The following is a 57,671-nucleotide window of genomic DNA, read 5'->3' on the forward strand; positions in this document are numbered from 1 at the left end:
AGTACCCCGAAGGGCCTTTCCGCTCGACTTGCATGTGTTAAGCACGCCGCCAGCGTTCGTCCTGAGCCAGGATCAAACTCTCCATTAAATGTCGAGATGAAACTGGCAATACAGAACATCTGGCAAGACCCCCTGGCGAGGGGATCTCAACACTTGTCCGTAATGCCTCAAAGAAATCCTCAGACGAGGATGTACATGACCAGAACCGAAGTCCCGGCCATTATTTTGGCACTGACTTTTAGCACGCTGTTGAGTTCTCAAGAAACGGATTCGCTCCGCAGCCCACTCTTTCGAGTGTTTTTCGGGGCAACCCTTCGAATCTACCAGGCCTTAAATGCCTGTCAAATCCGCTCTTTCGAGCCGATTCGCTTCTCAGGGGGCGTCGGCCGCTCGGGCCAACGAGGAGAACTCTACGGGACCCTGCGAGGGCCGTCAAACCGAGGATCCTCCCCCGCCCCGGACCTCTCGAAACCCACGGTTTCCAAAGTTCACTAAGGGTAGGTATGCGACCACAGGGGGGAGGGGAGATGCCGCTGCGTGCGCTCTGGAGGGACGAGACCAGGCCCGGACGTTCGTGGCTGCTCGTCCTGTCCATCGGACTCGGGCTGTGGGTCGCCTCGGTGGTCGTCTACCTGCTGACCGGCAACATCAACCAGATTCCCACGATCACGCAGCTCGGCAGCTTCGTCGTCCCGATCACCTATGTCGTGTGGGCCTACGAGAACGGCCGGCGGGACGAGACCACCCTCACGCTGATCTTCAGGGCGTTCGTCGCCGGTGGGGTGCTCGGGACCCTGGCGGCGTCGCTGCTGGAGACGTACCTGCTGAACACCCTCTCGCCGTGGCTCTATGTCGGCGTCGGCTTCATCGAGGAGGGGACCAAGATCCTCGCCCTCATGCTCGTCGCCCGGAACCTCAGGTACCGCACCCCCCGGGACGGCATGGTGCTCGGTTCCGCGGTGGGCTTCGGTTTCGCCGCCTTCGAAAGCTCGGGCTACGCGCTCAGCGCCTTCCTCAGCGACGACGGCTCCAATCTGCGCGCCATGGTCGAGACGGAGATCCTCCGCGGGCTCGTCGCCCCCCTGGGCCACGGACTGTGGACCGGCATCCTCGGCGGTCTCCTGTTCTACGCGTCCCAGCCGAGCAGATACCGGCTGCGGCTCGAGTTCTGGCTCTCCTTCGTCGCGGTCTCCCTGCTCCACGCCCTCTGGGACGCCATGCCGGCGATCGGAAACTCCCTCGCCCACTACATCGAGACCGGTCAGACCGACTACGCCCGCCACCACGCGGCCGTCAATCCGACCGGTGGGACGACCACGACCCTCGCCACCGCCATCCAATGGGTGGGCCTGCTCGCCCTCGCCCTCCTGGGCACCGCGTGGAACCGCCGGCTGGGCACCCGCTTCCGTAGCTTTCATCCGCCTCCGCCCGCACCGTCCACCCGGTCCTGGCACTGGGTCCGGCCCTGATTCGCACTCGGGGCGAGTCCGCTGTAAGCTTCTGTCTCGTTGCCGGGGAGAAAGTCCTGGCGGCGGGGCTATAGCGCAGCCTGGTAGCGCACCTCCATGGCATGGAGGGGGTCTGGGGTTCGAATCCCCATAGCTCCACAGAACGAAGGCCGGTGCGATCGTCGATCGCACCGGCCTTTGGCGTTCCCGGGATCAGAGACGGACGAGCATCTTGCCCGTGTTGGCACCACGCAGGAGGCCGAGGAAGGCGTCGGGGGCGTTCTCGATGCCGGAGACCACGGTCTCCTCCACCTTGAGCTCTCCGTTGGCCAGCCAGCCCGTAGCCTGGGCCGTGTACTCGGGCATCAGGTCGGAGTGGTCGCCGACGATGAAGCCGCGCAGCGTCAGGCGCTTGCCGATCGCCAGGGCCAGATTGTCGGGACCCGGGGTCGGACCGGTCGCGTTGTACTGGGCGATCGCCCCGCAGAGCGCGACCCGGCCGTGATTGCGCAGGGCGCCGATCGCGGCGCGGAGATGATCGCCGCCCACGTTGTCGAAGTAGACGTCGATACCGTCCGGGGCGGCCGCCGCGAGCTGGCCTTCCACATCGCCGGCGCGGTAGTCGACGGCGGCGTCGTAGCCGAAGTCGGCGCGGAGCCTGGCCGCCTTCTCCGGACCTCCCGCCGAGCCGATCACCCGCGAGGCGCCCAAATGCCTGGCGATCTGGCCCGCGACGGTCCCGACCGCGCCCGCGGCACCGGAGACGAACACCACGTCGCCGGCGCGGACCGGAGCGATCTCCTTGAGCCCGGCGTAGGCGGTCAGGCCGGTGATGCCGAGGACGCCGAGGTAGGCCTGGGCCGGGGCCCGGTCCACGTCGACGACACGGGCCTTCGCGGCGGGGAGCGTCGCGTACTCGCGCCAGCCGAGCCCGTGCAGGACGCTCGTCCCCACCGGGATCTCCGGCGACTCCGAGGCGATCACGGTGCCGACCGCTCCCCCGTCCATCGCCTGGCCCAGCCGGAACGGCGGCACATAGGACTTCACGTCGTTCATCCGCCCGCGCATGTACGGGTCGACGGACAGCCACTCGTTCCGGACGAGGATCTCCCCCGCTCCCGGCTGCTCCGCGACTCGCTCGACCACGGAGAAGTCGGCTGGTTTCGGCTCGCCCACGGGTCGGGCCACCAGATGGACCTCACGGCCGGTCGTCGTCATCGATCCCCCAAGGTCGTTCACGGCATATGCCCCATGCCTTCCCTGTTTAGAGCAAAGCGACCACCCGATCCGGGTCGGACCATCTTGACCCGCATCCGCCTGAATGGACGCGCACGGGAGGGTAAGACCGGAATATGACGATCTTGCAGTGGGCCGGTGTGGGGATGGGCGTCCTCCTCCTCTTCGCGGCGTTCCTCCCGCTGCTCCTCGATCGGATCCGGCGCGGCAGGCCGGCCAGGATCAAGATCGAGGACGGCATGATCATGATCGAGCCGAGGGGGATCTTCCGCCTGCTCGCGTCCGGGACCTGGCTCAGGACCCCCGCCAAGACGCTGGCCGAGGCGATCCCCGTCCACCGGCAGGAACTGGGCCCGGCGGGACTGAGCACGGCCGAGCGCCGCCTGCCCCTGTGGTGTGCGCTGGCCTTTCCCGGGCTGCTCGCGGGCACTTTCCACGGCCCCGCCGGACACTCTCTGTGGCTCTGCGGTCAGCGGGCGAGGGCCGTCCGCCTCCACTTCGTGGACGCCCCCGTCGACTTCGCGGTCGTCCAGGTCAACGACCCCGACGAGACCGCCCGCATCCTGAGCGCGTTCGCGGGCGGCGGCTGGATCTGAGCGAACCGGCTCAGGCGTTCTCCTCCATCCAGGCCTGGGCCGCCGCGGCGATCTCCTCGGGCGGGACATCGCGATCGTGCCTCGCGATGCACCAGCGGATCCCGTACGGGCACCGGATCACGCCCATGCGGTCGCCGGAGAAGACGTCCGCGACCTCGGACATCACGGTGGCACCGCCCGCGACCGCCTTGGCGAAGACGCCGTCGGGGTCGGGCGTCCAGAAGGTCATCGTGAAGACGTTGCCGTCCTTCAGCGGATGGTGCAGGCCGGGCACGTCGATCGGGTCGCTGAGCTGGAACCGGGAGCCTCCCAGTTCGAGCTCGGCGTGGCTCACGGTGCCGTCGGGCAGGTCGAAGCGGTCCAGGGTCCTCGCGCCGAAGACCTCCTCGTAGAACGTGATCGCCTTCGCCGCCTCCTGGACGACGAAGAAGGTGACGAGACGCTGGCTGCCGGCGGGTGCCGGGGTTTTGTCGGTCATGTGGTTCATCCTTGTCCTCGTGGACGAGCCGCAGATTGGACGAACACGACACACGGCCAGCGAGTACGGGCTGCTCAACGGCCCCTCGTTCGACTTCCGCCTGGACAGGGCCGAGGTCTCGCCCGATCTGGCCGGGCACGTCGAACGGCACTGGATGACGTCCTGGAACCTGCCCGGCGGACAGCGGCGGCCGGTCACCCTGCTGCCGCATCCGTGCGTCAACCTGGTCTACGAAGGGGGTGCACTGATCGCCTTCGGGGTGGGGCGCGAGCTGTTCACCTACGCGTGCGAGGGCACGGGGCGCGCGTTCGGGGTCAAGTTCCGTCCGGGCGGCTTCCAGCCCTACCTCGGACGGCCCATGACCGAGCTCACCGACGGGGGAATCCCGCTGTCCGCCCTGTGGGGCGAGATCGACGCCGGGCTGTTCGCCCATGATCTCTCCCGGGCCCGGCGCCTGGACGATCTGGTCGAGGCGGCGGAGTTCCATCTGCGCCGGCATCCGCCGCGGCCGGATCCTCAGATCGATCATGTCGGGGAGATCATCCAGGTGATGCTGCACGATCGGACCGTCCAGCGGGTCGAGGACGTGGCGGAGCGGTTCTCCCTGTCCCCGCGCTCGTTGCAGCGTCTGTTCGGCAAGTACGTCGGGGTCACCCCCAAGTGGGTGCTCCAGCGCTACCGGCTGCACGAGGCGGCGGCCCGCCTCGCCGCCGAGCACACCCGTCCCTGGGCCGAGGTGGCCGTCGAGCTCGGGTACTTCGACCAGTCCCACTTCATCCGCGATTTCACCCGCGCCGTCGGCATGACCCCCGCCGCCTACTCCGAGGCCTGCGCCCAGGACCGGGCCCCGATCTCCACGTGAGTCATCTCCACCTGAGTCATCTCCAGGTGAGTCATCGCCACAGGTCGGTGACCGGGGTGTCCAGGTCGGAGAGGAGGCGGCGGAGGAGGGGGAGGGACAGGCCCAGGACCGTTCCGTGGTCGCCTTCGAGAGCGTTGACGAAGAACCCGCCGGGGCCGTCGATCGTGAAGGCGCCCGCGACCTGGGCGGGCTCGTCGGTCGCCAGATAGGCGGCGATCTCGGCGTCGGACGGCTCGCCGAAGTGGACGGCCGTCACCGAGGCGGCCGAGGCCTCGCGGCCGGTGGCCGTGTCGATCAGGCAGTGGCCGGTGTGCAGATGGCCGGTCTTGCCGCGCCGGGCCCGCCACCAGGCGGCCGCTTCCTCGGCCGAGCCCGGCTTTCCGCAGGCCTGGCCCTCGAAGTCCAGAAGCGAGTCGCAGCCGAGCACCAGGGCGTCCGGGACGTCCGCGGCGACGGCCGCCGCCTTGGCCCTGGCCAGTTTCAGGACGAGTTCGCCGGTCGTACCGGCCGTGATCGCGTCCTCGTCGACACCGCTGACGATCACCTCGGGGGCCAGTCCCGCCTGGCGGAGCATCGCCAGGCGGGTCTTGGAGCCGGAGGCCAGAACCACTTTCCGCATGCTCTAGCTATAGCGGATCGACGACCTGCGAGGGGTCGAGGGCCGGCAGCGCGTGGGTCGAGACGCCCACCGGGTCGGCGATCAGGAGGTGCCGGTCGGGCACCGTGATCCAGTCGGCGTCGTCGTCGTGGGGCTCGCTGGCGACCAGCGTGCCCGACGGGCCGGTCCGGTAGCAGAGCGTCTCGCCCCAGGTGGTGGCGACGATCGTCATCCCGTCCGTGGCCAGCAGGTTGAGGCAGGCGTTCGCGTCGACCCTGGCCACGTCCTGGACCAGGGACGGGACCGCGGTCGTCAGCGGGATCCCGGCGTCCAGACGCTGCCAGAGCAGGGTGGCGAGGAACGCCGCGTCGCAGGTCGACTCCGGCTCGTAGGCCGGATCGAGCATCGACGCGGTGAGCCGGGTGCTGACATGCCCGTTCAGCGAGACCAGCGCCCTGCCGTTGGTGAACGGCGCGGTGGCCTCGACCTCGATGGGCATGCCCGGGCTCGCTCCGCGCACGGCGCCGATCACGCATCCGCCGGAGACCGAGCGGGCGAGCTCGGGGAAGTCCGGGTCGGCCTCGATCGGGCCGGTCCTGCGGTAGGTGACGGTGTTCTCGCCGGTGAACCAGCCGACGCCGAAGCCGTCCCTGTTCACCAGTTCGATCTGCTGCCAGCGCGGCCGATCACCCTGCCGGGGCAGACCGTACGAGGGGAGCAGGACCAGCTGCTCGACCGTGCGCTCGTGACCCAGCCAGGCGAAATGACGGCACATATGACCCCCCGTTGCGGTGACCTTTCCCAGTCGCAGCATAGAAGGAGATGGCCGAGATCACCGCTGCTAGACCCCATGATTTTGGAGCCAGAGTTCGAGGAGGGCGAGTTGCCACAGGGCGCTGGCTCCGAGCGTCGTCCGGTGGTCGCTCGGAGCGGCCAGAAGCCGGTTGACGTAGTCGTCGCGGAACAGCCCGCGGGCCTTGGCCGCGGGGTCGGTCAGGGCGGATCGGACCAGGTCGAGGTAGGAGCCCGACAGGTGGCGGATCGCCGGGACGGGGAAGTAGCCCTTCGTACGGTCGATGATCGCGTCGGGGACGATGCCGCGGGCCGCGTCCTTCATCACTCCCTTGCCGTCGTGGGCGAGCTTGAGGCCGGGAGGACAGGCCGCGGCGAGTTCCACGACCTCGTGGTCGAGGAACGGGGTCCTGGCCTCGAGCCCGAACGCCATGGTCATGTTGTCGACGCGCTTCACGGGATCGTCGACGAGCATGACGGTCGAGTCGAGGCGCAGCGCGGCGTCGACGGCCTCGGCCGCTCCGGGCTCGGCGAAGTGGGCGCTGACGAACGCGGAGCTGTGGTCCTCCCCCAGGTAGGCCGGGCTGAGCTGGCCGACGAGATCGGCGTGGGGACGGTCGAAGAAGACCTTGGCGTACTCCTCCGCCGCCCGTTCGCGGGGAACGCCGGCGAGCGGCGGATACCAGCTGTATCCGGCGAACACCTCGTCGGCGCCCTGCCCGGACTGCACCACCTTGACGTGCTTCGACACCTCCCGCGAGAGCAGGTAGAAGGCCACGCAGTCGTGGCTGACCATCGGCTCGCTCATCGCTCCGACCGCGCCCTGGAGGGCGTCGAGAAGGCCGTCGTCACCGATCGTGATCTTGTGGTGCTCGGTGCCGAACTCGCGGGCGACCAGGTCGGAGTAGGCGAACTCGTCGCCTTCCTCTCCTCCGGCCGAGTCGAAGCCGATGCTGAACGTCGCGAGGTCGCGCTGGCCCGCCTCGGCGAGCAGCGCGACGATCAGGCTGGAGTCGATCCCTCCCGACAGGAGCACCCCGACGGGGACGTCGGCGACCATACGGCGGTCGACGGCCGTCCTGAGACTCTCCATGACGGCAGAAGGCCATTCCTCCGCGGTGAGGGAGGTGTCACGGGTGAAGCCGGGACGCCAGTAAAGACGGTCCTCGGACGTCCCGTCGGGCCGGATCGTCCGGACCGTCGCGGGCGGAAGCTTCCGCACACCGGCGAGGATCGTGCGCGGCGCCGGGACCACCGAGTGGAACGACATGTAGTGGTGCAGGGCCACGAGGTCGAGCGAGGTGTCGACGCCGCCGCCCGCGAGCAGGGCGGGCAGGGTCGAGGCGAAGCGGACCCGTTCGGGGGTGGCGGCCACGTAGAGGGGCTTGATCCCCAGCCGGTCGCGGCCGAGGACCAGGACCCCGGAATCGCGCTCGTGGACGGCGAAGGCGAACATGCCCTTGAAGTGGTCGACGCAGTCGCTTCCCCAGCGGTGATAGGCCTTGAGGAGCACCTCGGTGTCGGAGGTGGAGAAGAAGCGGTAGCCCGCGGCCTGGAGCTCCTCGCGCAGCTCCTTGTAGTTGTAGATGCAGCCGTTGAAGACCGCGGTCAGGCCGAGATCCGGATCGATCATGGGCTGGGCGGCCCGGTCGGACAGGTCGATGATCCGCAGCCGCCGGTGGCCGAGGGCCAGCGGGCCCGCCGACCAGATCCCCGCGCCGTCCGGGCCGCGGGAGGTCATGGCCGAGTTCATCCGGGCGACGGCACTGACGTCGGCCGGGTCGCCGTCGAGTCGCAGTTCGCCGCAGAAGCCGCACATGATGATGAATCCCTTCCTATGTGAGAGAAAACAGTTCTAAGGGAGAAGCCAGGTGTCCTTGGAGCCGCCGCCGCGCGAGGAGTTGACGATCCGGCTGCCGGCGGGGGCGACCCTGGTCAGCGCGAGCGGGACGACCTCCGGTTCCGCGCCGAGGCAGACGAAGGCCCGCAGGTCCACGGCGCGCGGCTCCAGGCGTCCGCCGGCGAAGGTGGGGTGGGTCGACAGGTCGACGGTCTCCTGGGCGATCCACTGCGAGGGGTCCTCGAGCAGTTCGGCCCTGACCTGGGCGAGCTCGGCCGCGGTGGCGTCGGGGCCGACGACCACGCCATGGCCGCCGAAGCCGTCCACGGGCTTGACGACCAGCTCGCCGAGGCGGTCGAGGACCACTTCGAGCTGCTCGGGGTCGCGGCACAGGTAGGTGGGGACGTTGTTGAGGATCGGCTCCTCGTCGAGGTAGTAGCCGATGAAGTCGGGGACGTGGTGGTAGAGGGCCTTGTCATCGCCGAGGCCGTTGCCGGGGGCGTTGGCCAGGACGACGTGACCGGACTCGACGGCGGCGCGGAGGCCTGGGACGGCCTTCCAGAGCTCGTCCTCCTCGATCCGGCGGTACAGGACGTCGATGGAGTGGTCGCCCGCGTGGAGTCGTCCGTTCCGGTCGATCCGCAGGTCGTCAGGGTTGACCAGGGGGATGCCGAGTTCCGCGGCGAGCAGCCGGTGCTCGTAGTAGGCCGAGTCGGACGGTCCCGTCGTCACGAGCGCGACGTCGCCGGACTCCCGGGTGAGCGCGCCTCGCAGGACGGCGATGGCGCGGCGCGGCGCGGGGGTCGAGACGGCCCTGACCAGCTCGGGCATGACGCGGGCGGCCAGCCAGCGGTTGGCCATCGCGTAGCCGAGCCCGGACGGGACGCGGAGGTTGTCCTCGAGGACGAACCACTGCCCGGCCCCGTTGCGGACCAGGTCGGTGCCGGTCACGGTGCAGCGGATCAGCCCGGGGGCGACGAGCGAGCCCTCGGCGCGCAGTCCCGGTGAGGAGGTGATCAGCTCGGGGTCGATGACACCGTCGCGGACGATCTCCCGGTCCCCGTAGGCGTCGTGGAGGAATGCCTCCAGGGCCCGGGCCCGCTGGACGAGGCCGCTCTGGAGCGCGTTCCAGTCCTCTCCCGCGACGATCCTGGGCACCAGGTCGAAGGGGAACAGCCGGTCCTCGTCGTCGGCGGTGTGGAAGGTCATGCCGAGGGCCCGCTGGACGTGGTCGCGCTGCTCTTCGCGTTCGGCCAGGCCCTGTGGCCCCAGCCGTTCGAGGGCCGTGAGCACGAGCCCGTAGGGCCGGCGCGCGGACCGGTCGAAGACGATGGCCTCGTCCGCGGCGCTGTCGTAGCCCTCCAGCATGGCCATGACATGGGTGCGCCGGGCTCCCGGCTGCCCCTCGGTGTGCATCCGGGTCTCGGCGACGAGGAGGTCCACGACGTCTTCGAGGCCGCCCGCGGCGAACGCCGCCCGCTGGCGCGCGGCGGAGCTTCCCCGGTGCAGAGCCTCGTCGAGCAGCACTTCGAGGAGTTCGGCGTCGCCGGTCCCTTCCAGAGTGGGCCTGAGCCGTTCGAACAGCGACCTGACCACCCGGTCCGCGGGCTGCGGCCGGCCGGTAGCGGGGTCGACGAGTTCTCCTTCGAGCCCGGCGCGGGCCGCCCGCCAGGTCTGCGCCCGGATGATCTCGGGACGGACGTCCAGCGGTTCGGGAGAGTCCAGTGCCTCGACGACCAGTGCCCGGAACAGCCCGGCGATCAAAGCGACGTCCTCGATCCGCGGGCAGGCGTCGGGGACGCGCAGTTCGAGTGTGGGCAGGTGCGCCGAGGGCCGCAGGTCGTAATAGATCATTCCCGGGTCGGTGATCACCCCGGTCTGGATCAGGTCCGCGATGAGCTGGTCGTACTCGGCCGCGCTGCTGACGGCGGGCGGCGGTCCTGTGGTGGGCCAGCGCGACCACAGGAGGGTCCGTCCGCTGGCGTATCCGGAGTCGGCGCCGAGCCAGAACGGCGAGCTGGCCGAGAGCGCCAGAAGGGTCGGCGTCCAGGCCGACACCTTCTGCGCGACCCGGACGGCCTGGTCCCGGTCGGGCACCTCGACATGTACCTGGAGCCCGCAGATCAGCTGCTCGCGTGCGAGCGACTGGTACTCCTCGAGCATGTTCTCGTAGCGCGGGTCCGGCGTGACCTCGAGCGCGTCGAGCTCGACGATCGGCACGGTCCCCGCCGCGACGATCCCCAGCCCGAACTCCTCGGCCTCCGCCACCACGGCCCGCCGCAGTGCCGCCAGGTCCTCGACCAGGTCGGCGATCTTCACGAACGGCCGGCTGTTGGTCTCCACGACCGACCTCTGCAGTTCCCCCGCGAACCTCTCCTCCGGCAGCACCCCCAGCAGCCGATCGGCCTTGGGCACCAACCGCCGACTCACAAGATCGACGGTATGGAACTCCTCTTCGACCCCCACGGCCACGGCATCTCGTTTCTCACGCACCGCCCACCCATGCCCCAAACAGGAACATTTACCCCGAACCAGTCCGCAACCAGCCAACGAACCCCGCGCGGCCCGCCAGGGGGAACAAGAAGAAAGTAAAGAAAAAGCCAAAGTGCCCACCCGCGATTTCCAGGGCCCCGCTCACCCCCGAATTCCAGGGCCCCACTCACCCGGAGCAACCACAGGCGGGGGTGTCGGGGGCGGAGCCCCTGACCGCTGGGGGTCCGGGGGTCATCCCCCGGGAATGACGAAGGCCGACCCAGGGAGGAAGCAAAGCTTCCGAACAGGTCGGCCTTCGGACTCGTGGAGCTATGGGGATTCGAACCCCAGACCCCCTCCATGCCATGGAGGTGCGCTACCAGGCTGCGCTATAGCCCCGTTGCGGCTGGTGGACTTTCATCCCCAGCGCTCGATAAGCATATCGGACTCTGGATGGTCCTTCGAACGGGTTTCCGTGGCTGGTCAGGCCTGGTCGTCGCTCATGATCGGCTCGGGGAGGGTGCCGGCGTTGTGGTCGATGAGGCGCCAGCCGCTGCGGCCTTCGGCGAGGACGGACCAGCAGCAGTTGGAGAGCCCGCCGAAGCGTTCCCAGAGGTCTTCGGGGAGGCCGAGGAGCTGGCACATGCCGAGGCGGAGCGCGGCTCCGTGGGAGGCGACGACGAGGACGCCTTCGTGTTCGACGGTGGCGACGGCTCGTTCGAGTGCGCTGCCGACGCGTTTGGCGACCTGGGCGCTGGTCTCACCGCCGGGGGGCTGCCAGATGGCGTGTTCGCGCGGGTAGCGGGAGCGGATTTCGACGCCGGTGAGGCCTTCCCATTCGCCGCCGTCGCGTTCCTTAAGGTCGTCGTCGTAGGTGATGGGCAGGCCGGTGATGTCGGCGAGAGCCTGGCCGGTGCGGGCGGCGCGCTGGAGCGGGGACGCGATGATCGCGGTGGGCTTCAGTGCGGCGAGGAGGCGGGCGGCGCGTTCGGCTTGGCCGAGGCCCGCTTCCGTGAGCGGGATGTCGGTCTTGCCCTGGAAGCGGTTTTCGACGTTCCAGGCGGTCTGGCCGTGGCGCCAGAGCACGATGCGGCGCTTGGCGCTGCGTGCGGGGTCGCTCTCGCTCAAGCCGTTCCCCTGGCGCGCTGGGCCATGTGGGCGTTGATGTCGGCGGGAAGCTCGACGGGCGGGCAGTCCTTCCAGAGGCGTTCGAGCGCGTAGAAGGTGCGCTCTTCCTCGTGCTGGACGTGCACGATGACGTCGATGTAGTCGAGGAGGACCCAGCGGCCCTCGCGCTGGCCCTCGCGGCGGACGGGCTTGGCGCCGCCCTCTTCGCGCAGGCGCTTCTCGATTTCGTCGACGATGCCTGCGACCTGCCGGTCGTTGGAGCCGGAGCACAGCAGGAAGGCGTCGGTGATGACGAGCTGCTCACTGACGTCGTAGGCGATGATGTCGTCGGCCAGCTTGTCGGAGGCGGCCTCTGCGGCCAGCTTGACGAGCTGTACTGCTCTCTCGGATGCGGTCACGGTTAGGTCGTGATCCCTCTCGTTTCTTGCCGGTGCGGACGCGACCAGCCTCTCATGCAGGGCCGGTCCGGGGCCGCTGGACCCGGTTCTCCAGAGTAGCCGGACCGGCGGACAGGACCGTACAGGTTTGTCATCGAACAGGTGGGCGAGTCTTCCGCTTCGCAAAGTTATCCACAGCGTCCGGGGTGATCTTGAGGGATAGCTGGTGTGATCGGGGTACTGGTCCCTCGGACCTGCAGATGAAGGGAGTCGTGATGCTGGGGCTGCCCGACGGTGTGCGTGCCTGCCTGTTCGATCTGGACGGGGTGCTCACCGATACCGCCGCCGTCCACGCTTCGGCGTGGAAGCGGATGTTCGACGAGTTCCTGGCCGGACGCGGCCTGCCGCCGTTCGATCTGGCGAAGGACTACTCCGAGTACGTCGACGGCAAGAAGCGTGAGGACGGCACCCGCAGCTTCCTCGCCTCCCGGGGCATCACCCTGCCCGAGGGCTCGCCCGACGACCCGCCCTCGGGCGATTCGGTCTGGGGGCTCAGCGCCCGCAAGAACGACCTGGTCCAGCAGCTGATCGAGAAGGACGGCGTCAAGGTCTTCCCCGGCTCGGTCCGGTACCTGGAAGCCGTTCGCGAGGCGGGGCTCCGCACCGCCGTGGTGTCCTCCAGCGCCAACACGGTGCAGGTGCTCGCGGCCACGGGTCTCACCGGGCTCTTCGACGCCCGTGTCGACGGGGTCACGGCCCGGGAGCGGAACCTGCCGGGCAAGCCCGCCCCCGACATGTTCCTCGCGGGGGCGGAGGCCGTCTCCGAGACCGCCGCCACCAGCGTGGTCTTCGAGGACGCCCTGGCCGGGGTGGCCGCCGGGCACGCCGGGCACTTCGCCCTGGTGGTCGGGGTCGATCGCCTCCGCGACGGCGTCCACGGTCCGGCCCTGTCGGCCAACGGCGCCACCACGGTGGTCACCGATCTCAGCGATCTGCTGGACACGCCATGAACCTTCAGGGACCTCGCCCTCCGGGCGGCCGGCTGGGCGGCGGGCACGCGGTTCAGGCGCAGGAGCGGCTGCACGAGGATCAACGGTTTCAGGATCGACGGCTTCGGGATCGACGGCTTGAGGATGACGGGGGTGCAGGTGCCGTGACGGCTGCGTACGAGGTCGATCCGTGGTGCGTCCGGGAGACCGAGCTGGACCTCGATCGGCTGGCTCAGAGCGAGTCGGTCTTCTCCCTGTCCAACGGGCACATCGGTGTCCGGGGGAACTTCGACGAGGGCGAGCCGCACGGGCTGCCGGGCTCCTATCTGAACTCGGTGTTCGAGCAGCGGCCCCTTCCCTACGCGGAGGCCGGATACGGATATCCGGAGTCGGGCGAGACGGTGATCAACGTCACCGACGGCAAGATCATCCGGCTGCTGGTCGACGACGAGCCGCTCGATCTGCGGTTCGGCCGGCTCGCCGGGCACGAGCGGGTCCTCGATCTGCGGGAAGGCACGCTCACCCGGCGGCTGGAGTGGCAGTCGCCGGCGGGCCCCTCGGTCCGGGTGACCTCGACCAGGGTCGTGTCGCTGACCCAGCGGGCGATGATGGCGATCTGCTACGAGGTGGAGTCGGTCGATCAGGACGTCCGGATCGTCGTGCAGTCGGAGCTCGTCGCGAACGAGCCGCTGCCCGACATGGGCCAGGATCCCCGGACCGCGGCGGTCCTGGAGTCGCCGCTGGTCGGCGAGGAGGACCTCGTCTCGGGCGATCGGGTCGTGCTGATCCACAACACGCGGGTGAGCGGGCTGCGGATGGCCGCGGCGATGGCCCATGAGATCGAGGCGCCCACGAAGATCCATGTCCAGAGCGACTCGCATCCCGACGTCGGCCGGGTGACCGTCGCCACCCGGCTCAAGCCCGGGCAGAAGCTGCGGCTGATCAAGTACGTCGCCTACGGCTGGTCGAGCCGCAGGTCGAGGTCGGCGCTGCACGACCAGGTGATCGCCGCTCTCGCGGCCGCCGAGCAGACGGGATTCGACGGCCTGCTCGCCGAGCAGCGCGAATACCTCGACGAATTCTGGCGCGGCGCCGACATCGAGGTCGACGGCGATCCGGAGATCCAGCAAGCGGTCCGGTTCGCGCTGTTCCACATCCTCCAGGCGGGGGCCAGGGCCGAACGCCGCATGATCCCGGCGAAGGGCCTGACCGGGCCCGGCTACGACGGCCACACGTTCTGGGACACCGAGACCTTCGTGCTTCCCGTCCTGACCTACTCCCTGCCCGCCGCGGCCAGGGACGCGCTCGCCTGGCGGCACACCACGATCCCGACGGCGGTCGAACGCGCCCACCAGCTCGGCCTGGAGGGCGCGGCGTTCCCCTGGCGCACGATCGACGGCCGCGAGTGCTCCGGATACTGGCCCGCGGGCACCGCCGCGTTCCATGTCAACGCCGATCTGGCCGACGCCGTCGTGCGCTACCTGGACGCGACCGGCGACGAGGATTTCGCCGCCGAGGCGGGCATCGAGCTGCTGGCCGTGACCGCCCGGCTCTGGCGTGGCCTCGGCCACCACGACGTGGAGGGCGTCTTCCGCATCCACGGCGTCACCGGCCCCGACGAGTACAGCGCGATCGCCGACAACAACGTCTACACGAACCTGATGGCCCAGAAGAACCTCCGGAACGCCGCCGACCTCACCATGCGCCATCCCGACGTCGCCCAGCGGCTGGGCGTCACCGCTGAGGAGGCCGCCGACTGGCGGGACGCCGCGGACCGCATGTTCCTGCCCTACGACGAACGGCTGGGCGTCCATCCGCAGAGCGGCGGGTTCACCGACCACGCGCCGTGGCCCTTCGACGCCATGACGGCCGCGAGCTATCCGCTTCTGCTCAGCTACCCCTATTTCGACCTCTACCGCAAGCAGGTCGTCAAGCAGGCCGATCTCACCCTGGCCATGCATCTGTGCGGCGAGTCCTTCACCCCGGAGCAGAAGGAACGGAACTTCACCTACTACGAGGCGCTGACCGTCCGGGACTCCTCACTGTCGGCGCAGACCCAGGCCGTCATCGCCGCCGAGGTAGGCCACCTGGAACTGGCGCACGACTACCTGGCCGAGACCGCGCTCCTCGACCTCCACGACCTGAACGGCAACACCCGCGACGGCCTCCACCTGGCCTCCCTCGCCGGCGCCTGGAACGCCCTGGTCTGCGGCTTCGGCGGCTTCCGCCCCAACGCCGGCGTCCTGCACTTCTCCCCGCGCCTGCCCGAGACGATCCCCCGCCTCGTCTTCCACCTCCGCTACCGGGGCGGGATCCTCCGCGTCACGATCACCCACGCCGAGGCCACCTACGCCCTTGTGGAAGGCGAGCCCCTCAGCCTCACCCACCACGAGACCGCCTTCACCCTCTCCCCCACGACCATGACCGCCACCTATCCCCTCCCGCCCCATCACCCATCCCCCCACCGCCCCACCCAGCCCAAGGGCCGCTCCCCCCTCCACCGCAGCCGCCAGCTCCTCGCCCGCGAATGACCCGACCCCGCCCTCACCCACACCGCCCCCGGAACCCCCAGTGCCAACGGCCTCCGACCGCCGGCCACCTGGGCCGATGCCCCCGGCCCTCCGGCTCCGAAGCCTCGCGCGAGGAACAACTGCGGCCCTGAGCCCCGGGCGACGTCTTGGTCGGCGACCGTTGCTCCCTGGGCGCGCGGTTGGTCAACGGCCAAGGCCCCGGACATGACCCGTCCGGTCGGCCCGGATAAAAGGCGGCCGACCTGCTGGAACTCGTCGGCAGAACGGCAGGCGGCTCCGGGGCCGCGGATCTGTGGTGAGGATGCGGGCGGGAAGCCTGGCCAGGCGAGAACGCGAGCCAGGCGAGAACGCGTGCAGGGTGAAGATTTCGGTGAGGTCAGTCGGTGTAGAGGTTGCGTTTGGCTATGTACTGGACGATGCCGTCGGGGACCAGGTACCAGATGGGGTGGGCGGAGCGGGTGCGGTCGCGGACCTCGGTGGAGGAGATGGCGAGGGCGGGGACCTCGACGAGGCTGACGCGGCCCTCGGGGAGGCCCGGGTCGGTCAGGGTGTGGCCGGGACGGGTGCAGCCGACGAAATGGGCGAGGTCGAACATCTCCGAGGCGTTGTGCCAGGAGAGCATCTGGCCGAGGGCGTCGGCGCCGGTGATGAAGTAGAGGTCGACGTCGGGGCCCAGCAGGGCCTGCATGTCGCGGAGGGTGTCGAGGGTGTAGGTGGGGCCGCTGCGGTCGATGTCGACGCGGCTCACGCTGAAACGGGGGTTGGAGGCCGTGGCGATGACCGTCATCAGGTAGCGGTCCTCGGCGGGGGTGACCTCCTTGTCCGCCTTCTGCCAGGGCTCGCCGGTCGGGACGAAGAAGACCTCGTCGAGGTCGAAGAGGTGCTGGACCTCGCTGGCGGCCACGAGGTGCCCGTGGTGCACGGGGTCGAAGGTGCCGCCCATGATGCCGATCCGGCGCTTGCTCATGGTCGACCAGACTAGGGGAACCGTCCCTGAGCACGTGCGATGCCCTCCCGGCATGAGGGAACCCTGGTCGGAGCCGGTTCGTCGGAATAGCATGCCCGACATGACGAACACGCCCGATCGTGCCCGCATTCGTTTCCCGGGGATCTCCTCCCGGGCCTACGAACACCCCCTGGACCGGTCGGCGCTCGTCGCGCTGAGGTCACTGACGGGATTCGACACCGTCCTGCGCAAGCTCTCCGGCCTGATCAGCGAGAGGGGCATCCGGCTGATGTTCCTCGGCGGCGCCGTCAGGGTGTCGGAGGAGCAGTTCCGGAACATGCACGACATGCTGCGGGACACCTGCTACATCCTCGACGCCGAGAAGGTGCCGGAGCTCTACGTCATCCAGGACCCGCAGCCGAACGCGATGGCGATCGGTGTCGACAACCCGTTCATCGTCCTCAACACCGGGCTGATCGACCTGCTCGACGACGAGGAGCTGCGGTACGTCATCGCGCACGAGGTCGGGCACGTGCTGTCGGGGCACGCGGTGTACCGGCAGATGGCGCTGATCCTCACCGGGCTCGGGTCGCGGCTCGCGTGGATCCCGCTCGGGAACGTCGCGATCGGCGCGATCCTCATGGGGCTGCAGGAGTGGCAGCGCAAGTCGGAGCTGTCAGCCGACCGGGCCGGGCTGCTCGCCGGGCAGGACGTCGAGGCCGTCAAGCGGGCCCTGATGAAGATGGCGGGCGGATCGCGCCTGCACGAGATGTCCACCGAGGCGTTCCTCGCCCAGGCCCGCGAGTACGAGGAGGCGGGCGACCTGCGCGACGGCCTCCTCAAGTTCCTCAACCTGATGCGCCGCACCCACCCGTTCGCCGTGATCCGCTTCGGCGAGATCATGAAGTGGCACGCGTCCGAGGACTACCGGGCCGTCATGGCCGGCAACTACCCCCGCCGCGACCAGGACGACAGCGCCTCCTTCACCGACGAGGTCAAGAACGCCGCCAAGTCCTACCGCGACTCCTGGAACACCACCAACGACCCGTTCGTCGGAAAGGTCCGCGACGTCGCAGGCGGCGCCGCCGACCTGGCCGGCGCCGTCTTCGACCGCCTGGGCCGCCGCCCCAACGACAACCCCGGCAACTGACCTCCCCCGACGCCACCGGCCGCGCCCTCGCGCCCGGTGGCGTCGCACTTCCCGGTTGACCCCACCCGGCCCGGCCGGGCCCCGGACAGCGGAGCCGAGCCGGTCTCACCGGCCCGACGCAGGCCGGTTCGCCCCGCCGACCCTCGCGGAGAACAGGTCGGCCCCAACGAATCCCGACACAAGGCGGATCAGCCCTCGACGGCCCCGCACAAGCCGGGGCATCCCACCGATCTCTCGCGGAGGCGAGCCGCCAGAGGCCGGGGGTGTCCCCGAGGGGCCGCGCTCATCGACGACCTCGGCCAGCGGACGTCCCATGACGTAGCGGGACGTAGCGGGTCATCAGGTAGAGCAGCGGGCCTGGTCATCGGCGTCGCGGAGTTCTGCGACGAAGGGGCTCCCGATCCTCGTCCATCGTCTCGATCTCCCGCCTGAGCCTGGTGGGCAGCCGGGGGCTGTGCGCGAGGTCGGTGCGGATCGTCTTCACCTCGAGGACCCGCCCCCGACGTCGCGGGCCGGGAAGACCTCGCCGATGCCGCCCGTGCGCAGCCGCTCCAGCGGGAGGTACGGGCCGATCGCCGCCGGAATCCTCATGGTGCTGCGACGGTTTCGGCAGGTCAGAAGGGGGCGGGGAGGAGGAGCTCGACGTTGCGGTCCTTGTGCTCGCCCGGCGCCTTGAGGTCGCGCTGCCAGTCGTTGCCGGACAGTTCCCGGGAGAGGGCGGCGAGGTGGGCGGGGTCGCCGAGCCGTCCGCCGTGCGAGGTGGGCGCGGCGGTGTCGAGGATGGTGCCGAAGATCGACAGAGTTCCGTCGTGGTTGTCGGCGATCTCGATCAGGCGGCTCTGCTGGGGCCAGTCGATGTGGGCGGCGGTGCTGACCTCCCAGAAGCCGCCGCCTCCCTTCCGGGCGTGGGGCACGATCTCGTTGACATGTGTGTGGCCGTTGACCCAGAGGACGACGTTCGGGAAGCGCAGGAGCAGCTTCTCGATCTCCGGTCCGAGGATCCGGCCGCCGCCCAGCGGGTTCGCCATCGTGTCCAGGGTGTGGTGGCTGAACAGCACGACCAGCCGGTCGGTCACGGAGTGCCGGACCGGGGCGCCGGACTTCGACAGGTAGCGCGAGGAGGAGGCGGCCAGCTGCCGCTCCAGCCAGGCGAACTGCGGGCGGTCGAGGGAGCCGTCGGCGTAGCCCGCCTGGTTGCACGTGTCGAGGACCAGGCCGCGGACGCGCCCGCGGTCGAAGGCGTAGTAGGCGGTCCCGTCGCGCAGGTTCGCCGCCGTGTACCCGTGGGTCAGCCCGTGCTCGCGGATCACCTCGGCCCGCGACAGCAGCCGCCGCGACGGATCGGGCGTGACCTGCCGGAAGAGCCCGGAGCGGCTCTCGGTCATCTTCTTGATCGCGGCCTTGTCGCCGCGTCGCAGCACGTCCTCGAGCTCGCGCTTCTCCGCCTCCGACACCGGGGCGACGATCTTCACGCCGCCGACGGCCATCTCCTTGAGCAGCGGAAGATGCGGCAGATTGCCCTGGACGAGCGCGTCGTGGTTGCCGAACACGGCCAGCCAGGGCGTCCGCAGGCCGGTGGCGTCGAAGGGGCGGCGGGCGGCGGCGAGCAGCCCGGGGACCTTCGGGAAGCCGTGCAGCGCGGTCGGAAGATCGGTCTTACCGCCCTCGGGGTGCCAGTAGCGCCGGTCGGCCCAGGCCATGACGCCCTCGTAGCGGTGCCGGTCGCCGGAGTCCGGCCGGACCTTCTCCCCGTCGAGGACGTCGATCACCCAGCGGACCTCGTTGAGCTGCGCGTTGTCGGCCGCGTCCCCGGTGTTGATCGTGAAGGCGAGCGGGGCACCGGTGACGGGCCCGCGTCCGACCCGGTTGACCGCCCGGACCATCGTCTCGGCGACCTGGGTGGTCAGCAGTTCCTGCGGCCGGTAGGCGCTGGCGACGGGCAGCGTCGACAGAAGGCTGTCGGGGTCGCCGAGCCGGTCGAGGTACTCCACCCGCGCGGGCGACTGGGCGTCGACGATGTGCACGTCGGTGAGATGGGTGAAGGCCAGGACCGGTGTCCGCTTGGTGGCGCGGCCCCTGGCCGCCCTGCCGCCGAGATCGTCGCGGAGCAGGTGCGGCTCGCCCGCCGCGGCGACGACCTTGCGGTAGCCGCCCTTGCCGGGCGGCCCGAGCCGCAGGGTCCGTTCCAGGGTCGTCCCGGCGATCGGACCGCGCAGGCCGGGCTTCGCTCCCGCCCCGCGCGCCGGATAGACCACGAGTCCCGAGGTCACCGCTCCCAGCGCGGCGCTCTTGAGGACCTTCCGTCGCGAGACGGGCTTACCTGAACGCGGGGTGTCGGGGGTCACAGCGGACATGAAACCACAAAGTGACATCTGAAGGCCAGATGTCACTTTGTAATGCGAGGTCAGCCGCGAAGATGACCTTCACCGGTGAAGACGTACTTCGTCGAGGTCAGCTCGGGCAGGCCCATCGGCCCGCGCGCGTGGAGCTTCTGCGTGCTGATGCCGATCTCGGCGCCGAAGCCGAACTCCTCGCCGTCGGTGAAGCGGGTGCTGGCGTTGACCGCCACCGCCGCCGAGTCGACGAGCGCGACGAACCGCTTGGCCGCCTGCTGGGACGTCGTGACGATCGCCTCGGTGTGCCCGGAACCGTAGGCGCGGATGTGCTTGACCGCGTCCTCGAGGGAGTCGACGACCGCGGCGGCGATGTCGAGCGACAGGTACTCCACCCGCCAGTCCTCCTCGGTGGCCGGGACGACGTCCGCGGAGTAGGCGGCGACCCGCTCGTCTCCGTGGACCGTCACGCCCTTGTCGGCGAGGGCGGCCAGGGCCAGCGGAACGAAGGCGTCTGCGATGTCCCTGTGCACCAGGAACGTCTCGGCGGCGTTGCAGACCGACGGCCGCTGCGTCTTGGCGTTGATGAGGATCTTCAGGGCGACGTCGAGGTCGGCCTGGGCGTCGACGTAGACCGCGCAGTTGCCGACCCCGGTCTCGATCACCGGGACTGTCGACTCCTCGACGACGGAGTTGATCAGCGACGCCCCGCCGCGCGGGATCAGCACGTCGACCAGGCCGCGGGCCCGCATGAGGTGCTTGACCGACTCGCGGTCGCGGCCAGGAACGAGCTGGACGGCGTCGACCGGCACCCCGGTTCCGGCCAGGGCGTCGCGCATGACGTTCACGAGGGCCACGTTGGAGTCGTAGGCCGAGGACGATCCGCGCAGCAGGACGGCGTTGCCGCTCTTGAGCGTCAGCGCCGCGGCGTCGACGGTGACGTTCGGGCGTCCCTCGTAGATGATCCCGACGACGCCGAGCGGCACCCGCAGCTGACGCAGTTCGAGGCCGTTCGGCAGGGTGTACCCGCGGACGTTCTCCCCGACCGGGTCGGGCAGCCCGGCCACGTTGCGGACGGCGTCGGCGATCGCCTCCAGCCGCTCCCGCGACAGGCTGAGGCGGTCGAGCATGTAGGCCTCGGTGCCGCCTTCTCTGGCCCGCTCAACGTCGACCTCGTTGGCCTTGAGGATCTCCGCGGCCCGCTCGGTCAGCGCGTCGGCGATGGCGTGCAGCGCCGCGTCCTTGACGCCGCGCGGCAGCGGAGCCAGGTCAGCCGCCGCGGCACGACCTCGCGCCGCCACCTCCAGAACCTGCTCGCGCGTGCCTTCGCTCATCGCCCTGCTCCTTCGTCTTGAGGGGTCTCACCTGGTCAGTGCCGCGATCCTACGGGGAGCGCGGCGGGGACGCCCGGTTGTTTCAGTCCGTGGACGGCTCACCCGTCAGCAGGACCAGCCGGTCGCGGTGGATCAGTTCGCGTTCGTACTCGGGGCCGTGCTCGCGGGCCAGCCAGCGGGTGGAGCGGCCGAGCAGCTCGGGGATCTCGGAGGCGTCGTAGTTGACCAGGCCGCGGGCGACCGTCCGGCCGCTCGGGTCGCACAGGTCGACGGGGTCTCCGGCGGCGAAGTCGCCGCGCACGCCCGTCACCCCGGCCGGGAGCAGGGAGCTGCGGCGGCCGACGACCGCCTGCACCGCGCCCTCGTCGAGGATCAGCTTCCCCTGTCCGGTGGTGGCGTGGGCCAGCCAGAGGTCGCGGGTGGACGGCCGGTGCGTGCCCGCGTGGAACAAGGTGCCGACCCGGCCCCCCGCGACGGCCTCGGCCGCGGAGTCCGCCGAGGTCAGGACGACCGGCACCCCCGCCCCGGTGGCGATCCTCGCGGCCTCGACCTTGGTCACCATCCCGCCGGTGCCGACCTTGCTGCCCGCCGTTCCGGTCGTGACGCCCTCGAGGTCGGCCTCGGACCGGACGTCCTCGATCTTGCGGGAACCGGGCAGCCGGGGGTCACCGGTGTAGAGGGCGTCGACGTCGGAGAGCAGGATCAGGGCGTCAGCGCGGACCAGATGCGCGACGAGGGCCGCGAGCCGGTCGTTGTCGCCGAAACGGATCTCGTCGGTGGCGACGGTGTCGTTCTCGTTGACGATCGGCAGCATCCCCAGCTTCAGCAGGGCCTGGAGCGTGCGCTGGGCGTTGTTGTGGTGGGCGCGGCGCATCATGTCGTCGGCCGTCAGCAGGACCTGGCCGACGGTCAGGCCGTGCCGTTCGAACGAGGAGGCGTATCGGGCGATCAGCAGGCCCTGCCCGACGGAGGCGGCGGCCTGCTGGGTCGCCAGATCGCGGGGGCGCCGGGCGAGACCGAGCGGGCCGAGGCCCGCCGCGATCGCTCCGGAGGAGACGAAGACGACCTCGCCGCCCGCTTTGCGGCGTTCGGCGAGGACGTCCACCAGCGCGTCGATGCGCGCGCCGTCGATGGTTCCCTGGGGGGTGGTCAGCGACGACGACCCGGCTTTGACGACGATCCGGCGGGCGTCGGCGATCGCCGACCTGAGGTTGTCCACGCTTGCAGCGCTCCTTGAGGGGATCTACCAGTCCATCAGGCGTTGGTCGGTACCGCGCGGGCCCTGGTAGAGCTCGCCGGACGAGGAGATCTCCGGACGCCAGTCGAACACCACCGACTCGTCGAGCGAGCCGATCATGACGGTCGCGCCGTCCCGGGCGCCGGCCTTGCGCAGGCCGTCCTCGATGCCGAGGCGGTTGAGACGGTCGGCGAGGTAGCCGACGGCCTCCTCGTTCTGGAAGTCGGTCTGGCGGACCCAGCGGATCGGCTTGGTGCCGGTGACCAGGTACTCGTTGTCGCCGACCCGCTTGACCTCGTACTCCGCTCCGCCCGCGGGGGCCGGTCGCAGCACGATCCGGGTCGGCTCCTGGACGGGCTGGGACGCCCGGTAGGCGGTGACCATCTCGGCCATCGCGAAGGTCAGCTCCTTCAGGCCCATGTGGGCGGCGGCGGAGACCTCGAAGACGCGCAGGCCGCGCTCCTCGAACTCCGGCCGGACGATCTCCGCGAGGTCCTTGCCGTCCGGGACGTCGATCTTGTTGAGGACGACGATGCGGGGACGGTCGCCGAGGGCGATGGTCTCGTCGCCCTCGAAGAGCTGGTCGTAGGCGGCGAGTTCGCGCTCGATGATGTCGAAGTCGCTGATCGGGTCGCGGCCCGGCTCGAGGGTGGCGCAGTCCAGGACGTGCGCGAGGGTGGAGGAGCGCTCGATGTGGCGCAGGAACTCCAGGCCGAGGCCCTTGCCCTCGCTGGCGCCCTCGATCAGGCCGGGAACGTCGGCGACGGTGAAGGTCTGCTCGCCCGCGCTGACGACGCCCAGGTTGGGGATCAGCGTGGTGAACGGGTAGTCGGCGATCTTCGGCTTGGCGGCCGAGAGGGCGGCGATCAGCGAGGACTTGCCGGCGCTGGGGAAGCCGACGAGGGCGACGTCGGCGACGGTCTTGAGCTCCAGGACGACGTCGAGCTCGTCGCCGGGCTCGCCGAGCAGGGCGAAGCCGGGGGCCTTGCGCTTGGCGGAGGACAGGGCGGCGTTGCCGAGGCCGCCGTGCCCGCCCTCGGCGGCGATGTAACGGGTGCCCTCACCGACGAGGTCGGCCAGGACCTGGCCGCTCTTGGTCTTCACGACGGTGCCGTTCGGGACGGTCAGGACCACGTCCTGGCCGTTGGCGCCGTTCTTGAGCGCGCCCGCGCCCGGCTTGCCGTTGCCGGCCTTGCGGTGCGGGCGGCGGTGGTAGTCGAGCAGGCTGGAGGTGTTGGCGTCGACCTCGAGGACGACGTCGCCGCCCCGGCCGCCGTTGGCGCCGTCGGGGCCGCCCAGGGGCTTGAACTTCTCCCGGTGCACGGACGCACAGCCATGCCCGCCGTTGCCCGCCGCGATGTGCAGGACGACGCGGTCCACGAAGTCAGCCACTGGTTCTCCTCTTGGCCCCGATGTACGGGAATTCACGGGGCGAACGCCCTCGATATGGGATCGGGAACTTCCCCGCTCCCTTTACAGCAGACAAGGGCGGACCCGATCAGGTCCGCCCTTGGTACAACTATGTCCGGGTGCGCGGGGATTCCACGCAGCGGGCAGAACTACTCCGCGGCCGGGACGATGCTCACGGCGCGACGGCCGCGGTAACGGCCGAACTCCACGGTGCCCGCGACCAGCGCGAACAGGGTGTCGTCCTTGCCGAGGCCCACGTGCAGGCCGGGGTGGTGGTGGGTGCCGCGCTGGCGGATGATGATCTCGCCCGCCTTGACGACCTGACCGCCATAACGCTTGACACCGAGGCGCTGGGCGTTGGAGTCGCGACCGTTACGGCTGGACGATGCGCCCTTCTTGTGTGCCATTTCAGGGACTCCTCTACTTCGCCGAGATACCGGTGATCTTGACCTGGGTGTACGGCTGACGGTGACCCATCCGCCGCTTGTACCCGGTCTTGTTCCGGTAGTGCATGATGTTGATCTTGGGGCCCTTGACCGCGCCGAGGACCTCGGCGGTGATCGTGTACTTGGCCAGTTCGGCGGCGGCGGAGATGACGTTGTCACCGTCGACGACCAGGACCGCCGGGAAGGTGATCGTGGCACCGACCTCGTCGGTCAGCTTGTCGACGTTCAGGACGTCGTCGACGACGACCTTCTCCTGGTGGCCGCCCGCGCGGACAATCGCGTACACAGCGTGTACCTTTCGCTAGTTTCTTCCAGAGCCCCGCGAAGGGCCTGCCCCCGGAGGGGCGGCACACCCAAGGAAACACGGCCTGAGCCGGGAGTCTTTAGTGCTCTCTGCTTGCCTCGGACGAGGCGAAAACGCCTTACGGCGCGAAGACGGGCATGCTGGAACACGCCCGGCGTTCAGAATACCGGACCGGAAGGGGCGCCGCGAACCGTCGCCCGTTCCGGCGGATTCCTGATCTCCGGCGGCGGGGCTTCGACGGCGGGTGGTAACGCCGAAGGCCGGAGGATCGCTCCTCCGGCCTTCGGCGTGTGCTGGTGCCGCTACTCGGCGGGCTCCGCCGACTTGCTCGCCTCGATCTTCTCGGCGCGGGTCGGGCGGCGGTTGCGGCGGCGCTTCGGTGCGGCGTCGCCGTCGCCGAGGTCGTCGCCGTCCTCGATGGCCGGAGCGGTGTCGACCACGGCCTCGACCCGGACGGTCTCGCCCGAGTCCAGGGTCAGGGCGACGGTGCCGATCTCCTCGACCGCGTCGTCCTCCGGCGGCGGACCGGCCGGGCGGACCTTGCGGGTGCGGGTGCGGGGCTTGGCCGGGGCCTTCTCCTCCACCGGGGCGGGTGCGATCTCCGCGACGACGGCCTCGGAGGTCTCGATGACCGCGGCCGCCTCCTTGGCGACCGAGTCGGCCCGCGCGACCTTGGCGTCGACGACGCGCTCGATGTCGCCCTTGCGCTTGCGCTTGGAGCGGGAACCGTTGCCCTCGACGCCGGGGGCGCGCTCCTCGACCGGGGTCAGGGAGACGTGGATGCCGCGGCCGTTGCAGCAGTCGCAGACCTCGGAGAACGCCTCGAGCAGGCCGCTGCCGACCCGCTTGCGCGTCATCTGGACCAGGCCCAGCGAGGTGACCTCGGCCACCTGGTGCTTGGTGCGGTCGCGGGCCAGGCACTCCAGCAGGCGGCGCAGCACCAGGTCGCGGTTGGACTCCAGGACCATGTCGATGAAGTCGATCACGATGATGCCGCCGAGGTCGCGCAGCCGGAGCTGGCGCACGATCTCCTCGGCCGCCTCGAGGTTGTTCCGGGTGACGGTCTCCTCGAGGTTGCCGCCCTGGCCGGTGAACTTGCCGGTGTTGACGTCGACGACCGTCATGGCCTCGGTGCGGTCGATCACCAGGGAGCCGCCGGAGGGCAGCCACACCTTGCGCTCGAGCGCCTTGGCGAGCTGCTCGTCGATGCGGTAGTAGCCGAACGCGTCGTCGGTGTCGTTCCACAGCTCGGCCCGCTCGGCCAGGTGCGGGGCGACGTAGTTGACGTAGTCCTGGACCATCGCCCAGGCCTCGCCGCCGGAGACGACGAGCTTGGCGAAGTCCTCGTTGAAGATGTCGCGGATGACCCTGATGGTCATGTCGGGCTCGCCATGCAGCAGCGACGGGGCGTTGGCCGTCTTGACCTGCTTCTGGATGTTCTCCCACTGGGCCGACAGGCGTTCGACGTCGGCCGTCAGCTCCTCCTCCGAGGCGCCCTCGGCGGCGGTGCGGACGATCACTCCGGCGTTCTCCGGCATGATCTTGCGCAGGATGGTCTTGAGACGGGTGCGCTCCTTGTCGGGGAGCTTGCGGCTGATGCCCGTCATGGAACCGTCCGGCACGTAGACCAGGTAGCGGCCGGGCAGCGAGACCTGGCTGGTCAGGCGGGCGCCCTTGTGGCCGAGCGGGTCCTTCGTGACCTGGACGAGCACCGCCTGGCCGGACTTCAGCGCCGACTCGATGCGGCGCGGCTGGCCGACGAGACCGGCGACGTCCCAGTTGACCTCGCCGGCGTACAGGACGGCGTTGCGGCCCTTGCCGATGTCGACGAACGCGGCCTCCATCGACGGCAGCACGTTCTGGACCTTGCCCAGGTACACGTTGCCGACGTAGGAGGTGTGGCTGGCGCGATCCACGTAGTGCTCGACCAGCACGCCGTCCTCGAGGACGCCGATCTGGGTGCGCTCGCCCTCCTGGCGGACGACCATCACCCGCTCGACGGCCTCGCGGCGGGCCAGGAACTCGGCCTCGGTGATGATCGGCGGACGGCGGCGGCCCTGGTCACGGCCCTCGCGGCGGCGCTGCTTCTTGGCCTCGAGCCGGGTGGAACCGCGGACCGACTGCACCTCGTCCTCGAAGGAGGACCTGGTCGACAGCACACGGGGCTCACGGACGCGGACCACGGTGTTCGGCGGGTCGTCCGGGCTCGGCTCGTCGCCGTCGTCACCGCTCGACCGGCGGCGGCGGCGCCTGCGGCGGCGGCTCCCGGCGGCGGGGGCGTCGTCGTCCTGCTCGTCGGACTCCTCCTCGGCCTGCTCGTCGGCGGCCTCGGAAGCGGAGGAGTCCTCGTCGGAACCGTCCTCGCCGGACTCGTCACGGACCCGGCCACGGCCGCGGCCGCCCCGGCGGCGACGGCGGCGCGACGGGCGCTCGCCGTCCTCGTCGTGGGAGTCGGCGTCGTCGGAGTCCTCGTCGGAGGCCTCTTCGGGCTCGGTGACCTCGGGCTCAGGGGTCTCGACGCGGGTGACCTTGACCGGCTGAGCCTGGTCGGCCGAGGGCGCCTGGAAGATCACCATCGGGGGCTGGAAGACCACGTCGACGGCGCCGTCCTCGTCCTCCTCCTCCGACTCGTCGAAGAAGCCGACGGTGGGGATCGCGGGCGAGACGAACGGCGTCACCAGGGTCGGGGCGAACGGGTCGGCGACCAGCGGGACGTCCTCGGGGGCGCCGGCGCCGCGGGTGGCCCGGCGGGCGCGGGTGCGGCGGGTGCTCCTGGGCGCCTCCGCGGCCGCTTCCGTCTCCTCGGCGGCTTCGACCTCGTCCTCAGCCGGTGCGGCCTCGACCGGTGCGACCTCGGCCGCGGGCTCGGTGTCCTCGGGCGCGGCGGCGGGCCGGGTGGCGCGACGGCGGCGGGTGCGGGTGGTCTTGGCCTCCTCCGCGGCCTCGATCGCCTCGGCGCCCTCGGCGACGATCTCCGCGGCCCGGGCGATCTCGGCGGCGACGGCCTCCACGGCCTCGGGCAGGGTCTCGGCAGGCTCCGCGGTCGGGGCGGCCGCGGCACGCCGGGTACGAGACCTGGTCGCGCGGGGCGCGGCGGCGGGCTCGGCCACGGCCTCCGCGAGGACGGGCTCGTCCTCGGCGGCGGGCTCGACCGGCTCGATGGGCTCGGCGGCCTTGCGGGTGGCGCGGCGCGGTGCGCGGGCACGCTTCGGAGCGGCCTCGGCGGCCTTCTCCGCCGTGACCGCCTCCGTGACTTCGGCCGCGGGCTCGTCGGAAGCGATGGCTTCGGCGGGCTCAGCGGGCTCGGCCTTGGGGGCGGTCTTGCGGACGCGGGTGCGCTTGACCGGGGTCTTGGGCTCCGGGGTGGTGACCGCGGCGGCCTCGGGCTCCAAGGCCTCCTCGGCCTCGGGGGTGAGGTCGGCGGCGGGCTCCGGGGCGAGTTCGGTCGTGGAGGTCACCACGACCGCGGGGGCGTCGTCCGGCTCCGGGGGCGGACCCGCGGGACGGGCCGCCCGGCGGCGGGCAGGGGCCTTGCGCCTGGCGGTAGGGGGTTCCTCCGTCAGGCCTTCGGTGGATTCATTGTCGTTGTCGAGCATGCGGGTCGTCTCCCGTCGGGCTCCCGGGCAGCACCGGACTCGCCCTGGGCCATGGCCCGGGCGTTGTTCACAGTGCGCCGCACAGGAGCTCTCCTGTTCTCGGCGTCGTGGGCCATCCGGCCACGACGAAGCTTCAAGTGGACGCGCCCGACCGTCCCCTGAGGTCCACCGTCCGCGCTGGACGGCTTGCCCGGACCTCTTGGTCAGGCGCCGACGCCGGGTACCGCTCCGGCAGTGACGTGGGTGTCACGGTCGGATTCCAGCGGATCCGCGAGCCTTCCGGTGCTCTCGTCGAGCGGCCCCTGCGCCAGCCGGGTCACCAGGGGTGGTGACGGCGGCGCGAGGTCGGCTGCCTGACGGAGTCCGGTGAGGACGTCATCAGGACGTACGGCGGGAGTTGCGTGCCGTACGACCATGCGCAAAATCGTTCCGGAACCGGCGTCCGACGGTTCGACGGTCAGCGCTGCTACAGCGCCGCGCGTATCGAACCGGCGCCGGCCCTTCTTGGTGAGGCGTTCAACCTCGATCATCTCAGACCCGAGAAAGATCTGGACGGCCCGGTCGGCGGCGTCGGGTGCGACACCGTCCAGCCGTACCAGCCACTCGGAAGCCTCGAGACGGTCGGCCAACGCCGTGCCCACCCGGGCAGGCACCACGTCTACGACGTCGATGCCGTCGGGGAGCGCCGCGTCGAGCTCGGCTCGCACCCGCGCAGGGTCGCGGGTCTCGGTGAGCCCGATCTCGAGGTATTCGGCCTCGCTGGCTGTACCCGTGGCCGCCGCACCCGCGTAGGAGATCTTCGGGTGCGGAGAGAATCCGGCACTGAACGCAACAGGAATCCCGGCGCGCCGCACTGCGCGTTCCACGGCCCGGGAGATGTCACGGTGGCTGGTGAACCTCAGGCGACCCCGCTTGGTGTAGCGGACCCGCAGCTTCTGGATCACCGGAGCCGGTGCAGGACCGTCCGGCATGGGAGCCAGTGGTCTTTCCTTCCTCATCGAGATCCTCGGACGACCCCGGAGGGCCGTCACCGCATCTAACGTGTGCGACCGTCAGCGAACGGCCGCCAAACTCAAGTGTCTGCCCCTAGGGTACGGGGCTCGCGGCCCGGCCAGCGCCAGCGGCGTCGGCCGGGCCGACGAGGTGAAGCTCGAATCCCCGGCTCTACAGCGGTTTGACGCTTAAGAGCCGGGCGAGGTTGACCTCGCCGGTCAGACAGATCAGTGCTTGCTTTCCCGCAAGCGCCTGCTTTCAATCAACCAGATGAGACGACGCTCAGCGGAAGGAGCTTCTTCCCGGTCGGGCCGATCTGGATCTCGGTGCTCATCGACGGGCAGACTCCGCAGTCGTAGCAGGGGGTCCAGCGGCAGTCCTCGACCTCGACGCTCTCGTCGGTGGCGTCCTGCCAGTCCTGCCAGAGCCATTCGCGGTCGAGCCCGGCGTCGAGGTGGTCCCAGGGCAGGACCTCGACCTCTTCGCGCTCGCGGGTGGTGTACCAGTCGAGCGAGACGGGCGTGTCCTCGAAGGTCTCGTTCGCCTTGGAGATCCAGCGCTCGTAGGAGAAGTGCTCGCTCCAGCCGTCGAAGCGGCCGCCGTCCTCCCAGACTTTGCGGATCACGTCGCCGACCCGGCGGTCGCCGCGCGACAACAGGCCCTCGACGATCGAGGGCTTGCCGTCGTGGTAGCGCATGCCGATCGCACGGCCGTACTGCTTGTCGTTGCGGAGCAGGTCGCGCAGGGCGCGCAGCCTGCGGTCGACCGTCTCGTGGTCGGCCTGGGCCGCCCACTGGAACGGGGTGTGCGGCTTAGGCACGAACCCGCCGATGGAGACGGTGCAGCGGATGTCGCGGCTGCCGGTGGCGTCGCGGCCGGCCTGGATCACGCGCTTGGCCATGCCGGCGATCGCGAGGACGTCCTCGTCCTCCTCGGTCGGGAGACCGCACATGAAGTACAGCTTGACCTGGCGCCAGCCGTTCTCGTAGGCGGTGGTGACCGTGCGGATGAGGTCGTCCTCCGACACCATCTTGTTGATCACCTTGCGCATCCGCTCGGAGCCGCCTTCGGGAGCGAAGGTCAGGCCGGAGCGGCGGCCGTTGCGGGAGAACTCGTTGGCCAGGGTGATGTTGAAGGCGTCGACCCGGGTGGAGGGCAGCGACAGGCTCGTCTGGGTGCCCTCGTAGCGGTCGGCCAGGCCCTTGGCGACCTCGCCGATCTCGGTGTGGTCGGCGCTGGACAGGCTCAGCAGGCCCACCTCGTTGAAGCCGGACGCCTTGAGGCCCGCCTCGACCATGTCGCCGATCGTGGTGATCGACCGCTCACGGACCGGACGGGTGATCATGCCCGCCTGGCAGAAGCGGCAGCCGCGGGTGCAGCCGCGGAAGATCTCGACCGAGAAGCGCTCGTGGACGGTCTCGGCGAGCGGCACCAGCGGGGTCTTGGGGTACGGCCAGGCGTCGAGGTCCATGACCGTGTGCTTCACGATCTGCCACGGGACGCCGGGACGGTTGGGGGCGACGCGCTGGATCCGTCCGTCGGGCAGGTAGGACACGTCGTAGAACTTGGGCACGTAGACGCCGCCGGAGACCGCGAGGCGCATGAGCAGGCCGTCGCGGCCGTCGGGGCGGCCCTCGCGCTTCCACTCGCGGATCACTTCGGTGATCTTGAGGGAGATCTCCTCGCCGTCGCCGAGGACGGCGGCGTCGAGGAAGTCGGCGATCGGCTCGGGGTTGAAGGCCGCGTGCCCGCCCGCCAGGACGATCGGAGCGTCCTCGCCGCGGTCGACGGCGTTGAGCGGGAGCCCGGCCAGGTCGAGCGCGGTCAGCAGGTTGGTGTAGCCCAGCTCGGTCGAGAAGGAGACGCCGAGAACGTCGAAGGCGCCGACCGGGCGGTGGCCGTCCACGGTGAACTGCGGGATGTCGTGCTCCCGCATGATCGCCTCAAGGTCCGGCCAGACCGAGTAGGTGCGTTCGGCGAGGACTCCGGGCTGCTCGTTCAGCACTTCGTAAAGAATCTGGACGCCCTGGTTCGGGAGGCCGACCTCGTAGGCGTCGGGGTACATCAGCGCCCAGCGGACCTCCGCCTCGTCCCAGTCCTTGACCTGGGAGTTCAGCTCACCGCCCACATATTGAATGGGTTTCTGCACCGACGGCAGCAGCGGCTCCAGCCGGGAGAAGACCGACTCAACAGGCATGGCTTACCTTCCGGAACGACAGCTGGGATCAACTTCCCAGGGTACCGCCCCCGGCGCACCTTCCGGCCGGAACGCGGTCATGCGGTGATCAGGCGCTTGAGCAGGACGCGAAGGTCCGCGGCCGCCTCCTCTCCCAGGAGGGCGACGACCTCGCCGTTGAGCGTGCGCGAGGCCTCGGCGACGAACACGAGCCGTTCGCGGCCGAGCGGGGTGAGGTCGAGGGCGTAGCGGCGGCGGTCGTCCGGGTCCTGGCCTCGGACGATCAGGCCGAGCCGGACGAGTTCGTCGGCGATCTGGGCGGCGGCCGGCTCGGTGATGTCGAGACGTCTGGCGAGCCGCTGCTGGGGACAGGGCGCCAGCTCGGCGAGGGCGCCGAGGAAACCGAAATGACGGGTGCGCAGGCCGACCTCGGAGAGCATCGCGTCGCCCGTCCTGCGCAGGCGGTAGTGGGCCTGGGCGACCAGGTAGCCCGTGGAGGCGACGTGCTCGGGATCCGGAAGCAGGCGGGTGAGGATCTTGTCGAGCAGCTGCCGCTCGACCGGGGACAGCGCCGAGGTGACACGGGCCTCGCGCTCGGCCACGACCGCGCGCATCGCGTCGCGGGCGGCCCTGCCCGCTGCGGTGATCGACAGGACGTAGGAACGGCGGTTGGCGGGGTTCCTGGTCCGGGTGACGAAGCCGTCGGCCTGGAGCTCGTCGACCAGCCTCACCATGATCGTGCGGTTGATGCCGAGGCGCTCGGCCAGCTCCTGCTGGGAGCCGGCGTCCTGGTCGGCGAGGGTGTCGAGCAGGACGAACGCGCGCGACTGCGGATCGTCTCCGGCCTCGGCCGTGAAGCGCGTGTACGCCCGCCGGAGCAGCGCCCCGAGGGACTCGCCCGGCTCCACCGAGGATTCCGGCCCCGTGAACGCCCCCGGCCCCGTGGACGAGACCCGCTCCCCCATCGCACACCTCCCGGTCGACTCCTCCGCCACCCCGAGCCTACATGGAAGATTGATGGTTGGAGAACGAATAGTTGGCTAGTTGACGGTTGTCGGTGTGGATGGTTATGGTTCTGGCACGGCCCCGGTCCACGGGGCTCCCCTCGACGGAGGACGACATGGAACACCGCCTCGACATGACGATGATGTTCGCCACCCACGACGCGCTCCGCCGCGAGCTGGAGCGGATCGCCAAGGCCGCCGCCCGCACAGGTGACGACCCGCGCAGGGTCCTGAAGACCGCGCTCGGCTGGGAACTGTTCAAGAAGTACCTGCACATCCACCACACCACCGAGGACGATGTCCTGTGGCCGGCGCTGGAGCGCAACCTGGCCGACCGCCCCGACGAGCTGGCCCTGCTCGCGGCTCTGGAGGCCGAGCACGCGGGGATCGATCCGCTGCTGGCCGCCGTGGACGAAGCGCTGGCCGATCGCGACCATGGCCACGAGGGTCTCGCCGGGCTGGTCGACGCCCTCGCCACCGGTCTCACGGCCCATCTGAGGCACGAGGAGAACGAGGGGCTCGCCCTCATCGACGCCACGCTCAACGAGCAGGAGTGGGAGTCCTTCGGGCAGGTCCACGGGCAGCGCGTCGGCGACCACGCCTCGACCTATCTGCCGTGGCTCCTCGACGACATCGATCCCTACAGGACGGCCGTGATCCTCAACCGGATGCCCGCTCCGCTCGTCCGGGCCTACCACACCGAGTGGAAGGCGACCTACGGAGAGCTCACCCTGTACCCCTGAAGCGGTCGCCGCCCACGAAGCGGCTGCTCTCCCCGAGGCGGCGGCGCGGCCTGCGGTGGGGAGCTAGAGGGTGCGGCTGCCTCGGACGTGGACTCCCTGGAGGAGGCCGAGGGCGATCATCGTGGCGAAGGTGGCGGAGCCTCCGTAGGAGACGAACGGGAGGGGAAGGCCGGTGATGGGCATGATGCCGATGCACATGCCGATGTTCTCGAAGGCCTGGAAGCCCAGCCAGCAGACGACCCCGGTGGCGACCAGGGTGCCGAACATGTCCGTGGCGTGGACCGCGATGCGCAGGCCGCGATAGAGGATCACGGTGATGAGCAGGACGATGACCAGGGAGCCGACGAAGCCCAGCTCCTCACCGGCGACGGTGAAGATGAAGTCGGTCTGCTGCTCGGGCACGAACTGGCCGGTCGTCTGCTCGCCTTGGAACAGGCCCTTGCCGAACATCCCGCCGGAACCGATCGCGATCTTGGCCTGGGCGGCGTTGTACCCCGCGCCCCGGGGGTCGGCGGTCGGGTCGAGGAAGGCCGTGAACCGGGCGATCTGGTAGTCCTTCAGCAGCCCCATCATGACGACGGCCGCCGCGAGCAGGATCCCGCCCACGACCAGCCCGAGCGTCCAGCGCTTGGCCACCCCGGACACGGCGAGCATCCCCAGCACGACCGCGCACAGCACCATCGTCGTCCCGAGGTCGGGCTGGAGCATGATGAGCGCGGCCGGCGCCCCCGCGATCGCCAGCGCGATCAGGATGTCGCGCCGGCCCGGCCCGACCTCTCCGTCGCGCGGCTCTCCCAGGAGCATCGCCATCAGGACGACCAGACCGACCTTCGCGAACTCCGAGGGCTGGATCTGGAAGCCGCCGCCGATCACGATCCACGAGTGCGACCCGTTGACGGTGTCGCCGAGCGGGGTCAGCACCGCCATCAGCCCGATGACCGACAACCCGTAGAGGATCGGCGCGTAGGCGCGGAGCAGCCGGTAGTCGAACGACGCCACGACCACGTACAGGACGGTTCCGATGCCCAGATTCAGGACGTGCTTCTTGAGGAAGGCGTCCGGGTCGGCGCGCAGCCCCGCCCGCGTGGCGCTGAACACCAGGAAGGAACTGATGACCCCCAGCGCGACGACCGGCAGGACCAGCCCCCAGTCCAGGCGCCGGAACACCGAGTCCCGGTCGGACATCCGCCGCGCCCAGGACCGCTGCGCCCCGTATCCGCCGATCACCGCTCCACCTCCGTCGTCGGGCCCGGAAAGGACCTCGGAAAGGACGGGGAGAACGGGCGGCGCTCTCCGGCCGCCGCTCTCCCCCGTCCGCCCGCATTCATCGGTTGACCTTGGGGAGCTTGGTGGGCAGGTTGCCGTTGGGGAGGGCGGCGGGGCGGCCGGTCAGCCCGTACATGGCCTCGTAGATCTCGCGGACGGCGGGAGCGGCGTATCCGCCACCGGTACCGGCGTCCGTGACCATGGCGACCACGGCGTACTTCGGCTTCTTCGCCGGTGCGAACGAGGCGAACCAGGCGGTGTCATCGTAGCCGAAGACCTCCGCGGTGCCGGTCTTCCCCGCGATGTGGACCTTGTCCATCGGGAAGCCGCTGAAGGCGCCCGCCGCGGTTCCCTCGGTGGTCACCCCGGCGAGTGCGTTGCGGATGTAGCTGATGGTCTTCTGGCTGGCGGGAAGCTTGCCGGACACCATCGGCTCGATCTTTCGCACGAGGGTGCCGTCAGGGCGGACGATGGCGTTGGCCACCCTGGGCACCAGCAGCTTCCCGCCATTGGCGATCGCCGCGTAGGCGCGGACGAGCTGCAGCGGGGTGACCAGCACGTCGCCCTGGCCGACCGAGAAGTTCGCGGCGTCACCCGCGCGCCACATGTAGCCCTCGGCGCAGTTCTCCTTGGAGATGGCCGTCAGGTAGGCGGCACGGGTCGCGTTCTTCAGCTCCGGGTACCCGGTCTTGGCGCGCTTGCAGTCGACCTTCTTGGTGGCGTCCCAGTAGTCCTTCTTCCAGGACCGGTCGGGAATGCGCCCGGAGACCTCGTTGGGCAGGTCGATCCCGGTGCGGCTGCCGAAGCCGAACGCCCTCGCCATCTGGACCATCGGGTCCTTCGGGTTCTTCACGGGCCTGGTGGAGCCGTCGCGGATCCACTCGTCGTAGGCGAACTTGTAGAAGATCGTGTCGCACGAGACGACCAGCGCCCTGTGCAGGTTCATCGGCCCGTGGCCCTGGCCCTCGAAGTTGCGGAACGCGCGGCTGCCCACGTTGTAGGAGCCGGGGCAGTCGTAGGTGCCGTTGAGGGGGTAGTCGTCGCCGACCGCAGCCGCCACCGACGAGATCTTGAAGGTGGAGCCGGGGGCGAACTGTCCCGAGATGGCACGCGAGATCAGCGGCTCGCCGCGCTTCTTGCCGAGCAGCGTCTCGTACTCGTCCTGGGAGATGCCGCCCGTCCAGATCGACGGGTCGTAGGTCGGGTACGACGCGAGAGCGATGATCTTGCCGGTGTTGACGTCCATGACGACGCTCGCCGCGGACGGCTTGCCGCCCTGCTTCTTCACCCGGTCGACCTGCTTGGCCAGTGCCTTCTCCACCGCCGACTGGACCTTGGCGTCGATGCTGGTCACGAGGTGGGCGCCGGGAACCGCGTCCTGTTCGGAGGCGATGCCGGTGACCCGGCCGCGGCTGTCGACGTTGACCTTCCGGACCCCGGGGACTCCCCGGAGGTCGACGTCGTACTCGGCTTCCAGGCCGTCGCGGCCGATGAGGTCGACCCCGCTGTAGCCGGTGACCTTGAGGCCCTTGCGGAGGTCCAGTTCGCTCTGGGTGATCGGCTGGAGGTAGCCGAGGGCCTGGGCGGCGGAGGCGCCCTCCGGACGCGGGTACTCGCGGATCGCCTGGACCTGGGCGATGATCCCGGGGAACTCCTCCTGCCGCTCCAGGATCTGGATGCCCTGCTTGGCGTCGACGCGATCGTCGACGGGGATCGGCTGGTAGGGCGAGCCCGGCCAGCACGGCCGCGGCACTCCGGGCGCGCACAGGCGGATCTTCTGCCGCACCTTCTCGGTGCTGGTGCCGAGCACCTTGGCCAGCCGGGCGAGGACGGCCGCGCCCTTGTCCTTCTGCCGCGACAGCATGGTCGAGTCGACGGAGACGACCAGGGCCGTGCGGTTGCGGACGAGCGGGCGTCCCATGTCGTCGAGGATCGAGCCGCGCACGGCGGGCACCACGATGTCGCGGGTGCGGTTCTCCGCGGCGACCTCCTGGTAGTGGGCGCCCTGGGCGACCTGGATGGTCCACATGCGCCCGGCCAGGACCAGCAGCAGGACCCCCACGAGCACGTGGAGGACGATGAGCCGGGTGTGGCTGCGCGGGTTCATCGGTTCTGCCGCCCGAGAGAGGCGTATCCGGGCACGGAGAGCCCGCCCCGGGTGTTCGTGCGCTCCGTCCGCCGCGACAGCCGCAGCACGGCCCAGACGACGAAGGGGCTGGCGAGCAGGTCGTACAGCACCATCAGCGGCAGCATCCGGGAGACGACCGACCAGGCGGCCCGCGGATCCCCGAGCATCATCCCGACGATCGCGTACGCCAGGTTGCCGAGCAGCGCACCGATCGCGACCGCGACGAACGGCAGCGACTGCGACCGCTCCATCTCATCGCTGACCAGCCCGCAGGCGTACCCGACGAGCGTGTACACCAGCGCGTACATCCCGAGCGCGTGGTCGGCCGGCGGCACGATGTCGGTCGCCAGACCGGCGCAGAACCCGGCCACCATCCCGACCATCTCGCCGTTGAACAGCGCCAGTGCCACCACCGTCAGCAACACCAGATCAGGCGTCACGTTCCCCGGCAACGGCAGCCGGTTGGCCACCGCCACCTGCACCACGATCGCCGCGAGAACCACCAGAAAAGCCCGCAGCTTCCCGCCCTGCGCCTCCTCAACAGCGTTGAGCACCGTCACTCCCCCCGAACCGTCGTCATCGATCCCGCCACAGCCCCCATCACAGGGCCATCGCCTTTCCCAACCAGCGCCCCGACCACGAACCCACCGCGCTCCCCAGCCGACCGCCCGACCAGGAGCCCGCCACGCTTTCCGGGCCTCGCCTCGGGCGTGCTTCTGCCGGCCGCTGCTCTCGGCGGGGCGCAGTGGTCAGCGCCGAGCCGCGGGCTCTGTGGAGTGGGCCTGGGCCCGGGGACAGCCGTCGGTGGGCCTGGGAGGATGCCGGTCGTCTGCTTCATCGTGGCCCTGCCGACCGGCGTCTCCCGGGGTGGCATCGCCGAGGAGACCGCGCTCACCCGGAACCTCGCCCACGTCGGCGCCCGGCGGTTGTTCGGGCAGGTGCTCGATAGGCAGGTGCTCGACGGGCAGGTGCTCGACGGGCAGGTGCTCGGTGGGCGTCCCGGGGTGTCCCGGGAGCAGGTCGAAGGGCGCGCCCGATGGTTGGTGCCGTCGGGCGTGGTCGTCTCGACCGGGCGCGGCTCGGCCGCGATGCCCTCGGAACCGCGACGGCGGGCGGCTCTCCGCGACCTCGTCGGGCCGGCTCGCGCGACCACGGCTCCCGTCGCGAAAATCGCGAGTTCTCCCGTACGCGGTGCCTCGCCGAACTCCGTACTCCACTCGGGCGACAGCTTGTCCACGTGCTTCTCTGGCCAGGTTCTCGGCGGGATCCGTCGGCCGGTGACCCGCCTGTTCGAGGCGGCTCGCCCGGTCGCGGCGCCCGGCGTCGGAGAGGCATGCGCTCCTGACGCCAGCCCCGTCGCGAACTCCGCATGCCGTTCAGCATTCGAAGCGGCTCGCCCGGTCGCGGCGCCCGGCCTCGGGGAGGCATGCGCTCCTGACGCCAGCCCCGTCGCGAGCTCCGCATGCCGTTCAGCATTCGAAGCGGCTCGCCCGGTCGCGGCGGCCGCCGTTGGAGAGGCGTGTGCTCCTGACGCCAGCCCCGTCGCGAACTCCGTATCCCGTTCAGTTTTCGAAGCGGCTCGCCCGGTATCGGCACCTGGCGTCAGGGAGGCGGGTGCTCCTGACGCCTGCCCCGTCAGGAGTTCCGTATCCCGTTCAGTTGACGGACCCGGCGCGGTCCCTCCGGTCGGGACGGTGGGGTGGGTGGTGCGGGTGTGGGGGGAGGAAGGGGTGGGGCGGGTGGGCTCGGCGGGACGGGCGGGGGCGGGGTGGGGCTTCGGGGTGGGCACCTCAGTTCCCCTGGGGGGTCGCGGGCGTGGTGGGGGTGGCCTTCGCGGGGGCGGGGGCCGGAGGGAGGACCGCGTCGTGGGGGTCGGTCTTCGGGGGGGCCACTACGACGCCGACGACGTCGAGGCGGGTGAAGTGGACGAAGGGCCGGATCTGGGCCGAGCGGGTCAGGGAGCCCGGGGTCTGTTCCACCTTGTCGACCACGCCGATGGGGACGCCGGGGACGTAAGGGCGGTCGGACTGGGAGCCCAGGGTGATGATGCGCTGGCCGACCGTCAGGGGGGCGTCGGCGTCCAGGAGCTGGAAACGGAGGGGGGTGTTGCCGACGCCGATGCCACGGCGGCCGGTGCCCTTGAGGACGCCGATCTCCTTGGAGTCCTCGAGGCGGGCGCCGACGGTGGAGGCGGCGTCGGAGGCGAGGAGGACCGTGGCGGTCGTGGGGCCCGACTTGGTGACCCGGCCGACGAGGCCGTCGCCCGTCATGACCGTCATGTCCGGCTTGACGCCGGAGAGGGTTCCGGCGTCGATCGTGACCGTGTCCTCGAGGCCCTGGCCCGCGGAGATGACGTTGGCGGCCACGACCTTGTAGCCGCCGAGGCCGGCCGAGCCGAGGAGGCGGCCGAGCTGGTCGGCGCGGCTCTTGTCCAGGGTGTTGGAGCGCAGCTGCTCGCGCAGGCGCTGGTTCTCCTTCTCCATGCGCTGGGCGTAGGCGCGCTGGCCGGGGGCGTCCTTGACCGCGTCGAAGGTGTTGCCGACGGGACGGACGACGGCCGCCGCCACGCGTTCGAGCGGGCCGAAGACGGTGGCGCCGACGCCGCGCAGTCCGCGCAGCGGCGAGTCGTCCCCGCCGCGGTAGTCGACGGTGATGAAGACCAGGGAGAGGGTGAGCAGGATGCCCAGCACCAGCCTGGTCCGGCCGGTGTCCCTCATCAGTGACGCGGCTCGGGGACCAGCACCTGGCGCAGCGACTCGAAGTCCTCGACGCACTTGCCGGTGCCGAGGACCACCGAGTCGAGCGGGTTGTCGACGAGATGGATCGGCATGCCCGTCTCCTCGCGCACGCGCTCGTCGAGGTTCTTCAGGAGCGCGCCACCGCCGGTCAGGGCGATCCCCCGGTCCATGATGTCGCCGGACAGCTCCGGCGGGCACTTGTCGAGGGTGGTCTTCACCGCGTCCACTATCGCGTTGACGGGCTCCTCGATCGCGCGCCGCACCTCTTCGGCCGAGATGACGACGGTCTTCGGCAGGCCGGAGACCAGGTCGCGGCCGCGGATCTCCGCGTGCGGCTCGTCACCGTCGGACGGGAAGGCACTGCCGATCGCGATCTTGATCTCCTCGGCGGTGCGCTCCCCCAGCATGAGGGAGTACTCCTTCTTCGCGAAGGTGATGACGGCCTGGTCGAGCTCGTCGCCGCCGACGCGCACCGACTGGGACGTCACGATGCCGCCCAGCGAGATGATCGCCACCTCGGTGGTACCGCCGCCGATGTCGACGACCATGTTGCCGGTCGGCTCGTAGACGGGAAGCCCGGCTCCGATCGCGGCGGCCATCGGCTCCTCGATGATGTAGACCCGGCGGGCGCCCGCCTGGTAGCCGGCCTCCTTCACCGCGCGCTGCTCGACCCCGGTGATCCCCGAGGGGACCGCGACGACGATGCGCGGCTTGGCGAAGTGCCGCCGCTTGTGGACCTTCTGGATGAAGTAGCGGAGCATGCGCTCGGTGACGTCGAAGTCGGCGATCACCCCGTCCTTGAGGGGACGGACGGCCACGATGTTCCCCGGGGTCCGGCCGATCATCCGCTTGGCCTCTATGCCGACGGCGACGATCTTCCCGGTATTGGTGTTGATGGCCACGACGGACGGCTCGTTCAACACGATCCCGCGGCCACGCACATAAACGAGCGTGTTGGCGGTTCCAAGATCGACGGCCATGTCGCGGCCAAGGAACGACAGCTTGTTACCCATGGAGAAAAGGGGGCCCTTCCTGCTGGTGGTGACACCAAAGCGGACAGTCGGAGCGGCATGTTCATCGTAACGCGATAGACAGTCCCCCGGCAGTGTGCCGGGCAACGCGCGTTGCCCGAAAATCCGCGCAGTGGAGAGTAAGTTTCCCGCAAAACGACTGCCGTGCCCCAGAGAAGGAGCCGTAAACACGGCCGCACCGCGCGCCCGATGATACGGCGCGCGGTGCGGAACGTCTGCTGGTTCCCGGCGAAGACTTCGAAGCCTTCTTCAGGGAGCCTTCCTGTGGGTCTGTTCGACAGACCTTAGCCCAGTTCGGGGAAGAAGATCTTGATCTCGCGGGCGGCGGACTCGGGCGAGTCGGAGCCGTGCACGATGTTCTCGCCGATCTCCAGGGCGAAGTCGCCGCGGATGGTGCCCGGGCCGGCCTCGACCGGGTTGGTGGCGCCCGCGAGACCGCGGAAGGCCTTGATGGCGTGCGGGCCCTCGGCGACGAGCGCGACGAGCGGGGCGCTGGTGATGAACTCGACGAGCTCACCGAAGAACGGGCGCGCGCTGTGCTCGGCGTAGTGCTCCTCGGCGACCGCGGTGGTGAGGGTGCGCAGCTCCAGGGCGACCAGCTTCAGGCCCTTGCGCTCGATGCGCGCGACGACTTCGCCGACGACGCCCTTGCGTACGCCGTCGGGCTTGACCAGGATCAGAGTGCGCTCGGACACGGATTAACTCCAGTTTCGTCTAGTGGAATGCGGTGGAAAGACTATCCGGAGTCCGTGTGTCGCGGCGCCTTGCCACGAGGACGATCACCACGGCCAGGACCAGCGCGACGCCCCCCGCCACGACCAGCCACATCCGGAACCCCTCGGCGAGTGCCGCCGAACGGTCTTCGATCCGGGCGACCCTGGAGATCTCCAGGGACCCGCACAGCAGGTGCCCGACCAGCACGGACGGGAAGCAGAGCGTCAGTCCGAACAGGGCCGATCCGAGACGCGCGCCGCGCAGGGAGCAGGCCAGGGCCAGCCCGAGCCCGGCCCCGAGCAGGGCCAGCGGCACGGCCAGCAGCCCCGTCGCGGTGTCGGCGCCGGTGAGCAGCAGCGCGGCCATCGCCGCCAGCGCGCAGAGATGGCCGATCGTGACCGAGCGGGCGGCGGCCCGCTCCCCGAGCCGGACGCTCGCCAGCGCCGCGGCGATCGCGGACGCCCCGCCCGCAGCGAAGACGGCCACGGTCGTGAGGTCGACGCCGCGTTCGGCCATCGACACTCCGGCCAGCGGTCCCGCGACGGGCTGGGCGAGCAGGCCGACCACGACCATGACGAGGGCCGTCCCGAGCGGGCTGCCGGTGGTGGTGTCCCGGCTGCCGACCACGGCCATCCCGGTCAGGGCGACCAGGGCGAGGCCCGCGATGATGATCGTCACTCCGGGCGCCCAGAGGTCGCCTGCGGCGATCATCGACAGGAACGCGAACCCGGCGGCCGGGACGAGCGGGAGCAGGAGCTGGGTGCGTTCGGCGGCCCGCATCGGGGCGGCGGTGACGTCCCTGCCGCGCAGGAAGACCACGACGGCCGCGGCGGCGAGGGCCAGCCCCACCAGCCAGGGGACGGGCGTGAGCGCCGTCCGCCAGGCGATCCCCTCGTCGGGCAGGACGGCCAGCGTGAGGGGCACGCAGACGATCAGCGAGGCGACGAGGATCCCGGCGAAGGCGGCCAGCGACAGGCGGGTCCTGCGCTGCCAGCAGAGGGTCAGGACCGCGGGGAAGAGCAGGCCGGCGCCGAAGCCCTCCAGCGTCCTGGCCGCCCCGAAGACAGGGACGCTCCCGGCGTACTGGGCGGCGAGCTGGCCCGCGAGGAGGAGGAACAGGCCCCCGGCGAGGACGAACGCGGCGGCGTACCGGCGGACCGCCACGGCCCCGAGGGGAACGGCCAGCAGCAGCGCCGGCAGCGCGAGGTTGGCGGCCTGGATGACGCCCATCGCCGCGCCGCCGAGATCGCGTGCGGCGGCGTCGGCGAACAGCGGCATGGGGTTGTTGCCGGCGAGCACGCCCGCGGGAATCGTCACGAGGGCGACGACCACGGGGGCGAACCGCACCAAGGCGGAATTGTTCACGGGATTCTCCTCCGAAAGGCGGCATCCGGCCAATTTCAGAGAAAGAGGAATTGTGCCCGTTTTGTGGGCAATGATCGACTCCCGGATGCCCTCCAGAAGTCCGCCAATTTAGCGCGGCTGCGCGTTCTCCACGTTCTTTCCGAGCCAAAGGGCATAACCCCAGAGCGCCCCGAAGAGGACACCGAGGATGAACATGGTCGGCACGACGAAGCCGGTCAGAAGGATCAGCACCTGGAACGCGGTGGCGGCGTGGAGGCCCCACGGGCGTCCGAGGGTCCCGGCGAGCAGGAGCGAGATCACGGCCAGCGCCCCGCCGACGCCCCCCGCCAGCGCGCCGCCGGTGTGCCCGACGGCGATCGCCACCGGAATCGCCAACGCGATAATGATCGCCTCGCACGTCAGGATCATCGCGCAGAGCCGCCGCATCACAACACCTTCGGTAGTCCACTGGCCGTCGCAGACAACTTACCGCCCGCCCGGGACACGCCCGACCCGCCCCCGGCCCCGCCCCGGAAGATCACGATCATGGCGAACGCCGGACGCCATTCCCGAGCGATGCACGGCAAAAACATACGAACGACCACGAAAGGCCATTCAACGGAGTCCGCGCCCGCACGGATCCGGCCGGGACGGTCCCTATCGGACCTTGAGCAGGACCCTGGCGTCACCCGCGGTGACCACCGAGCCGGTGATCAGCACACCGGACCCGCCGTACTCCCCGCCCTCGTCGGCCAGGCCGACACCGCGGTCGATCGCCTCGTCGAGACGCTCCGCGCGGTGGACGCGCTCGGCACCGAAGATCCCCTCGGCGACCTCGGACAGTTCCTCGACCGGCATGCTGCGCGGGGAGGAGTTGCGGGTGACCACGAGCTCCGCCAGCAGCGGCTCGAGCTCCGCGAGCATCCCCGCGACGTCCTTGTCGGCGGCCACGGCCACGACGCCGACCAGCCGCTCGAAGCCGAACGAGTCGGTGACGGCCTGCGCGGTCGCGGCCATTCCCGCCGGGTTGTGGGCGGCGTCGAGGATCACGGTCGGGCCGGTCCTGACGACCTCGAGGCGTCCCGGGGAGGTGGCCTTCGCGAAACCCTCCCGGACGAGCAGCGGGTCGAGCCTGCCGTCGCCCTCGAACGCCGAGACCGTGACGCCGCGCGTCACCTCGTCGGGGTCGAGCGCCCCGCCGGTGGGGGCCCCGCTGGCGAACGCCTCGACCGCAGCCAGGGCGACCACGGCGTTGGCCGCCTGGTGCTCGCCGAACATCGGCAGGAAGACCTCGTCGTACTCGCCGTGGATCCCGCGCAGGTCGAGGACCTGCCCGCCGAAGGCCAGCTCCCTGCGGACGACGCCGAACTCCAGCCCCTCCCGGACGATCTGCGCGCCGACCTCGGAGGCCTGCCGCAGCAGCACCTCGGCGGCCTCCAGCTGCTGCTGGGCCATGACCACGACGCTCCCGGCCTTGATCACGCCGGCCTTCTCGAGCGCGATGTCCTGGAGGGTGTCGCCGAGGTAGTCGGTGTGGTCGAGGCCGATCGGGGTCACCACCGCCACCACGGGCTCGACGACGTTCGTGGCGTCCCAGGTGCCGCCCATGCCGATCTCGACCACGGCGACGTCGACGGGGGCGTCGGCGAAGGCGCTGTAGGCCATGGCCGTCAGCGTCTCGAAGAACGACAACCGCACCGGATGCTTGGAGTCGATCAGCTCGAGGTAGGGCGCCACGTCGTCGTAGACCTCGGCGAAGCGCTCCTCGCCGAGCGGTTCCCCGTCGATCGAGATGCGCTCCCGCATCTCCGAAAGGTGCGGCGAGGTGAACCGGCCGACCCGCAGGCCCCGCTCGGTCAGCAGAGAGTCGATCATGCGGGTGACCGACGACTTGCCGTTGGTCCCCGCGACGAGGATCACCGGGTAGGCGTTCTGCGGCGACCCGAGCAGATCCAGGAGATCCCTGATCCGCTCCAGCGAGGGATCGAACTGCCACTCGACCCCGCGCGCCATGATCGCGCCCACCACACCCCGGTACTCAGTCACTCCCCCAGGCTATCGGCCCGTTCCGGCCGGACCGTGCGGAAAGGCCCGCGCTCCGCTCCTCAGCCGGGAACGACCGTGGTCGGCTGGTCGTCCTGCTGGGTCTGCCCGTCCTGCGGGGTCTGCCCGTCCTGCCCGCCGTTCTGGCCGGGGACGGTCTGCTGCTGTCCGTTCTGGCCCGGGACGCTCTGCTGCCCCTGGCCCGGCAGGGTCCGCTGGCGCCCGAAGCCGCCACCGCCCCCGCCACCCGGGCCCCCGCCGTTGCCGAAGCCCTGGCCACCGGCGTCGCGGCTGAAGGCCGGGCGCCCGCCGCGGCCGCCGTCATGGTCGAAGAGGGCCACCACGCCGCCGCCGACGAGACCGCCGATCAGTCCCGCCCCGGCCAGATGGACGGCCGAGCTGCGGATCAGCCGGCCGAACCGGACCTTGGACCCGCCGGACTGCGGGGGAAGCTGATATCCGTAGCCGGGAGCCGGGGGAACCGGCGCGGCAGCCGGCTGCTGCGCGGTCGGTTCCCCGGCGCCCTGCTCGGCACGGGCTTCCTCCGGGCTGCCTTCGGTGACGTTCCGGTTTTCACTCATGCCGTCTCTCCCTGTCTCACCACGGCCCGAGGCCGCGTTTCCCCTGTGACTCCAAGGTGCCGGGCCGCCCTGAACCGCGGCTGAGCGGTGCCTGAGAGGCCGGTGAGAGTGGAAATGAAAGGATTCGCGGCTTCGGTGGAGTACCGGTCGAGAGCCGTCGACGAAAGGTGCCAGGATGCCCGCCCCTCCCGACGTGCGGACGGAGGACGCCGACGTCGTCCGCAGATCGTTGAGCGAGCCCGAGGCGTTCACCGAGATCTACCACCGCCACTTCGAGGCGATCCACGGCTACCTCGCGGGCCGGCTCGGCCCGCAGCATGCCGACGACCTCGCCGCCGAGGCGTTCCTCGCCGCGTTCCGCAGAAGGACCACGTTCGATCCCGCCAGGGGATCGCGGTGGTCGGGCACGGCGCGGCCGCTCCCCCCGTGCCCGAGCGGAGGCTCGGCTCCACCGACGTCCTGCTGGTGGCCGCCGAACGCCTCGAGGCCCGCCCGCTCGGCGCGTACTGGCGCACCGACCAGCTCCAGACCCAGTCCTACGTGGTGAAGGTCCCGACCGGCAGCGACGCGATCAGCGGCGCGACGACCGAGACGTTCCGGTGGACGGCCGTCAGGAAGGGCGGCGGCGACCTGTTCTCCCTGCGCGACCTGCCCGCGGGCCCGCTGACGGCCGCCGACAAGGCCGCCTGGCGCAGGGCGGGCGCCCCCGCGAGCTTCCGGGTCTGGTCCAACGACCACTACGCCGCCTACCGGACCGGCCGGCCGGGCCCCTGGACGGCCGACGGACCTCAGGCCGGAGCGGGCGGACGCTGGCCGTTCACCGGTTTCGAGAAGAACGGGAAGATGGTCAGGACGCCGTGCCCGGGGAGTTCCGGCGGCACCGGCTGCGAGAAGCCCGTCGGATACGGCGCGACGCTCGAGGACCTTCAGGCCGTCGACACCCGTCCCGAAGCCCTGCTGAAGCGCTACACCGACGCCACCCCGTTCCCGGTGACCGACGCCCAGCGGCTGCTGCGCGTCTCCGGTGACCTGGCCGACGCGCCGATCCCGCCGCGGCTCCAGGCGGCCATCCTGCGGATGATCCCCTCGCTGCCCGGCGTCACCCGCATCGAGGGCGTCACCGATCCCCTCGGCCGCACGGGCTTCGCGCTCGCCGCGGAGCGCGGCGGCGAGGGCGAGGCGCGTCAGCCCTACGGCAGCAGGACCGAGCTGATGTTCGCCCTGGACGGCACCTACCTGGGCGACCGCGACGTCCTGACCAGGCCCGCCGGGATCTACAGGTCCCAGCAGCCCGGTTTCGTGATCCGCACCTGGATCGTCAGGTCGGCCGGCTGGTCCGACACCGAGCCCGCCCCGCCCGCCGCGACCGCTTACTGAAAACGCGAGGGGCCCCGGCGATCACCGGGGCCCCTCGTCCGTGCTCTACGCGGCGGGCAGCGCCGCGAGCTGCGACTCCAGCCGGGAGATGTCGGCTTCGGCCGCCGCCTGGCGGGCCTTGTTCTTGTTGATGACCGCCTCGGGCGCCTTGGCCACGAAGTCGGCGTTGCCGAGCTTGCCGGAGGTCTGCGCCAGGTCCTTACGGGCCGCGGCCAGGTCCTTCTCCAGCCGGGCGCGCTCGGCCTTGACGTCGATGGCGCCCGAGGTGTCGAGCTCCACCGTGACGCCCTCCGCCGGGAACGTCGCCGTGGCCGCGAACGAGGCGTCGGGGGCGGTCAGCCGCAGGATCGACCGGATCGCCTCCTCGTGGTCGCGCAGCGGCGAGTCGCCGAACTCCAGCCTCGCCGCGACCCGCTGGCCCGGCTTGAGGCCCTGGTCGGACCGGAACCGGCGGACCTCGGTGACCAGGCCCTGGAGCGAGGCGATGACGGCCTCGGCGTCCGGGGCGGCGTAGGCCTGCTCGGCGACCGGCCACGCCGTGCCTCGGACCAGGGTCTCCCTGCCGGTCAGGGCGATCCACAGCTCCTCGGTGACGAACGGGATCATCGGGTGGAGCAGCCGGAGCAGCTTGTCGAGCACCTCGCCCAGGACGCGCCGGGTGGCCTCGGCCTCGTCTCCGCCGTTCATCAGCGGGACCTTGGCGAGCTCGAGGTACCAGTCGCAGACCTCGTCCCACGCGAAGTGGTAGAGGGTCTCGGCCGCCTTGGCGAAGTCGAACGCCTCGATGTGCCGGTCGACGTCGCCGATGACGGTCTGGAGCCGCGACAGGATCCAGCCGTCGACCGTCGAGTAGGCCGTGGGCAGGTCGCCGTTGACGTGCGCGCCGTTCATCAGCGCGAAGCGGGTGGCGTTCCACAGCTTGTTGCAGAAGTTGCGCGAGCCCTGCGCCCACTCCTCGGCGACCGGGACGTCGCCGCCGGGGTTCGCGCCGCGCAGCAGCGTGAAGCGGGTGGCGTCGGCGCCGTAGGTGTTGATCCAGTCGAGCGGGTCGACGACGTTGCCGAACGACTTCGACATCTTCTTGCCGAACTGGTCGCGGACCATGCCGTGCAGGTAGATGGTCTTGAACGGGGCGACGCCGTCCATCGCGTAGAGCCCGAACATCATCATCCGGGCGACCCAGAAGAACAGGATGTCGTAGCCGGTGACCAGCACGGACGTCGGGTAGAAGCGCTGGAGGTCGGGTGTTTCGTCGGGCCAGCCGAGCGTCGAGAACGGCCACAGGGCGCTGGAGAACCACGTGTCGAGGACGTCGCCGTCCTGGGTCCAGCCCTCGGGGATCTCCTCGTCGGGGCCGAAGCACGCCTGCTCGCCGTCCGGGCCGTACCAGACCGGGATGCGGTGACCCCACCACAGCTGGCGGGAGATGCACCAGTCGTGCATGTTGTCGACCCACGCGAAGTAGCGCGGCGACAGCTCGGCCGGCTCGATGCCGACGCGGCCGTCACGGACGGCGTCGCCGGCGGCCTGAGCCAGCGGCGCGACCTTGACGAACCACTGGAGCGACACCCGCGGCTCGACCACGGTCTGGCAGCGCGAGCAGTGCCCGACCGAGTGGGTGTAGGGGCGGACCTCCTTGACGATCCTCCCCTCCCCGCGCAGGGCCTCGACCACGGCGGCGCGCGCCTCGTAGCGCTCCATGCCCTTGAAGGGACCCTCGGCGGTGACGCGCGCGTGCTCGTCCAGGACGACCAGCGACGGCAGGTCGTGGCGGCGCCCGATCTCGAAGTCGTTCGGGTCGTGGGCCGGGGTGACCTTGACGGCGCCGGTGCCGAACGCGGGGTCGACGTGCTCGTCGGCGACGACCGGGATCCGGCGGCCGGTCAGCGGCAGCTCGATCTCGGTGCCGATGAGGTGGGCGTACCGCTCGTCGGACGGGTGGACGGCCACGGCCGTGTCACCGAGCATCGTCTCGGCGCGGGTGGTGGCCACCGTGATGTCGTCGGAGTACCTGATCGAGACGAGCTCGCCCTCGCGGTCGGAGTGCTCGACCTCGATGTCGGACAGGGCGGTCAGGCAGCGCGGGCACCAGTTGATGATCCGCTCGGCCCGGTAGATGAGGTCGTCGTCGTAGAGGCGCTTGAAGATCGTCAGCACGGCGCGGGACAGGCCCTCGTCCATGGTGAAGCGTTCGCGGGTCCAGTCGACGGAGTCGCCCAGGCGCCGCATCTGCCCGAGGATCGATCCGCCGGACTCGGCCTTCCAGTTCCAGACCGCTTCCTGGAACTTCTCCCGGCCCAGGTCGTGACGGGTCTTGCCCTCGGCGCGCAGCCGCTTCTCCACCACGTTCTGGGTGGCGATGCCCGCGTGGTCCATGCCCGGAAGCCACAGCGCCTCGTATCCCTGCATCCGCCGCCGCCGTACCAGGGTGTCCTGGATCGAGTGGTCCAGGGCGTGTCCCATGTGCAGCGAACCCGTGACGTTCGGCGGCGGGATCACGATGGTGTAAGCGGGCGCTTCGGGGCTGCGGCTCGGGTCGGCGGTGAACAGACCGGCCGAGGTCCAACGCTCGTAGAGGTCTCCCTCGACGTCGGCGGGCGCATATTGGGTGGGCAACGAGGACTCGGTCACGAAACCCGATTCTAGGCCCGCCGCCGCGGTCGCACGCTGGCCTCACCGGACCCCGCCCGGCCGACGGCCCCCGACCTCGGCGCAATGTGATCTAAGTCACACTCTGCTCGCTACCGGAATGGCTCCACCCGCCATTCACCGGCCTCTCTCCCGGACGCCCGGAATGATCCGGCGCAATGGACGAGAACGAACGGACGGCACGGCCGGAGAACGCGCCGCGCGGACGGCCCGGCCCCGGTTCCACGGCTCCGGAGAACGGCCGGACCCTCCGCGAGGCGGCCGAATCGGGCCCGCCCACCGGCCGCGCCTCCGCAGGCGAGCCCGGGGAGCGGCGGCGCGGACGCCCCTGCCGACGGGGGCGCGGCGGCCGCCGCGGACGCGCGCCACCCCGGCGCGGAGCCACGATCTCCGGGTACGGGACCGGCCCGGAACAATTGCGATGATTCCCGCCATCGCGATCCGCTTCCAGCCTCTCCCTCTTCGCTTTTTCGCCATTCATCCGGCGCCCGGATCATCTCGCGGGTGATAAGTGACACATAAACCGGCGGGACCGATCAGGGCGGGGCACGCCCGGGGATGCCCGGCGGGGTGCCGCGAACCTGGCGGCAAGGATCGACGTCTGATAGGGCGACAGGGATCGCCTGGTAGGACAGGATGAATCCGAGACAGAGCGAGCATCACCCCCGGAGAACATCATGAGCGGTTGGACCCCTCCGCCCCAGCAACCCGGCTACGGCGGCGGTCAGCAACCGCCGCAGCAGCCCCCCTACGGCGGGCAGCCTCAGCAGCCCTACGGGCAGCCGCAGCAGCCCCAGCAGCCTTACGGGCAGCCCCAGCAGCAGCCCTACGGGCAGCCCACGCCTCCCCCGTTCGGCCAGCCGACCCCGCCGCCGTTCGGGCAGCCCTACGGCGCCCAGACGCCGCCTCCGTTCATCCCGGCCCAGCGCCGCCGCTCCAACGGCGGTCCGCTGCTGCTGATCCTCGGTGGCGCCGTCGTACTGATCATCGTCGCGGTCATCGCGGTCGTCGCCCTCAGCGGCGGCTCGACCAGCGGCTCCAAGTACACGATCTCCGCTCCGACGAGCGCGGGCGGCTACCCGCAGTCCAACGACTCGACCAGCACCGCGATCGTCAACGGCTTCAAGCAGCAGGTCGGCAGCAGCATCCCCGGCAAGGTCGTGACGAACACCTACGACGCGGGCGGCAACAAGGTCACGTTCATCGGCGTGACCGCCACCTCCAAGATCAATGATGCGGGCAGCTTCGAGAAGGGCCTGCAGAGCGGTGCCGCCGGCACCACGGTCACCTTCCACGAGACCACCTCGGGCGGGGCCGGCACGGCCAAGTGCGCGGAGATCACCGCGGCCACCGTGACCATCCCCCTCTGCTACTGGAAGACCGACTACACGCTCGGCATGCTCATGGGCCTGCCGAACGTCGCCGCCGGTTCGACCGAGGCGATCGGCTGGTCCCAGCTGTCGGACATCATGCGGCAGATCCGGCCGGACGTGGAGAAGAAGGCCTGACCCGGTCGGGACACCCGTCCCTACCGGGGACGGGACCCGTACGGCATCGTGGTCGGCATGACCATCGGGCTCGTCGCTTTCCTCGCGGGGCTCGTCGTGGGCGTCCTGGTGACGCGGCGGCGGGCCCCGCATGCTGAGGTGCGCGCGAGCGAGCTCCAGAGATCACGGGAACGGATCGTGGCCGCGGCCGAGGAGGAACGCCGCCGGCTCCGCCACGACCTCCATGACGGGCTGGGCTCCACCCTCGCCAGCCTCGCCATGGCCCTCGACACCGCCAGGCTGACCCTCGGTACCGCACCGGAGCGGATCGGGCCGCTGCTCATCGACCTGCGTGAGCGGCTGGCGGCGGCCATCGGCGACATCAGGGAGCTCGTGGCCGATCTCCGGCCCCCCGCCCTCGACGACCTGGGCCTGGCCGCGGCCGTCCAGGGCCTGGCCGAGGGCGTCGATGGCATGAAGATCGAAGTGAAGTTCGGCGGGCAGCTCGACGAGCTGCCCGCCGCCGTCGAGGTGGCGGCCTACCGGATCGTCCAGGAGGCCCTCACCAACGTCAGCAGGCACTCCCTCGCTCCCTGGGCGCTGGTCCGTCTCAGCCGCGGAACCGACGCCCTCCATCTCGTCGTCGCCGACCCGGGACGGGGCCTGCGCCCCGAATGCCCCGACGGCGCCGGCCTGGCCGCCATGCGTGAACGCGCCGCCGAGGTCGGCGGCGTGTGCACCGTAGGACCGCGACCCGGCGGGGGCACCGCCGTGATCGCCAGACTCCCCCTGCTCCCCTCCCGCCAGAAGGAATAGAAGTGTCCGACACGGACGAGATCCGCGTGATCATCGCTGATGACCATCCGATGTTCCGGCAGGGGCTGCGCGCCCTGCTCGAGGCCCTGGAGATCCAGGTCGTCGGCGAGGCGGAGAACGGGCCCGCCGCCGTCGCCCTGGCCCACGAGCTCCAGCCCGACGTGGTCGTGATGGATCTGCACATGCCCGGCGGCAACGGCATCGAGGCCACCCGGACCATCACCCGCACCAGCCCCCACCTCGGCGTCCTGGTCCTGACCATGTTCCGCGACGACGACTCGGTGTTCGCCGCCATGCGCGCCGGCGCCCGCGGCTACCTGCTCAAGGAGTCGGGAGCCGAGGAGATCGCCAGGGCCGTCAAGGCCGTCGCCGCCGGCGAGGCCATCTACGGCCCCGAGATCGCCCGGCGCGTCCTCACCTACTTCCTCGACATGCCCGACCCCAAGCAGGCGGCCTTCCCCGAGCTCACCGAGCGCGAGCGCGAGGTCCTCGAGCTGATCGCGCAGGGCCGCAACAACGGGGAGATCGCGGCGACCCTGTTCCTGTCGCCGAAGACCATCCGCAACCACGTCTCCAACATCTTCATGAAGCTGCACGTGGCCGACCGCGCCCAGGCGATCGTCCTCGCTCGTGAAGCGGGCCTCGGTCTCTGATGAGACGGCTGCTGTGGCTCGGCGCGGTCGCCGGGCCGGTCGCCGTCGTGGCCGCCTTCTGGTTCCGCTACGACCTGCCGCCCCAGTACCGCACCCAGCAGGTCTTCCGGCCCGAGTGCGTCATCGGCGTCACCTATCCGACGGTCGGGGCCTTTCTGCTGAGCCGCAGGCCCGGGCTGGTCGTCGGCCGCCTGGTGTGGACGATCGGCCTGTTCGCCGCCGGGTACTGGCTGTCCATCCCGGTGTCGCGCTGGGCCGTCGTCCATGAACTCCCCGGGGCCGTGCTGCTGCGCTGGGCCGCCAAGTGGGCCTACATCCCCGAGTTCCTGCCCCTGATCATGCTCGTGCCGCTGCTGTTCCCCGACGGGCGGGTGCCGTCGCGGCGGTGGCGGCCGGTGCTCGTGCTCGCGGTCCTGCTGGTCGTCGTGAACACGGTGTTCCTCATGCTCCTGCCCGGCGAGTTCGGGTTCGGCCCCTACCGGCACTCCAACCCCTTCGGGGTGGACGCCGTCGCCGGGTTCGACGGCTTCTACGGACGGGTCATCGAGCCGCTGACCGTGGGCACGACGTTCCTGGCCATCTCCTCACTGGCCGTGCGGTTCAAGGCCGGCGACGAGATCGCCAGAAGGCAGATCGCCTGGATCGCCTACCCGCTGCTGGGGACCGCGGTCGTCGGCTACTCCGACCTGCTCTGGCCGGACATCCCGTTCTGGGCGTTCACCACCCTCACCTGCACGGCCGTGGGAACGGTCCCGGTGGCGCTGGCCGTGGCGGTGCTGCGCGACCGGCTCTACGGCATCGACGTCATCGTCAACCGCACCCTGGTCTACGCGACGCTGACCGTCATCCTCGGGCTCGTCTACTTCGGGCTCATCGCGGCCGTCCAGCACTTCGTCATGAGCCCGGCGGCGGGCTTCGCCGGCGCGCTGGCGGTCGGCGCCCTGTTCCAGCCCGTGCGCAAGCGCGTCCAGCGGTCGGTCGACTCCCTGCTCGGCCTCGAACGCGATCCCTACCGGCTCGCCGACCGGCTCAGCCGGACCGTCCAGCGCACCGAGAGCCCCACCGAGGCGCTGCGGCTCGGCGTCAAGACCGCCCGCCGGGCCCTCGCGCTGACGGGCGCCGCCGTCGAGATCGACGGCCGGATCCTGCACTCCGACGGCGTCCTCGGCGACAATCCCCGCGCCATCCCCCTGGTCTGGCACGGAGAGCCCATCGGACGGCTGCTCATCGAGGCGCGGGGCCGCAGCGACCACCGGCTGCTCGGCGTCCTCACCCGGCATGTCGCCGATCTCGCGCACACCGTCCGGCTGCTGCGGGTCTCCCAGGAGAACCTCATCAGCACCCGCGAGGAGGAACGCCGCAGGCTCGGCCGCGACCTGCACGACGGCCTCGGCCCCACCCTGGCCAGCCTGGCCCTGACGGTCGACGCGGCCCGCATCCGCCTGCGGTCGGATCCGACGAGCGTCGAACCGTCCCTGGTCGCCCTCCGCGAGCGCATGACGTCGGCGATGGCCGAGATCCGCGACCTCGTGCACGGCCTGCGCCCGCCGGCCCTCGACGCCCAGGGCCTCACCGGGGCGGTCCAGACCCTGGCCGCCGACCTCCCCCGGCCCCATGTGACGGTCGAAGCCGACCCGATCGACCTCCCCTCCCCCATCGAGGTCGCCGCCTACCGGATCGTCCAGGAGGCACTGACCAACATCACCCGCCACGCCCAGGCGACCTCGGCGGCGATACGTATGACCCTCACCGACACCCATCTCGAACTGGTCGTCAGCGACGACGGCCGCGGCCTGCCCAAGGCCCCGTCCTCGGGCCTCGGCCTCATCTCGATGCGGGAGAGGACCTCCGAGCTCGGTGGCACGTTCACCCTCGCCTCCCGGCCCGGCCACGGCACCGTCCTCACCGCCCGTCTCCCGATCGGGTGAGCCCCGTTCAGGTGGTGGGCGGGTCGGGCGGCACCTCGACCCTGAGGACCAGATCGGGCGCGCTCAGCGACGAGCCCTCCCGGACGGTCAGCGGGTAGCGCCGCTCGAAGGGGGTCAGCCAGCGCGAGTGCGGCGGCAGGGCCCAGGCGCGGCGCTGCCCCGGTTCCAGGGTGATCCCCTCCCACGCGGACCGGGGCAGGTCGGACCGGGGCCAGCAGTCGCCCAGCACGCCCACGCACAGCTCGACCCGCGCGGTCCCGGCGTTGACGAACGTCATGGCGGCCCTCGTCCTGACGCAGCCGGGGGCCTCGAAGCCGCGATCGCCGATCCGCGCCTCGGCCCGTCGCGTCCCGCCGTCGCAGGAGACCGCGGTGAAGCGGCCGTCGGACCGGAAGTGGCCCAGGGTGAGCGCCAGGAACCCGAGCGCGGGAGCGGCGGAGGCCACGACCACCGCGAGCGCGGTGAGCGCCCGGTGGAGCCGCCGCGAGGTGCCCAGCTCCCAGACGTACGCGCCGAGGGCGATGCCCACGACGGCGAGGACGACGACCGCGATGTTCATCACGACGGTTCGACGCCCGAGACCGTCGGGCCGTTTCCCCGGGAACGAGAAAGACCCCGGCGCGGGCGGGCCGGGGTCCTTCTTTCAGCTTCGGTGAATCAGGCGCTCTTCTCGCGGGGCTCGCGCTTCTGGGTGCGTTCGCGCGGGACGAGCGTCGGGTTGACGTGCTCGAGGACGGCCTCGCGGGTGATGACGACCTGGGCGACGTCGGCGCGGGAGGGGACCTCGTACATCACCGAGAGGAGGACCTCTTCGAGGATGGCGCGCAGTCCACGGGCGCCGGTGCCGCGCAGGATCGCCTGGTCCGCGACGGCCTCGAGGGCGTCGTCGGTGAACTCGAGCTCGACGCCGTCGAGCTCGAACAGCCGGCGGTACTGCTTGACCAGCGCGTTCTTCGGCTCCGTGAGGATGTTGATCAGAGCCTCGCGGTCCAGGTTGTGCACCGAGGTGACCACCGGGAGCCGGCCGACGAACTCGGGGATCATGCCGAACTTCAGCAGGTCCTCGGGCATGACGTCGCCGAAGATGTCGCTGTTCTTGGCGAAGTCGACCTTCGAGCGGATGACCGCTCCGAAGCCCATGCCCTGCCGGCCGACCCTGGACTCGATGATCTTCTCGAGGCCGGAGAAGGCTCCGCCGCAGATGAACAGCACGTTGGTCGTGTCGATCTGGATGAACTCCTGGTGCGGGTGCTTGCGGCCGCCCTGCGGCGGAACCGAGGCGGTCGTCCCTTCCAGGATCTTCAGCAGGGCCTGCTGAACGCCTTCACCCGAGACGTCGCGCGTGATCGACGGGTTCTCGCTCTTGCGAGCGATCTTGTCGACCTCGTCGATGTAGATGATGCCGGTCTCGGCCTTCTTGACGTCGTAGTCGGCCGCCTGAATGAGCTTCAGGAGGATGTTCTCGACGTCTTCGCCGACGTAACCGGCTTCGGTCAGGGCCGTGGCGTCCGCGATCGCGAACGGCACGTTGAGCAGCTTGGCGAGTGTCTGAGCGAGGAGTGTCTTGCCCGAACCCGTGGGGCCCAGCAGGAGGATGTTGGACTTGGCCAGTTCGATGGCGTCGTCGCGGGAGTCTCCGGACTGGATCCGCTTGTAGTGGTTGTACACCGCTACCGACAGTGCCTTCTTGGCCTGCTCCTGCCCGATGACGTAGCCGTCGAGGAAGTCGAAGATCTCACGCGGCTTGGGCAGGGAGTCCCATTTGAGGTCGGAGCTCTCGGAGAGCTCCTCCTCGATGATCTCGTTGCAGAGATCGATGCACTCGTCGCAGATGTACACACCCGGGCCCGCGATGAGCTTCTTGACCTGTTTCTGGCTCTTCCCGCAGAACGAGCACTTCAGCAGGTCACCACCGTCGCCGATGCGTGCCACCCGGTTGTCTCCTTTTCGTGGGGCCGCCTCTTGGCCGGCGGTGCGCTGCCGGGCCGGCAGGCCCTTTCGCACACCGCCGCAACAGGCTGCTTCGACGGTACCGTCTCCGGGGCGCCGGGTCACACCCCGCTGGGGGAATGTGGCCTCGAAGCCGGGGGGTACCCCGGCAATCCCCGCCACAGGGCGGAGATTGTGCGCCGTCTTACGAAGACACTACCTCGACCCGGCGCTTCTTGCTGACGAAGACGTCGTCGACCAGTCCGTAGACCTTGGCCTCATCGGCCGTGAGGATCTTGTCGCGCTCGATGTCCTTGCGGACCTCCTCGGGCGTCTTGCCCGAGTGGCGCGCGAGGATGGTCTCGAGCTGCTCGCGGATCCGCATGATCTCGCGTGCCTGGATCTCGATGTCCGAGCCCTGACCGTAGGTTCCCTCGGTCGCGGGCTGGTGGATCAGGATCCGGGAGTGCGGGAGCGCGGCCCGCTTGCCGGGGGTGCCCGCCGCGAGCAGGACGGCCGCGGCGGAGGCCGCCTGGCCGATGCACACGGTCTGGATGTCCGGCTTGACGAACTGCATCGTGTCGTAGATGGCCGTCATCGACGTGAAGGAGCCACCGGGCGAGTTGATGTAGATGCTGATGTCGCGGTCCGGGTCGATGGACTCCAGCGTCAGCAGCTGGGCCATGACGTCGTTGGCGGACGCGTCGTCGATCTGCACGCCGAGGAAGATGATGCGCTCCTCGAACAGCTTGTTGTACGGGTTCATCTCCTTGACGCCGTACGCGGTGCGCTCGACGAACGAGGGGATGATGTAACGGCTGTCGACCGGCTGGAGGCCGCCGCCCGCACTGATGTTCATGAACTTCTCCATCAGGAAACCGGCCCTTCCGACGGGACCTCGTTGGCGCTGGTGATGACGTGGTCCACCAGACCGTACGCCTGGGCCTCGGCCGCGGTGAACCAGCGGTCGCGGTCGGAGTCGGCGTGGATCTGCTCGGTCGTCTGGCCGGTGTGGAAGGCGATCCGCTCGGCGAGGGTCTTCTTCACGTAGAGCATCTGCTCGGCCTGGATCTTGATGTCCGAGGCCGTACCGCCGATGCCGCCCGACGGCTGGTGCATCATGATGCGGGCGTGCGGCAGGGCGTAACGCTTGCCCGCGGTGCCGGCGCAGAGCAGGAACTGCCCCATCGACGCCGCCAGGCCCATGCCCACGGTCACAATGTCGTTGGGCACGTACTCCATGATGTCGTAGATCGCCATACCGGCGGTCACGGATCCACCCGGAGAGTTGATGTAAAAGGTAATGTCGCGCTTTCCGTCCTCGGCCGAGAGCAGCAGCAGCTCGGCGCACAGACGGTTCGCGATGTCGTCGTCGACCTGCTGGCCGAGCACGACGATCCGCTTGCGCAGAAGCTGCTGGTGCAGCGCTTCCTGCGCCAGGAGAGCGCCCGCGGCGCCACCCTCACGCATGACGATCGGCTCGTGGAAGGTCGGAGGCATGCTCACCCTGATTCCTCCGTAGTTTGTCTTCGACTGATGTCATGGACACTAACGCGCCCCACCGCGGGTTCATGCCATGGGGACGTTCTTTTCGCTCGGGGCGTACCCGCCGCGCCTTTCAGCGCTTTTGGGTTTAGCCGGTCGCGAACACCTCTTGAAGACAAACGCCCCGCACGCCGAATAGGCATGCGGGGCGAATGGGACGTTCTGCCTAATATCAGGCTTCGGTCTTCTCGTCGGAGGTCGCGGTCTCCTCCGTCGAGGCGGCGGCCTCTTCGGTGATCTCCTCGGCCTGCTCGACGGTCTCGGCCTCGAGGTCGACGCTCTCGCCGTTGATCTCCTTGCGGAGGGCGTCGAGGTCGAGCTCGTTGCCGGACTCGTCCGAGATCTTGACGTGCTCGACGATGAGGTTCAGCGCCTTGCTGCGCAGGACCTCGGCGACGAGGGCCGGGATCTGGTTGTTCTCGG

General features: G+C 70.4%; 47 protein-coding genes, 2 tRNA genes and 1 rRNA gene (1 of these 50 running past the window's edge). 13 read left to right on the forward strand and 37 right to left on the reverse strand.

Annotation, left to right across the window (positions count from 1 at the left end):
• Positions 1-88: ribosomal RNA gene (locus ABD785_RS29165) — 16S ribosomal RNA — on the reverse strand; the annotation flags it as partial.
• Between the two features lie 439 nt (positions 89-527).
• Between ABD785_RS29165 and ABD785_RS29170 the strand changes: the two genes are divergently transcribed.
• Together ABD785_RS29170 and ABD785_RS29175 are read left to right on the forward strand one after the other, a co-directional pair.
• Positions 528-1,469 (forward strand): PrsW family intramembrane metalloprotease, encoded by a 942-nt coding sequence (locus tag ABD785_RS29170; RefSeq protein ID WP_344834688.1) that lies wholly within the window; start codon positions 528-530, stop codon positions 1,467-1,469.
• Between the two features lie 64 nt (positions 1,470-1,533).
• Positions 1,534-1,607: transfer RNA gene (locus ABD785_RS29175), tRNA-Ala, on the forward strand.
• 54 nt (positions 1,608-1,661) lie between these two features.
• Here ABD785_RS29175 and ABD785_RS29180 read toward each other — a convergent pair.
• Complete coding sequence (locus ABD785_RS29180) at positions 1,662-2,666, reverse strand: NADP-dependent oxidoreductase (protein WP_344834691.1); 1,005 nt, start codon at positions 2,664-2,666, stop codon at positions 1,662-1,664.
• Positions 2,667-2,800: 134 nt separating this feature from the next.
• On the opposite strand from ABD785_RS29180, the gene ABD785_RS29185 reads away from it, so the two are divergent.
• A complete protein-coding gene (locus ABD785_RS29185) occupies positions 2,801-3,280 on the forward strand; it encodes a hypothetical protein (protein ID WP_344834693.1) in 480 nt (159 codons plus the stop codon).
• 10 nt (positions 3,281-3,290) lie between these two features.
• On the opposite strand, the gene ABD785_RS29190 is transcribed toward ABD785_RS29185, so the two are convergent.
• Positions 3,291-3,758, reverse strand: coding sequence for a VOC family protein (locus ABD785_RS29190; RefSeq protein ID WP_344834695.1), 468 nt, complete (start codon positions 3,756-3,758; stop codon positions 3,291-3,293).
• A gap of 19 nt (positions 3,759-3,777) precedes the next feature.
• Here ABD785_RS29190 and ABD785_RS29195 point away from each other — a divergent pair, with 19 nt between their 5' ends.
• Positions 3,778-4,620, forward strand: a complete 843-nt coding sequence (locus tag ABD785_RS29195) for an AraC family transcriptional regulator (protein WP_344834697.1) — start codon at positions 3,778-3,780, stop codon at positions 4,618-4,620.
• A gap of 31 nt (positions 4,621-4,651) precedes the next feature.
• Here ABD785_RS29195 and ABD785_RS29200 read toward each other — a convergent pair whose 3' ends face one another.
• The 7 genes from ABD785_RS29200 to rsfS all read right to left on the reverse strand — a co-directional run bounded on the left by ABD785_RS29200 (position 4,652) and on the right by rsfS (position 11,848).
• Positions 4,652-5,239, reverse strand: coding sequence for a Maf family protein (locus ABD785_RS29200; protein WP_344834700.1), 588 nt, complete (start codon positions 5,237-5,239; stop codon positions 4,652-4,654).
• A 7-nt stretch (positions 5,240-5,246) separates the two neighbouring features.
• Positions 5,247-5,993, reverse strand: coding sequence for a class II glutamine amidotransferase domain-containing protein (locus ABD785_RS29205; RefSeq protein ID WP_344834703.1), 747 nt, complete (start codon positions 5,991-5,993; stop codon positions 5,247-5,249).
• A gap of 66 nt (positions 5,994-6,059) precedes the next feature.
• Positions 6,060-7,829, reverse strand: a complete 1,770-nt coding sequence (locus tag ABD785_RS29210) for an N-acetylglutaminylglutamine amidotransferase (protein ID WP_344834706.1) — start codon at positions 7,827-7,829, stop codon at positions 6,060-6,062.
• 36 nt (positions 7,830-7,865) lie between these two features.
• Positions 7,866-10,343: a glutamate--cysteine ligase gene (locus ABD785_RS29215; RefSeq protein WP_344834708.1), complete on the reverse strand. Its 2,478-nt coding sequence runs from the start codon at positions 10,341-10,343 to the stop codon at positions 7,866-7,868.
• Between the two features lie 304 nt (positions 10,344-10,647).
• Positions 10,648-10,721, reverse strand: a tRNA-Ala gene (locus ABD785_RS29220).
• 84 nt (positions 10,722-10,805) lie between these two features.
• On the reverse strand, positions 10,806-11,450 hold the full coding sequence (locus ABD785_RS29225) for a histidine phosphatase family protein (RefSeq protein WP_344834710.1): 645 nt from the start codon (positions 11,448-11,450) through the stop codon (positions 10,806-10,808).
• Positions 11,447-11,848: a ribosome silencing factor gene (gene rsfS / locus ABD785_RS29230; protein WP_344834712.1), complete on the reverse strand. Its 402-nt coding sequence runs from the start codon at positions 11,846-11,848 to the stop codon at positions 11,447-11,449. The genes ABD785_RS29225 and rsfS overlap by 4 nt, the downstream gene beginning before the upstream one ends.
• A 239-nt stretch (positions 11,849-12,087) precedes the next feature.
• On the opposite strand from rsfS, the gene ABD785_RS29235 reads away from it, so the two are divergent.
• Both ABD785_RS29235 and ABD785_RS29240 read left to right on the forward strand, forming a co-directional pair.
• Positions 12,088-12,837, forward strand: coding sequence for a beta-phosphoglucomutase family hydrolase (locus tag ABD785_RS29235; protein ID WP_344834714.1), 750 nt, complete (start codon positions 12,088-12,090; stop codon positions 12,835-12,837).
• A gap of 143 nt (positions 12,838-12,980) precedes the next feature.
• Positions 12,981-15,347 (forward strand): glycoside hydrolase family 65 protein, encoded by a 2,367-nt coding sequence (locus tag ABD785_RS29240; protein ID WP_344834716.1) that lies wholly within the window; start codon positions 12,981-12,983, stop codon positions 15,345-15,347.
• A 376-nt stretch (positions 15,348-15,723) separates the two neighbouring features.
• Here the strand turns inward: ABD785_RS29240 and nadD are convergent, their stop codons facing one another.
• Complete coding sequence (gene nadD, locus ABD785_RS29245; RefSeq protein ID WP_344834718.1) at positions 15,724-16,314, reverse strand: nicotinate-nucleotide adenylyltransferase; 591 nt, start codon at positions 16,312-16,314, stop codon at positions 15,724-15,726.
• A 91-nt stretch (positions 16,315-16,405) separates the two neighbouring features.
• Here nadD and ABD785_RS29250 point away from each other — a divergent pair, with 91 nt between their 5' ends.
• Entirely contained in the window at positions 16,406-17,443 is a 1,038-nt protein-coding gene (locus tag ABD785_RS29250; protein ID WP_344834721.1) for a M48 family metallopeptidase, read from the forward strand.
• A 614-nt stretch (positions 17,444-18,057) separates the two neighbouring features.
• Here ABD785_RS29250 and ABD785_RS29255 read toward each other — a convergent pair.
• The 10 genes from ABD785_RS29255 to ABD785_RS29300 form a co-directional block, all read right to left on the reverse strand.
• Positions 18,058-19,797 (reverse strand): TIGR03767 family metallophosphoesterase, encoded by a 1,740-nt coding sequence (locus tag ABD785_RS29255; RefSeq protein WP_344834726.1) that lies wholly within the window; start codon positions 19,795-19,797, stop codon positions 18,058-18,060.
• 50 nt (positions 19,798-19,847) lie between these two features.
• Positions 19,848-21,110 (reverse strand): glutamate-5-semialdehyde dehydrogenase, encoded by a 1,263-nt coding sequence (locus ABD785_RS29260; protein ID WP_344834729.1) that lies wholly within the window; start codon positions 21,108-21,110, stop codon positions 19,848-19,850.
• An 82-nt stretch (positions 21,111-21,192) separates the two neighbouring features.
• Entirely contained in the window at positions 21,193-22,329 is a 1,137-nt protein-coding gene (proB, locus tag ABD785_RS29265) for a glutamate 5-kinase (RefSeq protein ID WP_344834733.1), read from the reverse strand.
• Positions 22,330-22,353: 24 nt separating this feature from the next.
• Positions 22,354-23,739: a GTPase ObgE gene (obgE, locus tag ABD785_RS29270; RefSeq protein WP_344834736.1), complete on the reverse strand. Its 1,386-nt coding sequence runs from the start codon at positions 23,737-23,739 to the stop codon at positions 22,354-22,356.
• A gap of 167 nt (positions 23,740-23,906) precedes the next feature.
• A complete protein-coding gene (gene rpmA, locus ABD785_RS29275) occupies positions 23,907-24,164 on the reverse strand; it encodes a 50S ribosomal protein L27 (RefSeq protein ID WP_344834739.1) in 258 nt (85 codons plus the stop codon).
• 13 nt (positions 24,165-24,177) lie between these two features.
• The gene (gene rplU / locus ABD785_RS29280; RefSeq protein WP_344834743.1) at positions 24,178-24,489 is read right to left on the reverse strand and encodes a 50S ribosomal protein L21; all 312 of its coding nucleotides are present in this window, start codon (positions 24,487-24,489) and stop codon (positions 24,178-24,180) included.
• Between the two features lie 320 nt (positions 24,490-24,809).
• Entirely contained in the window at positions 24,810-28,103 is a 3,294-nt protein-coding gene (locus ABD785_RS29285) for an Rne/Rng family ribonuclease (RefSeq protein ID WP_344834746.1), read from the reverse strand.
• Between the two features lie 203 nt (positions 28,104-28,306).
• Positions 28,307-29,074: a TIGR03936 family radical SAM-associated protein gene (locus ABD785_RS29290; RefSeq protein WP_344834750.1), complete on the reverse strand. Its 768-nt coding sequence runs from the start codon at positions 29,072-29,074 to the stop codon at positions 28,307-28,309.
• Between the two features lie 284 nt (positions 29,075-29,358).
• Positions 29,359-31,293, reverse strand: a complete 1,935-nt coding sequence (locus ABD785_RS29295; RefSeq protein ID WP_344834753.1) for a TIGR03960 family B12-binding radical SAM protein — start codon at positions 31,291-31,293, stop codon at positions 29,359-29,361.
• Positions 31,294-31,370: 77 nt separating this feature from the next.
• The gene (locus ABD785_RS29300; protein ID WP_344834756.1) at positions 31,371-32,237 is read right to left on the reverse strand and encodes a MarR family winged helix-turn-helix transcriptional regulator; all 867 of its coding nucleotides are present in this window, start codon (positions 32,235-32,237) and stop codon (positions 31,371-31,373) included.
• A 155-nt stretch (positions 32,238-32,392) separates the two neighbouring features.
• Between ABD785_RS29300 and ABD785_RS29305 the strand changes: the two genes are divergently transcribed.
• Positions 32,393-33,019 (forward strand): hemerythrin domain-containing protein, encoded by a 627-nt coding sequence (locus ABD785_RS29305; protein ID WP_344834759.1) that lies wholly within the window; start codon positions 32,393-32,395, stop codon positions 33,017-33,019.
• Between the two features lie 63 nt (positions 33,020-33,082).
• On the opposite strand, the gene rodA is transcribed toward ABD785_RS29305, so the two are convergent.
• The 10 genes from rodA to ABD785_RS29355 form a co-directional block, all read right to left on the reverse strand.
• Positions 33,083-34,246, reverse strand: a complete 1,164-nt coding sequence (gene rodA / locus ABD785_RS29310) for a rod shape-determining protein RodA (protein ID WP_344834762.1) — start codon at positions 34,244-34,246, stop codon at positions 33,083-33,085.
• Positions 34,247-34,343: 97 nt separating this feature from the next.
• Entirely contained in the window at positions 34,344-36,392 is a 2,049-nt protein-coding gene (mrdA, locus tag ABD785_RS29315; protein ID WP_344834765.1) for a penicillin-binding protein 2, read from the reverse strand.
• Positions 36,389-36,967 (reverse strand): rod shape-determining protein MreD, encoded by a 579-nt coding sequence (gene mreD, locus ABD785_RS29320; protein WP_344834768.1) that lies wholly within the window; start codon positions 36,965-36,967, stop codon positions 36,389-36,391. The genes mrdA and mreD overlap by 4 nt, the downstream gene beginning before the upstream one ends.
• A 1,236-nt stretch (positions 36,968-38,203) precedes the next feature.
• Positions 38,204-39,130, reverse strand: coding sequence for a rod shape-determining protein MreC (mreC, locus tag ABD785_RS29325; protein ID WP_344834771.1), 927 nt, complete (start codon positions 39,128-39,130; stop codon positions 38,204-38,206).
• Complete coding sequence (locus ABD785_RS29330; protein WP_425547832.1) at positions 39,130-40,164, reverse strand: rod shape-determining protein; 1,035 nt, start codon at positions 40,162-40,164, stop codon at positions 39,130-39,132. Before ABD785_RS29330 ends, mreC begins: the two co-directional genes overlap by 1 nt.
• Before the next feature lie 302 nt (positions 40,165-40,466).
• Complete coding sequence (gene ndk / locus ABD785_RS29335; protein WP_344834775.1) at positions 40,467-40,877, reverse strand: nucleoside-diphosphate kinase; 411 nt, start codon at positions 40,875-40,877, stop codon at positions 40,467-40,469.
• 19 nt (positions 40,878-40,896) lie between these two features.
• On the reverse strand, positions 40,897-42,261 hold the full coding sequence (locus ABD785_RS29340) for a hypothetical protein (protein WP_344834777.1): 1,365 nt from the start codon (positions 42,259-42,261) through the stop codon (positions 40,897-40,899).
• 108 nt (positions 42,262-42,369) lie between these two features.
• Positions 42,370-42,687, reverse strand: a complete 318-nt coding sequence (locus ABD785_RS29345) for a DUF4233 domain-containing protein (RefSeq protein ID WP_344834780.1) — start codon at positions 42,685-42,687, stop codon at positions 42,370-42,372.
• 210 nt (positions 42,688-42,897) lie between these two features.
• Positions 42,898-44,253: a bifunctional folylpolyglutamate synthase/dihydrofolate synthase gene (locus ABD785_RS29350; RefSeq protein ID WP_344835070.1), complete on the reverse strand. Its 1,356-nt coding sequence runs from the start codon at positions 44,251-44,253 to the stop codon at positions 42,898-42,900.
• 92 nt (positions 44,254-44,345) lie between these two features.
• The gene (locus tag ABD785_RS29355) at positions 44,346-44,864 is read right to left on the reverse strand and encodes a hypothetical protein (RefSeq protein WP_344834783.1); all 519 of its coding nucleotides are present in this window, start codon (positions 44,862-44,864) and stop codon (positions 44,346-44,348) included.
• A 175-nt stretch (positions 44,865-45,039) separates the two neighbouring features.
• Here ABD785_RS29355 and ABD785_RS29360 point away from each other — a divergent pair, with 175 nt between their 5' ends.
• On the forward strand, positions 45,040-45,411 hold the full coding sequence (locus ABD785_RS29360; RefSeq protein ID WP_344834786.1) for a sigma factor: 372 nt from the start codon (positions 45,040-45,042) through the stop codon (positions 45,409-45,411).
• A gap of 875 nt (positions 45,412-46,286) precedes the next feature.
• Here the strand turns inward: ABD785_RS29360 and ABD785_RS29365 are convergent.
• Positions 46,287-48,872: a valine--tRNA ligase gene (locus ABD785_RS29365; protein WP_344834788.1), complete on the reverse strand. Its 2,586-nt coding sequence runs from the start codon at positions 48,870-48,872 to the stop codon at positions 46,287-46,289.
• Positions 48,873-49,567: 695 nt separating this feature from the next.
• Here ABD785_RS29365 and ABD785_RS29370 point away from each other — a divergent pair.
• From ABD785_RS29370 to ABD785_RS29385, 4 genes are read left to right on the forward strand one after another with little or no spacing between them, the layout of a single operon-like run.
• Complete coding sequence (locus ABD785_RS29370; RefSeq protein WP_344834790.1) at positions 49,568-50,398, forward strand: hypothetical protein; 831 nt, start codon at positions 49,568-49,570, stop codon at positions 50,396-50,398.
• A 57-nt stretch (positions 50,399-50,455) separates the two neighbouring features.
• Positions 50,456-51,193 carry a sensor histidine kinase gene (locus tag ABD785_RS29375; RefSeq protein ID WP_344834792.1) on the forward strand — a complete coding sequence of 246 codons (738 nt, stop codon included), beginning with the start codon at positions 50,456-50,458 and terminating at the stop codon, positions 51,191-51,193.
• Between the two features lie 2 nt (positions 51,194-51,195).
• Positions 51,196-51,846: a response regulator transcription factor gene (locus ABD785_RS29380; RefSeq protein WP_344834795.1), complete on the forward strand. Its 651-nt coding sequence runs from the start codon at positions 51,196-51,198 to the stop codon at positions 51,844-51,846.
• On the forward strand, positions 51,846-53,774 hold the full coding sequence (locus tag ABD785_RS29385) for a sensor histidine kinase (RefSeq protein ID WP_344834798.1): 1,929 nt from the start codon (positions 51,846-51,848) through the stop codon (positions 53,772-53,774). The genes ABD785_RS29380 and ABD785_RS29385 overlap by 1 nt, the downstream gene beginning before the upstream one ends.
• Positions 53,775-53,781: 7 nt before the next feature.
• Here the strand turns inward: ABD785_RS29385 and ABD785_RS29390 are convergent, their stop codons facing one another.
• From ABD785_RS29390 to tig, 5 genes are all read right to left on the reverse strand, one after another.
• Positions 53,782-54,333 (reverse strand): hypothetical protein, encoded by a 552-nt coding sequence (locus tag ABD785_RS29390; protein WP_344834801.1) that lies wholly within the window; start codon positions 54,331-54,333, stop codon positions 53,782-53,784.
• Positions 54,334-54,431: 98 nt separating this feature from the next.
• Positions 54,432-55,706: an ATP-dependent Clp protease ATP-binding subunit ClpX gene (gene clpX, locus ABD785_RS29395; RefSeq protein ID WP_344834804.1), complete on the reverse strand. Its 1,275-nt coding sequence runs from the start codon at positions 55,704-55,706 to the stop codon at positions 54,432-54,434.
• Positions 55,707-55,908: 202 nt separating this feature from the next.
• A complete protein-coding gene (locus ABD785_RS29400) occupies positions 55,909-56,562 on the reverse strand; it encodes an ATP-dependent Clp protease proteolytic subunit (RefSeq protein WP_425547833.1) in 654 nt (217 codons plus the stop codon).
• Positions 56,563-56,573: 11 nt separating this feature from the next.
• Positions 56,574-57,203 (reverse strand): ATP-dependent Clp protease proteolytic subunit, encoded by a 630-nt coding sequence (locus tag ABD785_RS29405; RefSeq protein ID WP_425547835.1) that lies wholly within the window; start codon positions 57,201-57,203, stop codon positions 56,574-56,576.
• A gap of 217 nt (positions 57,204-57,420) precedes the next feature.
• On the reverse strand, positions 57,421-57,671 hold the 3' end of the coding sequence (gene tig, locus ABD785_RS29410; RefSeq protein WP_344834810.1) for a trigger factor. 1,186 nt of this gene lie beyond the right edge of the window; 251 of the gene's 1,437 nt are visible here — the last part of the coding sequence; the start codon falls outside the window, past its right edge — the gene reads right to left on this strand; the stop codon is at positions 57,421-57,423.

Origin of the sequence: Actinocorallia longicatena (assembly GCF_039534125.1) — a bacterium.
In the GTDB taxonomy this organism is placed as follows: Bacteria; Actinomycetota; Actinomycetes; order Streptosporangiales; family Streptosporangiaceae; genus Actinocorallia; species Actinocorallia longicatena.

What these genes read in the sequence shown, in the direction of transcription:
- ABD785_RS29345 (WP_344834780.1), bottom strand. Translation starts at nt 42,687, where the DNA reads ATGCGGCGGCTCTGCGCGATGATCCTGACGTGCGAGGCGATCATTATC.
- ABD785_RS29185 (WP_344834693.1), top strand. Translation starts at nt 2,801, where the DNA reads ATGACGATCTTGCAGTGGGCCGGTGTGGGGATGGGCGTCCTCCTCCTC.
- ABD785_RS29170 (WP_344834688.1), top strand. Translation starts at nt 528, where the DNA reads ATGCCGCTGCGTGCGCTCTGGAGGGACGAGACCAGGCCCGGACGTTCG.
- ABD785_RS29305 (WP_344834759.1), top strand. Translation starts at nt 32,393, where the DNA reads ATGGAACACCGCCTCGACATGACGATGATGTTCGCCACCCACGACGCG.
- nadD (WP_344834718.1), bottom strand. Translation starts at nt 16,314, where the DNA reads ATGAGCAAGCGCCGGATCGGCATCATGGGCGGCACCTTCGACCCCGTG.
- ABD785_RS29375 (WP_344834792.1), top strand. Translation starts at nt 50,456, where the DNA reads ATGACCATCGGGCTCGTCGCTTTCCTCGCGGGGCTCGTCGTGGGCGTC.
- ABD785_RS29235 (WP_344834714.1), top strand. Translation starts at nt 12,088, where the DNA reads ATGAAGGGAGTCGTGATGCTGGGGCTGCCCGACGGTGTGCGTGCCTGC.
- ABD785_RS29330 (WP_425547832.1), bottom strand. Translation starts at nt 40,164, where the DNA reads ATGGGTAACAAGCTGTCGTTCCTTGGCCGCGACATGGCCGTCGATCTT.
- ABD785_RS29180 (WP_344834691.1), bottom strand. Translation starts at nt 2,666, where the DNA reads ATGACGACGACCGGCCGTGAGGTCCATCTGGTGGCCCGACCCGTGGGC.
- ABD785_RS29200 (WP_344834700.1), bottom strand. Translation starts at nt 5,239, where the DNA reads ATGCGGAAAGTGGTTCTGGCCTCCGGCTCCAAGACCCGCCTGGCGATG.
- ABD785_RS29290 (WP_344834750.1), bottom strand. Translation starts at nt 29,074, where the DNA reads ATGCCGGACGGTCCTGCACCGGCTCCGGTGATCCAGAAGCTGCGGGTC.
- ABD785_RS29295 (WP_344834753.1), bottom strand. Translation starts at nt 31,293, where the DNA reads ATGCCTGTTGAGTCGGTCTTCTCCCGGCTGGAGCCGCTGCTGCCGTCG.
- ABD785_RS29370 (WP_344834790.1), top strand. Translation starts at nt 49,568, where the DNA reads ATGAGCGGTTGGACCCCTCCGCCCCAGCAACCCGGCTACGGCGGCGGT.
- ABD785_RS29390 (WP_344834801.1), bottom strand. Translation starts at nt 54,333, where the DNA reads ATGAACATCGCGGTCGTCGTCCTCGCCGTCGTGGGCATCGCCCTCGGC.
- ABD785_RS29360 (WP_344834786.1), top strand. Translation starts at nt 45,040, where the DNA reads ATGCCCGCCCCTCCCGACGTGCGGACGGAGGACGCCGACGTCGTCCGC.
- ABD785_RS29285 (WP_344834746.1), bottom strand. Translation starts at nt 28,103, where the DNA reads ATGCTCGACAACGACAATGAATCCACCGAAGGCCTGACGGAGGAACCC.
- rpmA (WP_344834739.1), bottom strand. Translation starts at nt 24,164, where the DNA reads ATGGCACACAAGAAGGGCGCATCGTCCAGCCGTAACGGTCGCGACTCC.
- ABD785_RS29300 (WP_344834756.1), bottom strand. Translation starts at nt 32,237, where the DNA reads ATGGGGGAGCGGGTCTCGTCCACGGGGCCGGGGGCGTTCACGGGGCCG.
- ABD785_RS29355 (WP_344834783.1), bottom strand. Translation starts at nt 44,864, where the DNA reads ATGAGTGAAAACCGGAACGTCACCGAAGGCAGCCCGGAGGAAGCCCGT.
- ABD785_RS29205 (WP_344834703.1), bottom strand. Translation starts at nt 5,993, where the DNA reads ATGTGCCGTCATTTCGCCTGGCTGGGTCACGAGCGCACGGTCGAGCAG.
- ABD785_RS29210 (WP_344834706.1), bottom strand. Translation starts at nt 7,829, where the DNA reads ATGTGCGGCTTCTGCGGCGAACTGCGACTCGACGGCGACCCGGCCGAC.
- ABD785_RS29350 (WP_344835070.1), bottom strand. Translation starts at nt 44,253, where the DNA reads ATGGCGCGCGGGGTCGAGTGGCAGTTCGATCCCTCGCTGGAGCGGATC.
- mreC (WP_344834771.1), bottom strand. Translation starts at nt 39,130, where the DNA reads ATGAGGGACACCGGCCGGACCAGGCTGGTGCTGGGCATCCTGCTCACC.
- ABD785_RS29405 (WP_425547835.1), bottom strand. Translation starts at nt 57,203, where the DNA reads ATGCCTCCGACCTTCCACGAGCCGATCGTCATGCGTGAGGGTGGCGCC.
- ABD785_RS29400 (WP_425547833.1), bottom strand. Translation starts at nt 56,562, where the DNA reads ATGAACATCAGTGCGGGCGGCGGCCTCCAGCCGGTCGACAGCCGTTAC.
- ABD785_RS29255 (WP_344834726.1), bottom strand. Translation starts at nt 19,797, where the DNA reads ATGTCCGCTGTGACCCCCGACACCCCGCGTTCAGGTAAGCCCGTCTCG.
- ABD785_RS29190 (WP_344834695.1), bottom strand. Translation starts at nt 3,758, where the DNA reads ATGACCGACAAAACCCCGGCACCCGCCGGCAGCCAGCGTCTCGTCACC.
- ABD785_RS29260 (WP_344834729.1), bottom strand. Translation starts at nt 21,110, where the DNA reads ATGAGCGAAGGCACGCGCGAGCAGGTTCTGGAGGTGGCGGCGCGAGGT.
- ABD785_RS29385 (WP_344834798.1), top strand. Translation starts at nt 51,846, where the DNA reads ATGAGACGGCTGCTGTGGCTCGGCGCGGTCGCCGGGCCGGTCGCCGTC.
- ABD785_RS29250 (WP_344834721.1), top strand. Translation starts at nt 16,406, where the DNA reads ATGCCCGACATGACGAACACGCCCGATCGTGCCCGCATTCGTTTCCCG.
- mrdA (WP_344834765.1), bottom strand. Translation starts at nt 36,392, where the DNA reads ATGAACCCGCGCAGCCACACCCGGCTCATCGTCCTCCACGTGCTCGTG.